Genomic DNA, 57,671 nt, shown 5'->3' on the forward strand with positions numbered 1-57,671 from the left:
CCTCCCAATAACGTATCTGCTGCAACCTTGCCGCGTGAATAATGAGTCAGAAAATAGCAGACTTCCTGAATCACTAACTTCCAGATCCAACGACACTCTGTACCCCGAAAATGGCGTGCTTCATCGGCGTGCGCAACAACCTGGCTGCGTACATGCTCGCCGAATCGAATACCTGATGACGGCACTGGGGTTCAGACTTGATGACCACCGATCCACCACAGCCGCATTGGGCCTGCGGGAAGTAGCGCTGAACCTGGTCTACCTAGTTCTCAGGCGTCAACTGTCGCTCGTGGCGACTATGTCCTGGCTGCGGTGAACGGTTACCGAGGAATTCAGCGCACCAGCTGTCGCGAGAGACCCAGGTATTCTGTTAATGGGAGATTTCAATATGATTCCCGGTCAGGACATCAGCAACTTCCATCATCTGGACGATGATGACCTCATGGACTTTGGCTCCTCCTGCGACATTCAGGAACGTTATTCACACATACTGCCGTCCGCCCGAGAGAACCTGCTCAATGGTTCGCCATCAGCCGGCGTTACAGCACCGAGTACATCATGAGAATGGGTCATTGAGAATGCCAAGACCACCAGGTTTTGGTACCCCAGTAACATGAGCAAACCACTTTCGATCCCTGAAGTTACTACTTTTTACACATATATTGCACAGATCCCTACTACGTGCTCTTTTTGCATGGCATCATTGACGAATCACGCGAACTGGAAATTGTTTCTTGGCGACGAATCACGACAAGCTGTCGCCACCGATGTCGCGATCGTCGGTGGTCTACGAAAAGATTCTTACAGCGATCATTCGCGGTGAGTACGTCGTCGACAGGAAACTTCCGACCGAGGCACAGCTTAGTGCGACCTACGCGGTGTCCCGACCCACCATCCGCGAGGTGCTTGCGCGACTGAAGGAAGACAACCTCGTTGTCTCGCGGCGGGGTTCCGGTAGCTACGTGACGACTCGCCCCGACTTCACGGTCCTGCAATTCGCCAAAATATCCAGTATCTCCGACATACAGCGCTGCTTCGAGTTTCGCAAGGATCTGGAAGGTGGCGCGGCGAAATACGCCGCCGCGCGACGAACGACCGCTCAGCTGGATACGATCGACAAGGCATCAAAATCACTGAGAAAGGCGATCGAGCTCGGCAGCATTGCTACTGCCGAGGATTTTTCCTTCCATCTTGCCATTGCCGAGTCCACCAACAATCACTACTACCCGACTGTGCTGAAATCCCTCAGGGAGAATATCCAGAAGGGAATGGACATAACGCGGACATTGACATTGCAGGCATCCGAGCGGCGACTGGCGACAGTACAGTCAGAGCACGATGCGGTCGTCGACGCCATCATCGAGGGAAACGGTGAGCGTGCTCGCGAGGCCATGACAGATCACCTGGAAAACGCCAGAGGCAGGATGTTCGAGGGCGCCTGAGTCTACTGAGCCGGATTCAGTCTGCTGCTACCCGCGCTCCGTCGACCAGCCGCGATAGCCTGCGCGGGTTGTCGTCTCGCAGCTCCGTTGGTAACAGGGCGGACGGAAAACTCTGGTAGCACACAGGACGCAGGAAACGAGCGATCGCGGCACTACCGACTGACGTGGTTCGCGCGTCGGACGTGGCCGGAAACGGGCCGCCGTGCACCATCGGGTCGGATACCTCCACACCGGTAGGCCAACCATCGACCAGAATCCTGCCCGCCTTTCGCTCGAGCACGGGCACCAGGCTTTTCGCAACATCAAGATCGTCATCGTCCATATGCAGGGTGACGGTAAGCTGTCCCTCCAGCGACCGGGTGACCTCGAGCATCTGATCATGATCGCGACACTCGACAATGATCGACGCAGCACCGAACACTTCATCCTGTAAGGACTGATCGTCGAGAAACGCGTCGGCCGTCGTTCGGAAGAGGTGCGCCTGGCACGACCCGAGCGCCTTGCCTGGCTGGCCTGCGGCGATGCTCTTCGCCCGATCGTTCCCCGCCAGTCGATCGACACCTGCAACATAGGCCTTGTGGATTCCCGGCGTGAGCATGGTCTGGGCAGGCGCATCGATGATGAGTTGCTTCGACAGCGTGCAGAAATGTTCCAGAGCTTCACCACCTACGGCTATGACAAGTCCGGGATTGGTGCAGAACTGACCAGCACCCATGGTCAACGAGCCGACAAAACCTTGCGCGATCTTCTCGGTACGGCTCGTCAGTGCGTGCGGCAGCAGAAATACCGGGTTTATGCTGCTCATCTCCGCGTAGACGGGTATCGGCACTGGTCGATTCTGGGCAATAGCCATCAGCGCGAGACCGCCGCGACGCGAGCCTGTGAAACCGACGGCGGATATTCTCGGATCTGCGACCAGCGCCTGTCCGACATCGAAGCCGGCGTCATATAGCAGCGAGAAGACACCCTCGGGAATATCGTGCTCGGAACAGGCCTTTTGCACCTCCATGCCGACGATCTCCGAGGCGCCGGGATGCGCGGAATGCGCCTTGACCACTACCGGACATCCGGCGGCCAGTGCCGAGGCGGTATCGCCACCCGCGACACTGAAGGCGAGCGGAAAGTTGCTTGCACCGAACACGGCAACTGGCCCGAGCGGTACCTGTCGCTGGCGAAGGTCCGGGCCAGGCAGCGGCTGCCGGTCAGGCTGTGCAGTGGCAAGGCGCACGCCCAACCATTCACCCGTCTTCAATGCCTGGGAAAAATGTCTCAGCTGCGCGCAGGTGCGTGCGCACTCGCCTGTCAGACGAGCCGTCGGCAGACCGGACTCCAGCGCGGCGCGCTCGATCAGTGAGCCGGAGACCGCCTCGATCCCCGTGGCGATTGCTTCCAGAAAGGCAGCCCTTTGCTCGGGAGACGTTTCCCGATAAATATCGAATGCGCTGTCAGCGAGTTTGCACGCCGTCTCGACGTCCTCGAGCGTGCTCCCATTAAAGATCGGCTCGAGCGACTCACCGGTGGCAGGGTTGACGTAATGGATGGACTCGCCCTTACCGTGAGTCACCTTCGTACCGATTATCTGTACGCCTTCTACGTGATAGGTCATGATTTGTCTTTAGTCAGGTTTGAAATGTGGTTTCGCTCGCGAGCCGGAGGGCACGGATGCGTCAGTTGTCGTTCTGCTCGGCGATAACGGGGTTTTTCATTGGCGCGCGTATCGACAGGAAGTACACGAAGACCGCGGTCAACACGACGAAGAACAGGCTGTCCGGGCTTGTGACGAACGTGATCGGATTGCCATTGGAAAGCGTCAGCGCCCGTCTGAGGAACTCTTCCAGATTCGGTCCCAGAATGAAGCCGAGCAGCAGCGTTGCGATCGGAAACCCCTGCTTCCTCATGACGTAGGTAAGGACACCGATAAACAGCGCGACCATCATCTGGAACGTCGAGTAGGTGGCAACGTAGCAACCGACGACAGACAACATGGCAATCGTGCCGTAGAGCACGTCCTTGCGGATCGAGACAATGCGGATGTAATACGGACCCAGAATCATCAACGTCAAGGGAATGAGCACCAGGGCGCTGAACAGCAACGCGGCGAGCATCGGAGCGATCAGGCCGGCCTGGTCGGTCATCAGCTGCGGTCCGGGCTGAATACCGTTGATCACCAGCACACCCAACACGATGGCTGTGATGGGATCACCCGGTATGCCGAACGTCAGCATGGGAACCAGAGCCCCACCACACACCGAATTGTTCGCACTCTCGGCCGCGGCAATACCGGCTGGATTCCCCTTGCCGAAAGTTTCAGGTTCCTTCGATGTGCGCACCTCCTCCACGTAGGACAGGAAACTACCCATCGAGCCACCGGCTCCGGGCAAGGTGCCGATCGCATAGCCGATCAGGCTCGACTTGACGTAGCAGACAAGGCCGATCTTGCGAATAGAGGAGAGCGGCGGTATGAAATCGCGACGTCTGATCTTTGCGACCGCTCGTGCCTGTTTCTCGATATCGTGTGTCTGACTGAGCTTCCCGCTCTGGACAAGTATCTCGCTGATGGCGAACGCACCGATGATGACGGGCATCAGATCGATGCCGGCGGTCAGCTCGGCCAGGCCGAACGTAAAGCGTGGCACGGGCACCATGGCATCGAGGCCGACAGTCGCGAGCATGATGCCGATACAGGCTGCGACGGCCGCCTTGAGAACGTTGCCTCGCTGGGCGATGACGATGATGACGATCGCGAAGAAAAGCAGCGAGAACTTGCCCGTGGTCTGGATCAGCAGCGATGCTTGAGCGATGAACGGCGCCAGGCAAATCAACAGCAGCGCGCCGATGCTGCCACCGATCATGGACGCGAGCGATGCGTGCCCCAGGGCGAGCGCCCCCTCGCCGCGCTGATGCATCGGGTAGCCGTCCAGCGCGGTCATCATCGATGAGGGGGCACCGGGAATATTGATCGTGATGGCCGTGATGCTACCTCCGCACATGCCCGCCATGTAGATACTGGCGCAGGCCATGAGTGCGGTGGTCAGATCGAGGCTGTACGTCAGCGGCAGCAGCAAGGCCAGCGCGAGCGTCGCCGTCAGGCCGGGGATGGCGGCGAATACCGTCCCGATCAGAAAGCCCGCTATTACATACAGTAGCGTGGCCGGATCGAGCAGCAGCGAGAAACTTCCGAGTACCAGTCCAATGAATTCCATGTCGTTAGCTCAACAGTGCCGGCAGTCTGACGTTAAAGATGGCCGTGAAGATCACGTACCCGGCCAGTGTTATCAGAACGGAGAAGATCAGTTTGCTCTTCAGTTTCTGTCGGTCGGAAAAGATCAATATGATCGCGAACACGTACGGGATGGTTGATGCGAAGAAGCCCACGGTCTGGAAGAGCAGGACGAAAACGCCGGTAGCAGCGATGGCTGCAGGAGAGCGCCAGCGATCTTCCTGACTCGTCTGTTCGGGTTTCTCGTGTGTCGCTTCGGCTGCCATGTTCCCTCTGACGATGCGTATCACCAGAGCGAGGCTGAAAAAGCACGACAGGCTTCCCAGCACCAGCGGAAAGAACGACGGCGTCAATTTGGATGCATTGACGGGTGGCCCGAGCCCCAACGCCGACACTAGATAAAGCAGTGATACCGCCAGCACGAAGAGCCCGAAACCCGCGTTCCTGAAGTGGTGTATAGCAAACATCAGATTTCCCTGATTGATATCGACATGTTTGAGTGAGGCATCATTCACGCCCCGAAATTCAGTCTCTCTGGACTGCGGTGATGTGAGCCGGAACGCAAGCCGGCCAGGATATAAGCGCCCCGATCCATCGTGAATCGAGGCGCCGAGGTGTCTGCGTTACAGACCGAGCTCGTCCATGACTTTGTAGGTGGTCGATTGCAAGTCGTCGACCCAACCTTGCACATCCGACGCACCCAGCCAGCTTGGCGTGACGCCCACGCTGGTTATCCATTCCTGAAATTCCGGGGTATCGAAGGCGGTCTTGTAGGTGGATTCGAGTGTCGTGACGATATCGTCAGGGGTATCCTTCGGCGCGGCGATCACGATGAAGCTGCCGGTCTGTAGATCGATTCCATGCTCGCTGATCGGTGCGACCTCGGGATACGAGGGGTTCTGCTCGGAAGCCAGTTCGATCAGGCCCAGCGCGTCCCCGGATTCCAGGATTCCGCTGAAGTCACCGAGACTGGATATCGCAGCTGCGATCTCGCCGGAGAGCAGAGCTTCGGTCTCTGCACTCGAGGAACCGGGGTAGGAGATCACGTTGAACGTGACCCCGGTCGCTTCTTCCAAGCGGCGGATGGCGAGATACGGACCTGACCCTTCTGGGGCAACACCGATTCGTACCGTACCCGGATTTTCCTTTGCGGCCTCGATCAACTCTTCGAAGGTGGTATAGCCGGAGCTCTTCGACACGACAATGGCGTCGGCCTCTTTCGTGATCCTTGCGATGAACTTCATGTTATCGAGCGAATAGCCCGGCACCATGTCACCACGTGGCAGAGTGATGACGCTGTCGTAGGTCAGGATGCCGACCGTGTGCCCGTCAGGCCGTGCACGTGTCATCTGTGTCAGGCCGGTCGCCGTCATGGCACCGCCAATATTCTCGACGAAGATCGACTTCGACAGTTGCTGTTCGGCGATGTTGTTGATCTTGCGGCTGATGGCGTCCGCGCCGCCGCCTGCGGGCCACGGCACGATGAAGCGGATATCACGGGTCGGGAAGTCCGCGGCGAAACTCGAGATGCTCGAGACGAGGAGCGCGGCGGCGAGGCCGAGTCCGGCACGAGAAATTGTTCTGGTTTTCATCGTCTTGAATTGATCCTTTGTAATGAAGGTGGGCACTACGGGGGCGTTCATTGCCGATTGACTTGCGGCGACGCGGAACTGCGTGAATAAATGATGGCGACGATTGACGTCGAGAGCGTTCAAGCTTCTTGGGAGCGCTCGTATTCCTCGCGGGACTCCTGGTTCGGTGGGTACAGGCCGATGACCGCGGCACCCGCCGAAACCTTCTCGAGCACATAGCGTTCGAAGGCCTCCATCCGCTGAGTCTCCTCGGCGATCTCGCCGGCGAGTTCGAACGGGATGACGATAACACCGTCACCGTCGCCGACCAGCACGTCACCGGGATAGATCGCCACTCCGCCGCAGCCGATCGGAACCTGTAGGTCAACGCCGTGATGCTTGGTCAGATTCGTTGGCGCACTCGGTTTGACGCAGAAAATGGGCATGTCCTGTTGCTCGGCTTCATCAAAGTCCCGGATGCCCGCATCGGAGACGAAACCCGCGCATTTCCTGACCGCCAGACGGGTCAGGAGAATGTTGCCAGCGCTTGCAGCCGTTGCGTCCTGACGACAATCGCAGACCAGCACCATACCCTCGGGCACGCTTTCCACGGCGAGCCGTTGCGGGTGTTTCGGGTCGGTGAAAGCCGCCACCGTGTCAAGATCCTCCCTGGCCGGTATATAGCGAAGCGTGAACGCCTGCCCGACCATGTGCACCTTGGCGACATTCGCGCGCCGCGCCCCTTGGATATAGGTATTTCGAAAGCCCTTCTTGTACAGAGCGGTATGCAATGTTGCGGTCGAGACACCGACAAGTGCGGCGCGAATACTCTCGTCCAACGGGCGAACAGCGTATGTATCAGTCATCTCTCTCGTGATCTTCTGGCATCAAAGGATGTACGGACTGTACGATAGTTGAACTTACAAATCAAACAACTTTTTACAAATTTTTTGCGATGACTGCGAGTGATGGATTCCCACTTGTCTGGGGTTTCTGTATTTCAGGGCGGCGATAGAGGATTCGGAATCATGCTGCGGTGTCCCCAGAATCCGACACGTGCTGGATGTACAAATGGACCACGAGCTTGTCTGGAATATCAACGCGCTGATTCATGATGAATCAGCAAACTGAACCCATCTTCGGTGAGGGCGGTGAGCCTGACCGGCTGGAATCGGCCACGATCCCCACTTCTCCTTACTCCCCCAGCACGTACTCGTGTGAGCCGCTGTCGTGAACAGCCTTGCCATCACCGAGCCCGTCCAGAGGCTCGTACGGCACGTTAACCTGCTCTTGCCATTCTTCCTGATAATCTCGCAACAAGAGTAGCAGCGCCTGGAATGTCGTCGGCTCAACTCCCGTGTCAACGGTGGGCGACCAGGGTGAAAGGCTGGCCTGACCTTCCTTGGCAAACAGCGGATCAGCGTGGTCGAACAGTGACAATTTCATGTGAGCTACTTGCGGTGATCGTTCCTGCCCAGTGTATGCAGTTTCTAACGCTGCTATTTCACCTTTGATACCTGTCAGAACAACTGGTCCACCGGGAGCATATTCAAGATCACCGTCAGGGCTCTGTCGATAAACGGGCCAAATTCTAATAGCAGAATAATACTGACTTGCGTCAACTGCCAGCCCCAGGTGTTCAGCGGTACTGAGCACCGTAGAACCAAGCGTCGAGTGGCTGATAAGCCCAGAGAACCGGTTGCGCGGGTCTTCGAGTTTGTCACGGTAAAAGTCGCCGGTTTCGGAATCATATTCCTGGTAACAGGAAATGGAAATTGAATCGTCAAACACAAGACACTTGTCTGCAGCGGATTTGTGAACCATGCCGCTGATCCTTAGCAGACCCCTTCCTCGTAGGGTGAGCGCCTCACTATCACACGATCGTAACCTTGCCAGCTTTCCACTAGTTTCCCGCCGACATAATCAAGCGTTAGTGTGGTGCGACTGCCATGACGATAATCACGTAGGCGTACTTCATAGTTCTCACGATATTTACCGAATATTTAGCTCGTACTCTATATCTTGAGCCATGCGCCCATATGCACCTCCTTGTCTATCGTAAACAGCCTGAAATTTCAGAGTGTGTTTTCCTTTGCTTAGAGGCTTTAGCATTACCCAATATCCATCGGTGGCAGCTGGGTAGACTTTGGGTGGTTCGTATTCTTTTGGTACCATACCAAGTAGATCAAAACAATCTGGTGAAGCCATTCTGGTACTTGCAGGGTTCCAGGAAGTTATTCCATCTAGCTCAATATAGATATCTAACAATTTATCGTTATTAAGTGCAGCACTTGTCTTAGCCATATCACAAGTGTAAGAATTTGGGTATCGAGGGAAATACACCATGTTAATCACTGGGAAGAATATGTACTTCCCTGCTGGTATTTCACACTGCCTGTTGATAGTAGATGAACCATAGCCGCCTGCCAGGAACCACACATCTCCCTGTTGACCCACATGGCAGTGTTTACCAGTGTAGTCACGTACAGGGTTTAATTCTGATGGCATCGTGTATGTCCATTGCCACCAAGTGTTAACATATTCATCGACTGTTTGACCATCAACAACTTTATCAGCTTGAACAATCCTCTCATCAATTGTTTCTGCGAATAGATTGGTTGCCGCAAGTGCCGAGGACAGAAGTGCGATTTTTAGTGAATTCACCAATGATCCTTAAAAATGAAATATTCTGGGTTACATTGGATGGGTATCGCCCGTTGATGTGATTGACTTTAGGCAGTGCACGATTCCGGCGTTCCAGCGACGAACGAGACTGGAGAACCCGGGTTCAGTATGAGCATGATTTCATCCGCCAGCGACGCATCATTTTCACGGGTTCCGCAATGACGTTGCATCGCACAGATGTGGAGTCGGCGTCGGGCGTTGGCATACGATTCAGCTCACCACGTTGTCGTTCTACGAAAACGTTCAGATAAAACGGTTGAATCCACCTGCCCGCCCTGCGCTCGTTACGGGATTTACTTACGTGGAAATCACGTCACTTGTACCAAGCCAAGCAGGCAGCGCCTCAGTACGTCGGGCACTTCCATGAGTTGCCACTGAAGCCGACGTCGTTGAGCACATTTTCGCCCGCTACTACCCCAATATCGTGAAATTCAACTACTGGCGCGGCAAGAAACAAGTCGCCTAATACATACAGTTTTTGTAATCGTCGTCGATCATAGTCTGCATCTCTTCTACAGTTTCAACAAGTGCAGCATGAGCAACTGTCGAAACCGCGTAAGACGGAATATCATCAATAGCTGGCCAATTCTCAGGTTTCCAAATATTGGATCGTGCGATCGACTTTGCGCAGTGAACAAACGCCTCTTCAACGGTAATCGCCGTGAGCAAGGCTGGTTCTTTACCCTTGATGGCAAACATTTCTTGTAATGACTTATCACGAACGACTTGTCCAACGCCACTCACCCTCAAAATATAGTGAAAACCGGGGATCAGAAAAATGATACCGACCTCTGGGTTTGTCATCAAACTCTTGAATGTATCGGCTCGCTGATTGCCGAGCCGTTCAGGTATGACCAACGTCTTCTCGTCCATCACATGAACAAAACCAGCCTTATCCCCCTTCGGCGACATGTCCAGGAGTCCATCACTGCCCCGTGTCGATATGACAATATAAGGTGATGATGCTATATATTTACGGCAGATATCATCAAGATGGTCGATACCTTTACCAGCCATGCGATGGCTTGGTGAGCCAACGATTTCCCGCAGTCGTTGCATTGTTGTTATCACTTCGTCGAACATTGGTCACCCTCCTGTTTTTTCAGATGCATGATTATCGCTAGATTACTACGCAAGCAATTTCATTAATACAACTGCGTCTGGATGGACAATAGGGCACACGCCACCTTCTGAAACCCGGCGTATCGTGTTATCAAGTCGGCCTTCAAGACCTCCCCCACACACGCAATTCCCCTGTCGCCAAAAAACCGATATCAAAAGCATCAATCAGATCATCACCGCGTTCATAGCCCACGATTGGCAACTGTGCATCTGGTAACTCTGCACACAAAGAGGCTGCAGCGGGATAAGCACTCTGTCCAAAGCAGTTGGAGAGCCCGACACAGTCTTGCGAGACATTTGCAATGACACCTGCGTCGAACCCGTCCGATACGCGACGACCCCAGATTGCCACCTCACTGCGATCAAGAATGGCATGAGGGAATTGCAGTTGATCCGAGGGCGAACCTCCCTGTTTCCAGGCAGCTTCCCACAGTGACAGTTCGCTGACCGAAGCAATCCGGATCCAGCCCCTGGTGTCGGCTGCTTGAACATGATCAGCGTAGATCCAGGTCGCCGCAAAATTCTCCACAAAGCCATCGTCAATCAAGTCCAGACAAGCAAAAGAATCCTTAACTCCAAATCTGGGCCGATAGCTATTTTTCCTGATCAGATGCAACTGTTCGACATGCGCTTGCGGATCAAGCGTTGTCATCCAACTGTGAAACCTGGGCGGGGTCTCCTTACTCAGAAAAGCGATCTCTGAACGGCCATACTGCAAATCGCGAATATCAAACATCATGCTTTACCAATCAGCATTGTTGTTGGCAGCCATGATAGCTCGATGATCTGTCATGTCGTTTCCCATAGTCACCGACTCCTCTCGGCTGGATTCATGGCATATGAGGCAGGAGTGCGAATACAGCGTTGGCATGGCTTGTAAATCGACTGTTCACCCTTTTTATACTCGAGTCAACATTGATAGCGCGTATAAAGCGCATTCCTAAACCATTTATCAGTGCCAACACCCCGTCCCTCTGGCAACCAAAACCCCAATCAGCTCCCAACCCATTACGACCAAGCATGGACTAAACTCAGAACCCGACCCAGCAGATCAACCAACAAACAATGAAAACCATCGGCCTACTCGGCGGCATGAGCTGGGAAAGCACCGCGCTCTACTACAGAATCATCAACGAGCAGGTAAAAGATCAGCTGGGTGGTTTGCATAGCGCTCGCATCGCCATGGTCAGTGTTGATTTCCATGATATCGAAGTGCTTCAGAAACAAGGAAAATGGGATGAGGCTGCTGAGCTTCTGGCTACCTCAGCACAGCAGGTAGAAAAAGCCGGTGCTGATTTTCTGCTGATCTGTACCAACACCATGCACAAGGTAGCCCCACAGATCCAGGCCGCTCTGAGTATTCCTCTCATACATCTGGCAGATGCCACTGCACAACGCATCGTTGCGCAAGGTATAAAGACTGTTGGCTTGCTAGGTACCAACTTCACCATGGAGCAGGACTTCTACAAGGGCAGATTGACAGATCAGCATGGCTTGAATGTCATTGTGCCTTCTGAACCTGATCGGCAGATCATTCATCGGATAATCTACGAGGAGCTTTGTCTGGGCGACATCAAAGACTCTTCACGCCAGCAATACCTGTCAATCATGAACAAGATGGCAGCCAGCGGTGCTGAGGCCATCATTGAAGGCTGCACCGAAATCACCTTGCTGGTGCAGCAGCAACACACCGACATCTTGTTGTTTGATACCACAGCTATTCATGCAGAAGCCGCCGTTACTTTGGCACTCAGCCAAGGCTAATGCGAGGCTAATGCGAGGCTAATGCGAGGCTAATGCGAGGCAGGCAGGCAGGCAGGCAGATCATAGCTTGCTGATTCAGACTTTGAGCATGCCGGGAATTCCTCGCTTGGAAATCATCTTCCTGCAATGCTTTTCAAACGTTTCAAGCAGCATCGGCTTGTGCTCTTGTAGCAGTGTTGCCAAGCCAATGATCATCGGCTTATGCTCGCCAACCAGATCAACAGCCACCAGCTTGCGCCCATCCAGTGTTGTCAGATTTCGGGGTCTGGCATTACTGATGGTAAAACCAAAGCCGTTGGAGACCATGGCTCTGACCACTTCCTGATGCGCAGATCGGGCATAGATCTCAGGCATCATGGCTTCGTGCTGAAACAGGGACAGGAAATATTCGCGGCTATAAGGCAGATCAAGCAGAATCATGGGCAGACCGTCCAGATCTGACAACTTGACCTTCTTTTTCTTCGCCAACGGGCTGTCACTGGATAGCAAAACCTGGGGCGGCAAACTGGCCAGCGGCTCAAAGCTGATATCGTCAGGAATACTCAGGTCGTAGGAGATGGCGGCATCAATATTTACCTGACGCAATTGTTCGATGAGCTGCTCGTGCGTATTCTCCACGATAGTCAATTCCACGTCCGAATGCGTACTGGTAAATGCCTGACTCAGCTCCGGGATGATCATAGGAGCCAGCGTTACCATGCAACCGATGGAAAGGCTCCCGCTCACCGAATTGCGTAGCTCACCAGCCACTGAATACAGTGCATCGGCCTGCCGCAGAACCAGCTTTGACTCACGAGCAATTCGTTTACCTGCCGGTGTCAGAATCAAGCCTTGTGCGTGTCGGCGTATGAAGAGCTGCACCTGAAACTCATCCTCCAGGTGAGCAATGGCCGAGGAGATCGAGGGTGCCGAGATATTTATCTTCTCAGCAGCCAGCTTGATACTACCCGCAGCAGCGGTGGCAACGAAGTATTCAAGATGTTTCAGCGTATACCGCATAGTTCCGTCATGGCCTGTTGACCGTTTTCAATACCAGCAGCATGCAGTAAATCCTACAGACAAGATCACTGATCACCTGGCACGCCGTAGCTGGGAGCGGCCGTCGGGTTCTGTGCCCGGGCAACGTAATCGTCAAGCTGCGGTGCATAAACCTTCCACAGCTTTTTCAGTTCCTTGATTGGCGCGCCTGCCTCATGCCAGTCTACGCGCAAACTGGCAACCGGCCAGGAAACCTTGTCCACCAGCAGTAATCCAGCCGAATGCACCGGCCCTGCCTCCCCACCCGCCCGCATGGCAACAGACATGGCAGACAGTAGACGATCCACCAGATACCCAGAGCTTTCAACGAATGACTCAAGCATGAGAGCCGGAATTTCAGTAGAGCTTAAAAGATTGCCAGCGCATACCACATCCTGGGCATTGGCCGCGGCAAACACACCCAGCGTATGCTGTCCGGAGAAACTGGCTGTGCGACCTTGTGCATCCACCGCGCTTAGTTGCCGATATTCGATATGCTTGGTTGACGAGCTGACGATAGCCAAAGCCTCTTTGGCCGAAGCTCCCAGAGCCATCAAGTCCAGAACGCGTTCGCCCAACGATGGATCAGTAATGTTCTGACTGGCAACAGCTCCCACACCGGCGCGTGCAAAGACACAGCGCGCAGCCACCGCGGGCGACGATGAGGACACAGCCATTCCGAACATGCCCGTGTCTTTACACCGGGCAGCAATTGAAAAGGTCATCTCAGCTTTTCTCAGTCAAGACAGCTGTACCATCGATCTCGACCAGCCACTCTGGACGGGCCAGTGCCTGGACAACCAGACCGGTTGACACCGGATGCACACCCTTGAGGTATTCACCCATGGTTCGATAAACCGCTTCACGATGCCGAACATCGGTGATGTAAACCACCACCTTGACCAGGTGCTGCATTTCCCCACCGCACTCTTCGATCAGCTGCTTGATGTTCTGCATGACTTTATGCGTCTGCTCTACCGGATCGTTACTGTCAATATTCTCGAACGTATCCAGATCCTGCGGGCACTGGCCACGCAAATAGATGGTGTTGCCAGCGACAACCGCCTGAGCAAGATCATTATCAAGATTCTGCTCCGGATAGGTGTCTTTGGTATTGAAGGTACGGATGCGTTTATGAATCATGGTGTTGCAATCAGCCTCAGAAATGTTCCAGATATTGTCGGGTAATCTTGCACTGACGGTAGTCAGTCACTCAGCCTATCAGGACAGCTTGGAATCGTTATATTTCCTGTACTGTTTCTGTATGGCGATATGATCCGCCAGATATTTTGCATCGTGCCAGACACCCCAGATAAACGAAGAACCTCTTCTTGATTGCCACGGCAATCCAAGAAAGTAGATTCCAGGCTCTTTGGTCACACCGCGTTGATGCAAGGGGCGTCCATTTTGATCAAGTACAGGGACGTCCAGCCAACTGTAGTCAACGGCAAAACCGGTGGCCCAGATGATGGTTGTAATACCCGCCTCTGCCAGGTTCAATTCGAGGATGGGGTTGCTGACGCACTCCGGGTTCGGCTCGACGATACGGGCCTCCGGCTCTTCGGGAAGATCCAGCCCGTAACGCTCAACATAAGCATCGGCTTCATCAAGCACAGAGAGATAATTGGCATCACCGGCAGCCAGATGCTCGGATAGATCAGGAGCAAAGCTGAGTACGCCATTCTTGAATGATCGAGTCAATCCAAGCAAGTTCATGCCTTGCCCGGCGAGGCGTCGAAAATCCACCGTATGCCCACCATCGGCACCACTGACTGAAATGGTGACATGCTCCTGGCCCATTTCTGTAGTCTGGGCATCCCATTTACCAAGTACACCTAACCACCAGACAAAATCACGTCCACGATAGCTGCGTGGGGGGCGATCATGTGCAGCAACAGACAGATACACCTGCCTACCCGATCCCATCAACTCATTGGCTATCTGGGCCCCGGAGGATCCAGCACCGACCACCAGAACCGCCCCTTCAGGCAGTTGCGCAGGATTGCGATAGCCGCTGGAATGCATCTGCAGAACATCCGCATCGACGGGGACCACCGGTGGGATCACCGGACGCTGGAATGGACCTGTGGCAGCAACGATGTTAGTTGTCTCTATCACGCCTTGGGTGGTCTCGACACGAAAGCCAGGCTTTCCCGCAATCCTTTGTACGCCAGTGACCTCCACGCCACAGCGAACCGGAGCATTGATCATCCTGGCATATTCAACAAAGTAATCCGCCACCTTCTCCTTGGGAGCAAAGGCATCGGGATCAACATCCGAGAATGGCATGCTGGGGAAGCTGTCATGCCAGGCGGGACCATTGGCAACCAGTGAGTCCCACCGTTCCGTGCGCCAACGATCGGCAATCTGGTGCCGTTCCAGCACCAGATGCTTCTCACCCATATTGCTCAGGTGTTCGCTCATGGCAATTCCAGCCTGACCGGCACCCACAACGAGTGTCTCTACTTTCTCAATCGACATATTTGTCCTATTCCGACTTACCAGACAAGCTAATGACAAATAGTATAAGGAGCCTGATCGAATTATAAAAACATCATTTTTATTCGCATTGATTCAGCTTTTCCGAATCAATGACAAGGGACTATCCCTGCCCGCTTGACTGGCCGGCTAGCTCGGTATCTGGTCCAGTGTCGATTCGGCCAGAAACTCAACGAGCTTGTTCAGCATGGTATCGCACTGATCCAGTTGCTCCAGCTCGATGTATTCATCCGGCTTATGCCCCTGGTCCATCGAGCCTGGCCCACAGACAACGGTGGGAATTCCGACTTTTTCGGAAAACAAACCGCCTTCCGTACCAAAGGCGACATACGTTGTGGTGTTGGCACCTACCAGCGTTTTGACAAATTGCACAACAGGCGATTCATCGGGTGTATGCAGACTGGGATAGGCATTGAGAATGCTGAATTGCATATCAGCTTCGGGGGCAATTTCACGCGCAGCGGCAACGATATTGCTGGCTGATTGCTTGATGCTATCCAGTAATTCTTCAGGATGAGTATCTGCCGGGTAGCGAATCTCGAAGTTGACAGTGCAAAGGTTGGGGACGATGTTCAACGCCTGATCGGTGACGATACGGCCGACATGAATCGTTGTATATGGGATCTCAGAAGGATCTCCCGCATCCTGGCTTGCCTGCTGTATGGCTAGCTGTGCATCGCGTATCACCTGGACCAGATCACAGGCAAGGTGTATCGCATTCAAGGCATTGGGTGCCAGTGCAGAATGACCTTCACGGCCAATGCAACGCACAAGAATAGACATTTTGCCTTTATGCCGAGTCGCCACCCGCATGCTGGTCGGCTCACCCACGATGCACATGGCAGGCTTCACCGGAGCCAGTCGCAGCATCTCCAGCAGAGACTGTACACCGACACAGCCGATTTCCTCATCGTAGGATAAGCCCAGGTGCATCGGCGTGGCCAACGTGCTCCTGCTGGCATTAATCATTGCCGCCAGTGAGCAGGCCACAAAACCTTTCATATCCGTTGTTCCACGACCATAAACCCGGTTATCCGACTCTGTCATCTCAAAAGCTGGCCGAGTCCAGGCTTGCCCATCAACCGGCACAACATCGGTATGTCCCGACAACATGACGCCCGGACGATCTGTCGGGCCTACGGTGCAGTAGAGATTCGCTTTACTCCCATCCTCATTGGGAATGATCGTCGTCTGTATACCGTGCTCACCCAATAGGGTTTCCACATAGTGGATGAGTTGCTTGTTTGGCTCGCGACTGGTGGTATCAAAAGCGATCAGCTTTGACAAGATCTCCAGGGATGTAATTGATGGCTGTTTCAAAGTAGTAACCTGACTGGATAAAGTGTGCACATATTAGCAACTCGTCACCGCCAGTTCCACTGTTCAGAGAATCCAGCGATCCGTACTCTGTAGCACATTGACGTGAACCCGGCTCCAGATTCTCGCTAACGTTGCACTCAAGAAGTGCAGAGCTCGACCGCTATTCGTAACAGTTACATTAAGGGACTGATTCTGAAAACTGACAAAAATCCACAGCAGAGTCTGAACACTTCAATCACGGGAAATTCACAATGAAAATGGACAGGCGGTGGTGGCTTTTGAGCCTGACAGTCATGGCTCTGCTTGTCGTCATCCAGTTCTGGTCGACAAAAGATGTCGATCGTCGTACCGCTGAGCTGCACTCCCTTTTATCAGAGACACAGACCAGTGCCATGCAGCTGATGCAACGGGTTGGCTATGGTGGTCTGATTTTCCATTTCAAGAACCTGGTGCTGCGCCCCCACGAAACGGATAATCATGCCAGTGCCGTGGCAGATGCCAAACAAGTCACACTGCTGATTGCCGAGCTTGAAACCAATGCCGCCTCCATGGGTGTCGAGTTCAAACTCAGCAGCACCCGGGCCATGGTCAACGCCTACCTGCCTCGACTGGATGAAGTCCAGCGTCTTTACCAGCAAGGCTACAGTTCCATCGATATCGATCGCGCGGTGCGCTTCAATGATGTCTTTGCCATTCGTGAAATCGATTTGCTGATAGATGAGCTTTCCGCAGTGGTTCGCAGCCAGGTTCGTCAAATCAAACACGAAGGCAAGTTGCTCAACTGGATCAGTATGGGCGGCACAATTGCACTAAGCTCACTCGTTCTGGCTTTACTGTTCAACCAGAACAACCGGCGCAATTATGTCGATGCCATACAGCAGATGAACGCAGAGCTGGAGACCAGCAATACCGGACTGACGTCGGTCAACAAATCGTTGAAGCAGTTTGCCGGTATTGTCTCGCATGATCTCAGAACACCACTGCGACATATAGGCCATTTTAGTGACCGAATAATCGAGGATTGTAACGATCCCGCCGAAGTCACTCAGCACGCCACCATCATTATCGATGCCGTGGCTCGTATGGATCGAATCATTGCAAGCTTGCTCGAATTCACACGCTCAGGATTCAAGCGCCCAGAGCTGTCCCCAATCGATGTGCAGGAGTTGGTCACCTCTGTCGTGCAAGAGCTTGATACCACCATCAAGTCAGCCGGGGCAACCATCAACCTTCATCTGGATGGCTATGTGCAGGCAGACGCAGAGCTACTGCGACGCGTGCTGCACAACCTGCTGGGCAATAGCCTTAAATATACCCACCCCGAACGCTCACCTCGAATTGATCTGGAGGCGGTACCCGTGGGCGAGTCTATTCAATTTTCCATCAGTGACAATGGCATTGGCATCGCCCCCGAGTTTGCTGAACGCATTTTCGAACCTTGCCAGCGTTTGCACGATTCTCAGAACCAATACGAAGGCAGTGGCATCGGCCTGACTCTGGTCAAGGCCATTATCGAAGCCCACGGCGGCAGTATCAAACTTGATACTGCCTACACCGCCGGCACACGTATCGTGTTTAGCCTGAATGCTGCTGACTCACCTCCCTTGATGAACGCGGCCTGATTCGTTCTTCAAACGTCGACGGTGATCGAGCCCATCGGATAGGAGCAACAGGCAAGTATATAGCCAGCTTCGATGTCATCTTCCGAGATGCCGCCGTTGTGTACCATATGCACCTCGCCTTCCAGCTTTTTGATCTTGCAGGTGCCACAGACCCCGAAAGTACAGCCTGAAGGGATGTTCAGTCCCGCACCTCGAGTCACAGCCAGTACCGTGTCATTCTGAGTGCACTGCGCGGTACGATCCGATTGTGCAAAGATTATCTTCGCATCCACCTCGGCGTCTGGCGTGACATCGTCCAGCTCGGGTATCTCTGCCACCGTTTCCACCAGCGGTGCGTGGAAGCTCTCCTGATGGTAGTGGTCCATGTCAAAACCCAGGCCCGCCAAAGCGTCTCTCACCGAGTGCATGAAAGGCTCAGGACCACAGCAGAATACTTCCCGCTCCAGATAATCGGTTGCCATCAAACCCAGCATGAGCTGATTGAACCGCCCCTTGAAACCGGTCCAGGGTTCAAAGCGTTCAGCCTCCTCGACCACCCACCTGACACTCAAGCCTGGAAGTCGGGTTGCCATGAGTTCCAGCTGACTGCGAAAAATGATTTCGGAAGGTCTTCGTGTGCAGTTGACGAAGACGATATCGGGTTCGGAGCCGTGATCAAACATCCAGGTGGTCATCGACATCATGGGCGTGATGCCAGTACCTGCCGAGATAAACAGGTATTTATCAGAGGCATAGTTGAGATGGGTGAACTGCCCGGCAGGCCCCATCGCCTTGAGCTTGGTCCCTGGTGTCAGATGATCCAGCATCCAGCGTGTGCCGATGCTGTCAGGCTGCGCCTTGACCGTGATGGAGATCGAGCGCGGTCGTGAGGGTGACGATGAAATGGTATAGGTACGATGAACTACGCCACTGGGAACAGGCAGTTCCAGTGTCAGAAACTGACCCGGCTGGAAATCAAACAGCGCACCCGACGGTGCACGGAATGTAAAAGTCGCTGTGTTGAGCACTTCGGGCAGAACCGACACGCACTCCAGCAGCTCAGTCTCGTTCCAGGTGGCAAAGCGGCTGAAGTCAGTTGCAGTAGTATTCATCAGCTCAAGCTACCGCCTTGATGACGGTTGCTGTCTGTTTGGACATTGTGCGTATATACCATTCGACAAACTCCATGACGCTCTCTTCGTGAACAGGTGAATAAGGTCCGGGTTCATACGCCGGTGAGTTGATGCCTTTCTGATTATCTTCAACCACACGGCGATCTTCATCGTTCGTGGAATTCCACACCTCTGACAGACGCGCTACATCGTAATCAACGCCTTCCACTGCATCCTTGTGAACCAGCCATTTGGTGGTCACTTGAGTCTGGGTAGCATTCAGAGGGGTGACGCGAAACAGCGTTGCATGATCAGGTAGAAAATGATTCCACGTGGTCGGGTAGTGATACTTCAGAAGCGTACCCGCATCCTCGTCAGTGACTCGTCCCAAGTGGCGAGTTACGGCAGGTTTCAGATCCATGGTGAAGCTCTTCGCACCTGGCAGCAGTGGCATTCGGGCCACACGATATTGGAAGTCGGGACCCATCTGAAATTGTGAAGGCAGACCTTGTGCCAACATGCGATCGTAATGGTCTTGAATATGTGGTGGAATGGCACCTTCAGCCCCACCGGTCACGACCGGATCTTCCGGAAAAGAGCGACATAGGCCAGGATGATTTGCACCGCAGTGATAGCACTCGCGATTGTTTTCCCAGACCAGCTTCCAGTTGCCGTTTTCGACAATGGAGGTTTGCACCGCAACCTTGGCATTGTTCAGATCATGAGGCTCCAGATAGGGCCGGATCAGATCGGCAAAGGCGTCAAAATCGGGGGGCTGCTGAGCAAAGCAGATGTACACCAAACCCGCCACTTCACGACAATGCACCGGACGCAAACCAAACTGTGAAGCGTCGAAATCAGCTCCCATGTCACGGGCCCAGAGCAACTTGCCATCGAGCTCATAGGTCCACTGGTGGTAGGGGCAGACAAGCTTGGGGGCGTTGCCCTTCTCGCTCTTGCACAAGACAGACCCGCGATGTCGGCAAGTGTTGTGAAAGGCCCGGATCTGACCATCAGCACCACGCACCAGAATGACGCCATAGGCACCGACTTGATGAGTGACATAGCTGCCATTCTTTTCCAGCTCGCAGGCAGCGATTGCAAAAAGCCATTCACGGTAGAAAATACCTTCCATATCAGCCTGGAAAACTTCCGGGTCGGTATAGAAAGGTTGCACCAGAGCATAGCCTGGAGTTCTCTGTGCCAACAGCTCCCTGACTCGAGGTGTCATCATTTCGGTTAATTCCTGCCGCGTCCCGCGCGATATGTTCTGGGTCGACTATCGGATGAGAATCAGCCAGGCAAGCAGCCTCTTGAGTGGATGCCTTGTTACCTGCTGACTCTCACAAAAACACTCGTGGTTTGACGAACTTTTTGCCAGGTTGGTTTGGGACTCGCCAATGAACCGTTAGGAATTCTCATCTCATACCTTGCCGCCCGATTGTACGGTTCGGCTAGTGGGTACTATTGTTCAAAATGAGACGTGCAGTAAACTCATCCCGACAATATCGCCGCCACATGCTCAAACCAGCGGCTCAGGAGCCCCCCTGAGCCTGCATTCGTCATCAGCCACTGCCCGCTCGAACGAGCGACGCCCAGAGCAGGCTCGCCCGAGGCATCGAGGAGCGTATGCAGACGCCAATCAGTGCCTCTGTCGAGCTCAGTCGTTCTGCAGCTTGTCCATGGCCCAGCCCACACTGAAGCCGTGCAAAATGGTGGACATCAGAATGACAAGTCCAACCAGTGACCAGAGTGAATCTTCATTCACGAATTCCATGTGGGAGCCTGCATAACACAGATAGTAGATCGAGCCTATTCCGCGCACCCCGTACACGGAAACGACCCCCCGATCCCAGGGTGCCAAATCGGTTCTTGACAGGGCAATCCAGCCAGCCAGTGGACGCACCACAAAAAGCAGAATAATGGCCACCAGAAAGTGCACAGGCTCCAGATCGGCCAGTAGCAGCGGCATGACGGCTCCCAGCCCTACCAGCAATATCGCTGTCAGCGCATGCTCGATGGACTCGGAAAAGTCATGCAGACTTCGATGGAAATGATGATGCACTTCGATCCTTCGCAACGTCAGGCCGAGTATGGCAACCGCGATAAATCCATAGCCCTCTAGTAATTCTGTGGATCCATAACAAAGCAGGATGCCAGCCAGAGCAATGACACCAGAGCCTGTATCAGCCAATATCGATTTTCTGGGCACTGAGAACAGAATATAGCCGAGAAATTTGCCACCCAGCCAGCCCATGCCCACGCCGACAATGATTCGATAGAAGACATCGCGCATGACCCAGTCCAGTGCCCAGCTACCCGGATGCATACCCTCCATGGCGATGATCAGGCCCAGATACACAAAGGGGAACGCCAGGCCATCATTCAGACCCGCCTCCGTGGTCAGAGCGAATCTGACCGGATGTTCCCGACCTTCATGTGGAGGGCCCACTTGAACATCTGAAGCCAGTACCGGATCGGTGGGTGCCAGCACCGCGCCCAGCAGAATGGCTCCGGCAACCGTCAACCCCACCAGCTCCACACCGATGAAGGCCATGGCGAAGATGGTCAGCGGCATGGCAATGCCCAGCATGCGCATGGTCGGTATCCAGCGAGTCCAGGGGCGCAGCTTGTCAATGCGCATGCCGGCACCAAACAGCGCCACGATAACCGTCAGCTCACTTAACAGCTCCCAGGGTAGCGGCACTACCCGTGGATCGGGCACCGCTGGCAGACCCGGAATGAACAACGTTGCGGCGGCGCCGAATAGAATCATCAAGGGGGCCGAGGCAGGCTCACGTTTTGAAATCAGACGTGGTAGCCATCTTGCCAGAATGACAATGATGCCGATCACGCAGAAGGCCAGATGGTATGAGCTCAGCGTGTAAAAAGGTTCAGTCTGCATGGAGGGCAGTGACACTCAGATGGTCAGGAGACAGAGGAAATTCATGATGAACGACACGAATTTCAAGATTCGTGTTCGAGCGTCTGTAAGGATGAAAGTTCGGATGTTCGCCAGATCAATAGGGACTATTGAAACTATCAATATCTACCCGAGCCACAGAGTCGTTATAGTCCCTCACCGCTTTTGTCGGTAATACCATCCTGTCAGTATTCAGGAGAGCCACCGACTCGTGCCATGTGATACGAGCTGTGATGCGTCAACGGTATTGATGATGCGGTTTTCTACCTGGGCAGCGTGATGGCCGGAATCCTGATCGCTCGTCATCACACTTACTGACCATGTAGAAAAGTCATGATGCATTTATCCACGCCTGTCTGGTGGACAATGTTGTATTGCTTCTCCCTCGTAATTCAATCGCCAACCAGTGTCGTCGCTTTAGTCTTTCATGCCGATCACCTCGCTGATCTGTCAATTCCCGACACTTGATACGGACCCTTATAAACATGTTGAAAACCTTTCTCGTCACACTGACGAGTCTTGTCGTATTGTCATTGGGCGGATTTGCTGTATACGCCTATCACTCCGAAATAGCGCCCATTCAGGCGAGCGAGTCACAACAGTTTGACCCGGCAACCGTTGAGAAGGGCCGCATTCTGGCCGCCGCCGGTTACTGTGCCAGCTGCCATACAGCCGGCGATGGCGAACCCTATACGGGCAACTACGCCATGGACACAGGCTTTGGCATCTTGTACTCCACCAACATCACACCCGACGTCGAACAGGGCATCGGCAGCTGGTCGCAAGAGGCCTTCCTGCGAGCCATGCATGAGGGTGTCGATCGTGAAGGCAAGCATCTCTTTCCGGCCTTCCCCTACGATCATTTTGCCAAGATGAGCGAGGAAGATATCAACGCCATTTATGCCTACATAATGAGCGAGATCAAACCTGCCAAGGCAATACAGAAGGAGAACGAACTCCCCTTCCCTCTGGACCAGCGCATTCTGCAAGCTGGCTGGAAAATGCTGTTTGTAGATTTTGATCGCTACGAGCCAGATACTGACAAGTCCGAAGAATGGAATCGTGGTGCCTACCTGGTGGAAGGTGTCACTCACTGCGGCGCCTGTCACACACCGCGCAATCTGTTGGGCGCAGAACAATCTGATCAGCAATACGCGGGTGCCAATGTAGATCGCTGGACAGCACCAGCCCTGACCGCCGACAACCCTTCTGCCATTCAATGGTCAGCCGCTGACTTCAGTGAATACCTGCAAGTGGGCTCTACACGCTACCAAGGCAGTGCAGCCGGTCCCATGGCACCCGTGGTGCACGCAGGCCTGCGTGAGTTGCCCGAGTCCGACCTGGACGCCATTGGTGTCTATCTGGCCGAACTTTCAGGATCTACCAGCACGGCACAGGATAATGCCAGCATCGTAGCTGCAAGCCTGGCACTGGGCAAACCATCAAAGGCTTACCGAGAGAATCAAGGTGAACGGCTCTACGCATCGGCCTGTGCTTCTTGTCATTACAACGTCGAACAGATCGCATTAGGGCGGCCGGATCTGGGTATCAATTCCTCTACTCGCCTTGATGACCCTGACAACCTGATTCACGTCATTCTCGATGGTGTCAGTAACGATGAAGGCATGGCAGGAGTAGTCATGCCAGGATTCAGAGGGGCATTGAATGATGATGAAATCGCCTCCATTGCTGCCTACCTGAGAAGTTCACGTACTGACAAATCGGCCTGGACAGATCTTCCAGCCAAGATTTCCAACATTCGAACGCATTGAGCGTTACAGGAACAATTAGATGATCCATCTGAAATTAAATGGGCAGGACATCAGCATTGATGCCGATCCTGCAACACCACTGCTGTGGGCAATCCGTGATGAAGTTGGCCTTACCGGCACAAAATTCGGTTGTGGCATCGGCATGTGTGGTGCCTGCACCGTGCATGTCGGCGGTCGCGCTACTCGCTCTTGCATCACGCCGCTGTCTGCCGTTGAAGGCACAGAGGTAACCACCATCGAAGGGCTTCACAGCGAAAACCAGCATCCGATCCAGATTGCCTGGAATGATCTGCGTGTTCCGCAATGTGGGTACTGTCAATCCGGGCAAATCATGCAGGCAGCCGCCTTGCTCAAGGACATCCCTGACCCTAGCGATGACGATATCGATGCAGTGATGACAGGCAATTTGTGCCGCTGTATGACCTACCCCCGCATACGCAGCGCTGTGCGCCAAGCCGCGGCCGCCACCCAGGAATCCATCAGCGAATGATCATGCAAAAGCTTCTTGAACGTACGAGCGACAAGCCGAACATGGGACGACGCGGCTTTCTGATCTCAATGGCCGCAACCGGTGCCGCCTTTGGTTTCCCATTGCAGTCCAATGCAGCCATGACCCCTCAGGTCGCTGATGGCGTGCCCATCGAGGCGGTAGGTGAAACCTTCGAGCCCTCCATGTGGTACTGGATCGACACCGAAGGTCAGGTCAACGTCAATATTATCCGCGCAGAGATGGGCCAGCACGTCGGCACCGCCATTGCACGGATTCTGGCAGACGAGCTGGAGGTCTCCTGGGATGATGTTCACATCACCCACGTGGATACAGATGAAAAATGGGGCCTGATGGTCACAGGTGGCAGCTGGTCGGTATGGCAAAGCTGGTCCATCTATCGCCAGGCGGGCGCAGCGGGCAGAACCGCAATGCTCGAGGCGGCTGCCAAACAGTGGGGCATTGATGTCTCAGAGTGCTCAGCCAGCAAGGGCCAGGTCACAGGTGGCGGCAAAACCATCAGCTATGCTGAACTGGTTGCAAGCGGTTTGTCCCGTTCATTCACTGAAGATGAACTCAAGGCCCTGCCCCTCAAGCCTCACTCCGAGATGACGCTGGTAGGCAAGGATGTCAAAGCTCTGGATATAGAGACCAAAACTAACGGTCAGGCTATCTATGGACTTGACGCCAAAGTGGACGGCATGGTTTACGGCGTACCGTTACTGCCACCCACACGCCTGGGCTCCAAGGTCGTCTCCGTCGATGACAGCGCGGCCAAGGGCATGAAGGGCTATGTAAAGACACTGACTCTGGAGGACCCCTCCGGTACTGTACCTGGATGGGTCGTTGTCATCGGGGAATCCCTGATGGCCGCCAAATGGGCATCAAAGGAAATCAAGGTCGAATGGGATGCGGGCGAGACAGCCTCGGTCTCCGAGTCGCAGATCCAGGAACTTTCGCGCACACTGATTGCTGATACCAGCAAGGGTGCCATCCTGGACACGGGCGACACCGATACAGACACCCCCTTCAACGTTGCCAGCGATATGATTGAGGCGGAATACACCACCTCGACCGTCCTGCATTTCCAACTGGAGCCTGTGAACGCAACGGTCTTCAAAAATGAGCAAGGCATCTGGGAAATCCATTCCGGTAACCAGTGGCAATCACTGATCATGCCGACCCTGTCAGCCGCTCTGGAGGTCGCTCCAGATCAGATCATCATGCGCACCTATATGCTCGGTGGTGGCTTTGGCCGACGCCTGAACGGTGACTACACCATTCCCGCAGCGTTAGCCTCCAAGGCGCTGGACGGCAAGCCGATCAAACTGGTGTTCTTTCGAGAAGACGATGCACAATTTGACAGCCCACGCTCACCCAGTGTCCAGAAGCTGCGTATGGCCTTCGATGACAAGCAGCAGGTAACCGGTATGGAACATCATGCGGCTGCCGGCTGGCCAACCGCGGTCATGGCTCCCTCATTCATGCCCAAAGGCACCAATGACGAGCCCTACGACCCTTTTGCCATTGATGGTGCAGATCACTGGTATTCAGTGGGCGCTCATCGGGTACGTGCCATCTCCAACGATCTGGCGAACCAGACATTCCGCCCAGGATTTTTGCGCTCGGTCGGACCCGGCTGGACCAACTTTGCCGTGGAAAGCTTCATGGACGAGGCCGCCCACAAGATCGGTGCAGACCCACTGGAATTCCGATTGCAGCATCTGCTTGCCGAAGGCGACAACGCAGGCTCTGCCCCCAATGCGGTAGGTGGTGCTTCACGACAAGCCAATGTGCTTGCTCGAGTGGCCGAACTCTCTGGCTACGGCCGTACGGATCTTGGCGAAGATACCGCCATCGGTATTGCAACCACCTTCGGGCAGGCCCGCACCATGCCTACCTGGACGGCAGGTGCCGTACAAGTGCACGTTGACAGAGAAACCGGCAATGTCGAAGTACAGAAAATGTGGCTGGTATTCGACTGTGGCACCGTGGTGGACCCGGATGGAGCTCGTGCGCAGTGTGAAGGCGCCGCGTTGTGGGGGCTCTCAATGGCTCTCTATGAAGGTACTGAGATCGAAAGTGGTAACGTGCGCGATCGGAACCTGAATACCTATACCCCATTGCGCATGATCGATACGCCAGAGATGGAAATCGAATTTATCGACAGTGAAGAAGTACCTGTGGGCCTGGGAGAGCCTGGCACCACGGTGATTGCACCTGCCATTGCCAATGCAATCCACAACGCTGTGGGTGCGCGTCTGCGTCATTTGCCGATATCGCCTGCGGCAGTGCTCGAAGCCATCTGATTGCCAGATTCGCATCAGTGAGATGAGGTAGCGCCGCCAGCTGAACCGGCGGCGCTACTTCACAGGATTCTTACTAAAGCTGTTGTGTGATACACAGCAGTAGAGCCCGGGCACAGACGGGCTGTATCGAACAAACTATACTGGAGGGCTGGCTGATGCTGCCACATTCCTCCTTTGCAAGAGTTCGACACGTCATCGATACCATCCCCAACAAAATAGACAGCTTCCTTTTCTGGCTTGATTTTGCCGGTGTGGCCGTATTTGCCATCAGTGGCGCATTGGTAGCCTCTCGCAAATGCCTTGATCCTGTGGGATTTGCACTGATTGCCACGATTACAGCCATTGGCGGTGGCACCTTGCGAGATCTGCTGATGAGCCAGACGCCGTTCTGGATGACTCAACCGCACTACGTCGGCCTCTGCGTTGTCATCGCGCTGGCAGTCTACTTTCTGGCACCCCATATCGAATATCGCTACCGGGTCCTGCTCTGGGCCGATGCAATCGGACTCAGCCTGTTCAGTGTACTGGGAGCGCGCTATGCACTGGAGTCAGGTTTTGGCGGCACCATCGCCATTGTCATGGGGTTACTGACAGGCACATTCGGAGGGCTGATACGCGATGTGATGTGCCAGGAGATACCCCTGATCCTGAGACACGAAATCTACGCCACTGCCGCTCTCAGCGGCGCCCTTGTCTACACTTTGCTGGCACCAATGCCACTGCCCTATCGCATGGCAGAGTTTGGCGGCATAGCAGCCTGCTTTGCCGTTCGAGCGCTGGGGTTGAGTCGTGGCCTGTCATTGCCAGCCTACCGTCCCCGTATCGGACGGGATTATCCGACCGATGAGGGGACTGGGCCTTCTGACGTTAGCTGAAGCTAGCGGCAACGCGGTGCTGATTCAGCTCTTGTAGATATCGGCGTAACGCACACGCAACTCGTTTTTCTGCACTTTACCCATGACGTTGCGTGGCAATTCTTCTACAACAAAGACCTGCTTGGGCTGTTTGTAGCGAGCCAGCTTATCGCTCAGGGCTTCCTTGATCTGCGTGGCATCCAGAGACATACCCGGGCGAACAACAACAACGGCTGTCACCCCTTCCCCCAGATCAGGATGTGCCACACCGATCACGGCAGACTCCACCACTTCGGGCAACTCATCGATGAGCGACTCAACCTCCTTGGGGTAGACGTTGTAGCCACCGGATATCACCAGATCCTTGTCGCGGCCGACGATACGCAGATAGCCATCCGCATCGATCAGACCCAGATCACCGGTGATGAAGAATCGATCATCGCGGAACTCGGACGCGGTCTTCTCCGGCATGCGCCAGTAACCCAGAAAGACATTCGGACCACGCACCTCGATCGCACCAATCTCCCCCTGCGGCAAGGCCGCACCGCTCTCTCTGTCGGCAATGCGTACTTCCACACCTGGCAATGGCATGCCGACCGCGCCGGGACGTCGCTCGCCATCGTAAGGGTTGGAGGTAATCATGCAGGTTTCAGTCATGCCATAACGCTCAAGAATGGCGTGGCCGGTTCGTTCTTGAAAGGTTGCGTGTTCTTCTGCTGACAAAGGTGCCGAACCTGCAGTAAACAGACGCATCCCCTGGGTGGCCTCATGAGTCAGACGAGAGGACTTCAGAAGCCGCGTATAGAAGGTCGGAACCCCCATCAGGACGGTCGAGCTACCCATCAGATCGATGAGTTCATCGACATCAAAGCGTGTCAGAAAGATCATCGTTGCACCGGTTGCCAGTGCCATATTGCAGGCGACGAACAAGCCATGTGTATGGAAAATTGGCAAAGCATGAATGAGACGATCCGTGGACTCGAAACGCCAGGCATCAATCAGTGATTCACAGTTGGAGGCCAGATTGCCATGCGTCAGAATGGCGCCCTTGGAGCGTCCGGTTGTACCAGAGGTATAGAGAATGGCGGCCGCATCCTCGGATGATCGCGCCATAACCTCAGTCAGAGGCTGCGCCTTGGCAGCCAGCGCCATCAAGGTACCATCAGCATCAGAACCCAGGCTTTCCACTGCCATGCTGCTTGTCGCCCGCTTACTGTGCTCATCAAAGGATGCAAGTGTGCAGACAAACAGTCGTGGTTCGGCATCATTCAGAAAATAATCAATTTCAGTGCCGGTATAAGCCGTATTAAGCGGCAGGAAGACACCGCCTGTTTGCAGACACGCCAGATACAGCAGAATCGCCTCGACGCTCTTGTCCACCTGGGCTGCAACACGATCGCCAGGCTTTACACCCAGATCCTTGAGCACGCTTGCCAATTGACGAGCTTGAACCATCGCCTCCTGATAGCTGATGGATGATTGGCCAGGTCGCTCGAAGAGTGCCTTGTCAGCGCAAGCCTGGCAACTGGCTTCAAACATGTCGAAAATGGTTTTACTCATAGTGTTGTTCTCGTTCTATCAAATTCAGAATTCATGGCAGCTTTATACCTTCACGCTGCAGGGTCTGCTCCACATCCGGGCCGCAGGCAATACTGCCGTTTTCAGCAAACGCTTCGTGGCGAGCCTCGATACCATCCAGCTCATAGAGGTAATTGATCATCACCCCATGACCACGCTGGAGTGCTCCATCGGCAAAATCAGCCGGCCAATTGACCCTATGAGCCAACGCACCGTTACCAATATGAAATCGCGTAACCGGATCAACCGGTATACCAGATCCATTCTTGGCCTCGATAAAATATCGCGTGGCCCAGGCTTGAACACCCGGTGCCAGCTGTTGTTGTAGCTCGGTATCTGTCTGCCAGCGCCCTTCTCGCAGAAAGGCACTTAAGGTCTGCGCCTCTTCACTTTGCTCGGCAGCCAGCCAGTTTGCAAAACCCGGGGCCGGTGACAGCGTCACGAAGGTGGTCAGTTCGGGTAGATCTTTCGACAGATCAGCCACTACCTGCTTGATCAGAAAATTACCAAACGAGACACCTTTCAATCCGGGCTGACAGTTACTGATTGAATAGAACACGGCCGTATCGGCATCTATTGCACGCGCGTCCACCTCTGATTCCAGCAAGGGTCCGATCGCCGCGGGGATACCGGTGCAAATAGCGACTTCCACGAATATCAGTGGCTCATCCCCGGTTGCCGGATGAAAGAAGCCATAACAACGCCGATCCGCCGGATCCAGCCGACGCCGCAGATCATCCCAGCCGGTGATCTTGTGCACCGCCTCGTAGGCAACGATTTTCTCCAGAACAGAGGCCGGAGAATCCCAGTCGATGCGTCGCATGACCAGAAATCCGCGATTAAACCAGGAGGCCAGCAAGTGCGAGAAATCCGCATCCAGCGGTGCCAACTCTCTATTGACTCGAATGGCCTGTAACAGATCGGCCCGCAGACGCACCAGCTGCAAGGTGCCGCCCGGCGCCATGTTCAGTTGTCTGAGCAGTTGCTGGCGCCTGGGTTCAACAACCGTGACCAGTGCCGCCAGTGCTGATTCTGTCCCCTCTGAATTCCAGTGCTCGAAAGCACTACGAACAGCCTCGGCATCAACACTGTAGTCCTCCAGCAACATTCGGAAGAAGCGCACACGATCTTCTGAATCCAGCCTGGAATAGGCATCAAGCGCCTGTGCAGCCACAGAAATTCGGGAGACTTCACCGCTACGGTGCATGAGCTGTTCACACGACTGCTTGATTAGTAGCAGCGGTGCGATATCAGAGGTCTCTTCAACCGCTCGCGGCCTGACACGATCGCCAATGGTCTGCAGAAGGTCATGCAGAAAGCTGATGTTCTGACGGGCCATGTCTAACACTCCGGTAACTGGAGAACAATATACACAGGTACCTTTAGATTGTATACAACAAGGTAGTCATTGTATATCTTTGCCAAATTCCACCAATCGAACCCCCAATTACTGCGATTTAGCTCCGGCAGGTATACCCTTGATGGTTCAGACGGATGAATTCAGGAATATTCCAATGATCAAGAAAGTCTATGTAGTCAGCGCCGCACGCACGGCAATCGGCACCTTCAGTGGCTCACTGGCCACGCAAGCTCCGACCTCTCTGGCTGCACACGTATCAAAAGCTGCCATTGAGCGCGCTGGCATCGCTGCGAGCGAAGTGCAACTGGCGGTTTTCGGCCATGTCATCAATACCGAAGCTCGCGACATGTACCTGAGTCGGGTTGCCGCAGTGGAGGCCGGCGTTCCGATTGAGTCGCCAGCGATGAACGTCAATCGTCTATGCGGCTCCGGAGCTCAGGCGATTGTTTCGGGTTTGCAGTCCATCTTGCTGGGTGATGCAGACATCGCACTGGTGGGTGGTGCCGAGTGCATGAGCCGCGGACCACACATCACGCAGAACATCCGACACGGACAGAAAATGGGTGACTTCGCTTTCAGCGACATGATGCTGGGTGCATTGAACGACCCCTTCGGTAATGGCCATATGGGCATTACCGCCGAGAACATTGCCGAACAGCAGTCCCTCAGCCGACAGGACCAGGATGAATTTGCCGTTGAAAGCCATCGCCGCGCAGTTAAGGCCATTGCCGATGGCGTCTTCAAGTCGCAAATCGTGCCTGTCGAAATCAAGACTCGCAAAGGCACTATCACCTTTGATACGGATGAGCATGTCCGCGCCGATGCCAGTGTCGAGGGCATGGGCTCACTACGTGCAGCATTCAAAAAAGATGGATCGGTTACAGCCGGCAACTCATCCGGGATCAACGATGGCGCTGCGGCACTGATACTGATGTCAGAAGAAGCTCTGGCTCGCAGTGGTGCTACGCCCTTGGCTGAAATAACAGGCTATGCCCATGCAGGCGTCGAACCCCATCTTATGGGCCTTGGACCCGTACCGGCAGTCAAATTGCTGAGCGAGCGCACCGGTATTTCTATCGCTGATTTTGATGTCGTGGAATCCAACGAAGCGTTTGCCGCACAGGCCTGTGCCGTCACCCAATTGTTGGGACTCGACCCTGCCAAGGTCAATCCAAATGGGGGTGCTGTTGCACTTGGTCACCCGGTTGGTGCCACCGGTGCCATTCTGACCGTCAAGGCCATTTACGAATTGCAGCGCAGCCAGCAAACCCATGGTCTGATCACCATGTGCATCGGCGGCGGACAGGGAATTGCCTTGTCTGTGCGTCGAGTGTAGATACGAGATAACAACTGTCAGCAGCGGCAGCGTTGCAGAATAATCCGGCTCTCTTTCATAATGCATGGAATAACCGGTCTGCGACACTGCTGTTCAAACAGGACCTGACTGCTGACCTACCTCCCTGTTAATCATCTAGCCCGTTGACAGATAAGGCAGCCAGGTCACGATCTTCGGAAAGATCACCATCAACACCAGCAGTAATATCGAACAGATGATGTAAGGGATCGCTGCCAGGTAGATCTCCTTCATGGTGGTGCCCGCAGGCGCAACCCCTTTCATGACGAACAGGTTCAGACCCAATGGTGGTGTCGAGAAGCCCACCTCCAGTGCGACCAGAGTGACAATGGAGAACCACACCAGATCAAACCCCAGGGATTGAGCCAAAGGGAAGAAGAATGGCACCGTGATCATCATGATGGAAATAGCCTCCATGAAAGTGCCCAATGCCAGCAGTACCATCACCATCGCCATCAGCATCAGCACAGGCGGCAGATCAAAACTCACCGCCCATTGGATCAGACCACTGGAGGCGCCAGAGAAGGCCAGCAACTGACTAAAGGTGGCTGAACCAAAGACAATGAGATAGGCCATCAGCGTAACCTTCAAAGCCCCTGTCACCGACAACTTGAAAGCCTCTAACGACAGCGCCCTGAAGAGAGCCGCCAGCACGATAACCCCTAAAGCACCAAACGCTGCAGCTTCTGAGGGTGTGGCAAAACCGGTCAGCATCATGATGACAATCATCACGATGATGCTCAACATGGGAATAATGTCCTTGGCTACAATTTTGAGTTTTTGCAGCAATGGCATGCTCTCGACATCATAGGCAGGAGCCGCATCCGGATCGATTTTGGTCTTGATCCAGATAGTCACCATGTACAGCGATGCCAGAATCAATCCTGGAATGATGCCGCCAATCAATACATCACCGATGTCTATTTTGGCCAATGTTGCCAATAAAACAGCAATGGCTGAGGGCGGAATAATGATCGCCAGACCACCGGTACCCAGAATAGGACCGATGGACATATGCCTCTTGTAGCCGCGACGCTCCATTTCCGGCACCAACAGAGAACCCAACAAGGCTGTCGATCCCATGGAGGAGCCGCTCAGTGTTGAAAAGGCGGTCCCACCCACAACCGTCACATAAGAGAGTCTGCCCGGCACTTTGCCCATCAACAGATCTATGGCATTGAACATTCGCATACCCAGGCCGGTGCGAAAGAACAATTCCCCCATCAGAAGAAACAGTGGAATGGGGACCAGACCAAAACTTGAAAGCGAGCCGAAGCCGTTATTCAACAGCTGGGTCAGACCGGCACCACCTCCCATGAAATACCAGGCACCGACTATATTGGCACCGATAAACGCAAAGGCAACCGGCGCACCGATCAGCATGAGTACCAGAACAATCGACAAAAGGTAGAACAATGCGTCATGCCAGGCCATGTCAGACTTCTCCGCTCTTGCTACTGTGGAAACAATCTTCGGAAAAGATAAAACGGCTGAATTCAATCCCCATCAAGGCAAAGCTGATCGGGTACGTCACCGTGAATATCCACATCGGAATGAAGTAGGTTCTGACATCAAAGTCTCGATCCTGATAATTGCCCACCGCAAGCTCCAGACCTTTCCAGGCCAGCAACAGACACATGGCTGCACAGATAACCATGACGATTCGCGACAAAACGCTCAGGGCCTTTTCAGGCAGATGACTGATAGCCACCTCGACAAAGACATGGCCTTTCTCCCGTACCAGCCAGGGAGCCCCGAGCAGCGTCAGATAAAACAAGGAGTATTCGGTTGAAGTGAACAGCCATGCCGGAGGCTGAGCCCCCATATTTCGTATCAGTACCGAGGCAACCACGGCTACCATCAACCAGACGAGCATCAACCCCGATACAACGGCGAAGCCATCAACCAGCCTGTCATAAAGACGCATTAACAGAGACATAAGACTTCTCGCCATCGGCAAAAGAGGAAATGGCCCGACGATGTCGGGCCTGCGTTTCTAGTCTGCAGAAGCAGGTGTATTGAACTTCTCGACCAGCTCGTCGTAATGAGCCAGACCGTCCGGATGCTGCTCCATACGCTCACGCATACGCGCCAGAGAGGCCTCTTGTGCGGCTTCCTGATAGCGCGTAGCGGCCCCCTCTTCCAGAACAAACGGTGTCATGCCGTTCTCTTCCAACTCGGCCTGCTGCTCACCGGAAAGCTCTGCAAAAGACTCGGCACTGCTGCGCTCATGCTCAATGGCAACTGATTGCAGAATCTCCTGAGCCTCAGTGCTTAGCTTGTTCCAGCTATCCAGGTTGACGATCACCCCCATATCGGTGGAGTAGAACGCGGGGTCAATGCGGTAGTTCAGAAACTTGTCCCAGTTGAGATCATTCATGCCAATCTGTGTCCAGCCGGTTGCATCAACAACGCTACGCTCCAGAGCAGAATAGACATCGGTGGTGGGCAGGCTGATCGGCTGGGCTTCCAGATAGTCGGTGAAAAAGGCGTCATACACCGGATTACTGCGCAGACGAATGCCAGACATGTCCAGGCCACCATCGTCTTTAAGTTTTGGCTCATTGATGGTGTACAGGTTGTACTTCACACCACTGTCAAACCAGCCAAGGTAATAGACGCCCATTTTCTCCTGATGAATTTCATTCAACAGATCCATACCGCCAGACTCGCGAGCATGAATAGCGTTGCTGTTGGAGGAGATCAACACATCCCGCTCTGGTACACGACCCGCATAGAAGCTTGCTGCGGTGTAGGCCATATCGACCACACCGTTACGAGCCGCATCGGGTTGCTGTGGCAAACCGATAACTTCAGGCCCACCCAGAACCTTGATTCTGATCACGCCTTCGCCCTTCTCATTGACCTTATCGACAAAACTCAGAAAACTCTGCGTATAGATCAAGGAGGTAGGAAACGCGTGAACGGCTTTGATCTCCTGCTCTTCAGCCATCGCACCCGCTGCGAACAGTAGTGAAACACTCGCAGTAACAGCAAGGATATGTTTTTTCATGACAACCTCTTGGACTTTTTGGTGGAATCAATAAGAAATGACTTTCAGCACTGGTAATACATTACAACCATGGGTATCGCTTCAGATAACGCTCTCTGAAGCTGTCGATGTTCGACTGTTCAGCTAGAGTAAGATCGATATCATCCCACCCATTGAGCAGCTTCAACTTCCAGGTCGGGTTGATATCGAACCGAATCCTCTTCTCGCTCACCTTGATGATCTGGGTGGCAAGATCAATACAGAGCGGCACCGCTGAGCTGCTCAGCAATTCGAGTAAATGTTCACAATCCTGCTCTGACACCAAGGCCGGGAGCAGTCCATTGTTAACCGCGTTAGAGGCAAAGATATCCCCAAAACTCGGCGCTATGACGCAACGAAAACCAAAGTCCACCAACGCATAGACAGCCGCTTCGCGCGAGGAGCCTGCACCGAAGTTCCGGCGAGCCACGAGAACTTGCGAGCTCTGGGCTTCGGCATGATTCAGGATGAAATCCCGGGGTGATCCATCACGGTTGTATCGCATGTCATGCAACAGGAATCCTCCATAGCCCTGTGCCCGCGACTCTTTCATGAAGCGCGCCGGTATCAGTTGATCGGTATCGATGTTCTCCAACGGCAGCGCAGTGGCCAATGAGCTTAGCTGAGTCAATGAATTCATGGCCACCTACTCCGAAAGATCGCGAATATCAGTCAAGTGCCCGGTCAGCGCTGCGGCTGCAACCATGGCCGGTGACATCAGATGGGTCCGCGATCCCGGCCCCTGGCGTCCCTTGAAATTGCGGTTGGTGGTCGAGGCGCAACGCTCACCACTGGCCATCAGATCCCCATTCATGCCCACACACATGGAACAGCCCGATTCGCGCCACTCAAGGCCGGCGCTCATGAAGATCTTGTCCAACCCTTCCGCTTCAGCCTGAACCTTGACGAGCGTGGAGCCCGGGGAGACAAAACCGGGTACCTTGCAGCGTTTTCCTCGCAATACATCCGCTGCCGCCCGCAGATCTTCCATACGCGCATTGGTACAGGAGCCAATGAATACCTTGTCGACCCGGATCTGGGTCAGTTTCTGACCTGCCTGCAAACCCATGTAGTCAAGACTGTCCTGCAGTTGCAGTGCTTTGCCGGGTGAACTGGCCTGCGCCGGGTCCGGCACTCGCCCATCAATGGGCAAGGCCTCTTCCGGGGAAACACCCCAGGTCACAGTAGGTGCGATGTCATCAGCATTGAGCGTGATCTCCAGATCAAACTGCGCATCTGCATCACTGAACAGACTTTGCCAGTACTCCACAGCCTGTTCCAGCTGATCGCCCTGCGGCGCGAATGCACGTCCCTTCACGTAATCAATGGTTTTTTCATCAGGGGCAATCATGCCGCAACGACCACCACCCTCAATGGACATATTGCATAGCGTCAGGCGTGCTTCAACACTCAGATCACGAATAACGCTACCCGCATATTCAATAGCGTAACCACGGGCGGCATCGGCTCCCAGCCTGGCTATCCAGCTCAGCGCAATATCCTTGGCCGTCACACCGGGTGCCAATTGACCTTCGATGCTAATCCGCATCTGCCTGGGCTTGTCCTGCCAAAGAGTCTGGGTTGCCAGTACGTGGGCAACCTCCGAGGCCCCAATGCCAAATGCCAGAGCTCCCAGAGCACCATGTGTTGAGGTATGACTATCACCACAGACCATCAACAAGCCGGGTTGAGTCAGCCCCTGCTCTGGCCCCACAACATGCACGATCCCCTGACGCGGATCATCCAGACCAATCAGGCTCACCCCATGGCGTTGTGTATTGTCGATCAGCTGTCGAATGACATGGCGGACCTTTGGCTGTACCGCCGCAAGGGTACGACTGATGGTAGGGACGTAGTGATCTGCAACACCCGTAGTGCACTCTGGGTGACGCACGGGCAAATCACGCTCTGCCAGCTTGTTGAAGGCATGAAAAGAGCCTTCATGGGCCAGATGACGATCAACCCACAGCAGACTCTGGCCTTCATTGTTCTGACAGATTTCATGGACCTGCCAAACCTTGTCAAACAGTGTTTTGCCTGCCATCGCCCGACTCTCAATGTGATCCATGAATTGCTATACAGTTTTTAAAAGACAATAAACTCGCCACGAATATAATCATTAAATGTATTATTTTGAATACAGATAAAGGTATACCAGCCGTTTGCAAAATGTCAACTGTTGATGAGCCTTCATGCGTCGATATCAATCACAAAAGATCACTTCTGGTCAGCTACCAAGGGCTGCCAGTAACGCTCGTCTTCGCTACCCGCTCGACACAGATCGACCTCGATGCGGTACCGATCAGGCCGATACAAGGCATGCAGATGCTCCACCCCCTGACCACTTTTGTCATACACCACTCGAGTAAGAGAGATCAGAGCCGAGCCGACGGCGGCTCCCAGTGCATCCGCCACCTCCCGGGTCGCCAGGGTTGCTGAAATGCTTTGTGTGGCGTGATCCAGTTGCACGCCACTACGTTCAAGCAGTGCAAACAGCGGCATTTTTGCCAACTCATCCTCGTTATAGCTGAGCGCCAACTGCTCGGGCACATGCGTGGTCAGATAGGAGAAAGGTTTGTCCTCTACCGAACGGACCCGAACCGAGCGCTGCGTGCGATCGCCGGCCTGTAGCAATAGCCTGTTCCTGATTTCCTCCGAAGGATTACCGTAGCTGAACTCCAGCAAGCGGACACGTGAGCTCTCACCCATTTTCTTCATATTGGGAAGCAATGTGGAGACGCTGGCGGTAATAACAGTTGCCCCTACCGGATTATCGCAAACCAGCGTACCCACCCCGGGCTTGCGCATGATCAGCCCTTCATCAGTGAGCCCTTGCAAAGCACGGCGCACAGTAACGCGCGAGACGTTATGCTCCTGTGCCAATTTCAGCTCGCCGGGAATCTTGCTACCCGGCCCCAGGCTCCCGCTGGCAATGGCATCCTTCAACAACAAAAACAGATTATGGGACTTGGTGCCGCCAGGTCCGTTGGCGTTCAGAGGAGTAACCATGTGGCTTACCTTTTAGTTAATCGGCCATCAACACTTGACAGCTCACAGGTATAGCACATATAACTGTATTATTAATAGGACATCTAAGCATCAGACAACACGGTTAATACTTCCTGATGAAAGAGGATTAGTGATGGCGATACTACAGGTCTACCTGCAATCAGGATACAGCGACAAGCCGGGCGGGCATCAAGGACATGCCAGACGGGAGCACTCGGGCTACGCTCGCCTGAGCTGCCAGCCATGAATGTCGCATCAACGGCTGCAGAATCGCTGGTTCGTGACTATCTACAGGCCATGGAGCAACGTGACCTTGAGAAAGCACAGACGTTTCTGGCCAATGGTTTTGTCATGACGTTTCCCGGTACTGGCGAAATGACATCACTCAGCACATTGGTCGATTGGTCCCGGAGTCGCTATCGCTATGTTCGTAAAACTCTGGCCGCTGTCAATATCGCACATGAACCAGACGGATTTGTCGTGTTCGTCCACGGCAGCCTGTCCGGCGAATGGCCTGATGGCAACACCTTCAGCGACATACGCTTCATTGACCGGTTCGAGGTTCGTAACAACCGGCTTGAACGACAAGACGTCTGGAACGATCTTGCCAATGCACTATCCTGAATCCTGGCAACGGATGATCCTCACTTCGCAGAGGCAACAGCAGATGCCCCTGCTCCACGTAAATCTGGAAGCTCACTGACTGATGACTAACGCAAAGAACACTGCTGCAGCAATTACCCTCAAAGATCGACTGCGCAGCTCAAGCATTGTGGTCGCCCCCGGTGTGTATGATGCCCTGAGCGCCTCTCTGGCAGAACAGGCAGGCTTTGATACCGTCTATCTTTCTGGCGCCAGCCTGGCCTATACCAAACTCGGACGCCCCGATATCGGATTGATGAGTCTGACCGAGGTCAACGATTCTCTGGCCCATATACGCGAACGCAGCGACATCTCGATTGTGGTCGATTGCGACACCGGCTTCGGCAATGCGCTCAATGTCATGCGTAGCGTGCGCCAGCTGGAACGCTCCGGCGCCAATGCCATTCAGCTGGAGGATCAGACCTATCCCAAGCGTTGCGGTCACCTGCAGGGTAAAACTCTGGTTAGCACGGGTGAAATGGTCGGCAAGATCAGAATAGCCCTCGATGCAAGACATCATGAACAAACGCTGATTATTGGCCGTACCGATGCCATAGCCTGCGAAGGTATCGAGCGCGCGCTGGAACGCGCCCACGCCTATCATGAGGCTGGCGCCGATGTTATTTTTGTGGAAGGCATTCGATCGCCGGAACAAATCGAGAAAGTCATGCAACAGCTCAGGGGCCGCGTACCAGTAATGGCAAACATGGTTGAAGGTGGCGATACGCCATTGCAAGATGCGGCAACCCTGGAGTCCATTGGATTCTCCATGGTGATCTTCCCAGGCGCTTTGGTACGCGCATTTACCCATATGGCATCGCGCTTCTTTGCCACTCTAAAGGCGGATGGCACTACGGACAACTTTCGTAACCAGATGCTCGACTTTAAACAACTCAATGATTACCTGGGCACCCAGACAATGCTGGAGCTGGGCCAACAGTATGAAGACAACACACGCTGAAGCTCTAAATAATTCGAACTCAGGAGAAACACCATGATTAGTTCCAACAAGACTGCCAAAGAAATATTTCATGAAGCCATGCAGAATCCGCAACGAGTACCGTTCGGATTTGGCAACAAGGCGGTTCTGGTCAATGTCGATCCGCAAAAAGCCTACACCCGCACCGATCTTTACAAAACCGCCTACGAGACCGATCCTCGTCAGCTGGAATACGTCAATGAGCTTTCCAAGCGCTTTCGCAGCCTGAACTGGCCTGTGGTATGGACCCATGTTGCGTATATGGATTCAGCCGAGGATGCCGGCGTATGGGGCACTCGCACTGATACCGAAGACTCACTCCAGAATATCAAATACGATTCTGATCGTACCGCCTTCGACGAACGCTGCGAAATCGATCCGGCTCGCGATGTCATCTATTCCAAGCGCATGCCCTCAGCCTTTTTTGAAACGCCACTGCAATCCCTTCTGGTCTGGCACCAGGTGGATACCGTAATCATCACCGGCGGCTCCACCAGTGGCTGTATTCGCGCCACCGCCGTTGACAGCCTGTCACGTGGATATCGAACCATTGTCCCTGAGGAATGTACAGCTGACAAACATGAAAGCTATCACTACGCCAACCTGACTGATCTGCACCTGAAGTACGCCGACGTCATGGGAGTCCAGAAGGCATGCGAATGGCTTGACCAGAAAATCACGCAAAAAGCCGAGTAGACCGGACAAACCGCATACACGGTGAGGTGCGAGTTCGCCTCATCGCCCCCCAGTATTGAACAAGAGTGGAACGTGATGAAAGAGAGTCTCGGCGTTTACGACTACTGGCCCTACCAGGAGCGTCCTCGGATCCAGTGGCCCAACGGGGCCAAGGTTGCTTTTTGGGTAGCCCCTAATATTGAATGCTACGAGCTCGATCCGCCTGCCAACCCTCAGCGCAAGGCATGGCCGCAACCAAGCCCTGCTCTTCCAGGCTATACCATCCGTGACTATGGCAATCGGGTTGGCCATCATCGACAGATGGCTTTACTCGACAAATACGGTATCCGCGGCTCCGTCTCTCTGTCAGTTGCTCTTTGCGATCATCACCCCGAAATCATCCAGCTGTGCGCTGAGCGTAACTGGGAGTTGTTCAGCCACGGCATCTACAACACACGTTATACCTATGGCCTGAGTGAGGAACAGGAACGCGATATGATTCGCGACTCCATCGAGAGCATCTATCGTCATAGCGGGCAGAAATGTGCAGGCTATCTGGCACCCGCACTGTCGCATTCCGAGCACACACTGGACCTGTTTGCCGAGGTGGGATCCGAACTGTTCGGAGATGAGGCCGGCATCTATACCTGCGATCTGTTTCACGACGACCAGCCAACCCCGGTTAGGGTGCGCAGCGGCAAGCGGTTCATCTCCATGCCCTACTCACTGGAGATGAACGATACGATCGTTTATGCCGTCAACAAGGTGGAACCGCGCCACTATTGCACGATGCTCAAACGCCATTTTGACCGTTTGTATGAAGAAGGTCAGGAGTCTGGCACCGTCATGTGCATCCCGACGCACAACTATCAGGTGAGCTGCCCACATCGGCTCAAAGCATTCGAAGAGGCTCTGGAATACATCACCGGCCACAGTGATGTCTGGGTTACCACCGGTCGGGAGATCGCCGAGCACTACCTCCAGCATGACTACGATGCCGCCTTGGCAGATATCGCCAACAAGAACGGGAGCGTGCAATGAGCCTCGATAAAGAATATCTGGAATACCCCAAACGCTCCTACGGCCATGATCACGACCGGTTCGACTGGTCCATGCTTACTGATCGCCCACCAGTCACCTGGCCTGACAACAAGCGGGTAGCCATCTGGATAAACACCAGCTTGCAGTTCTATCCGCTGAATCAGCGTGGCCTCCCATTCAAGGTGCCTAATGGCATGACCATGCCCTATCCTGACTTGCGCCATTTTACCCTGCGTGACTATGGCAATCGGGTCGGCATTTATCGCCTCCTGAAAGCTTTTGAGCGTTTCGGAGTACGCCCTACTTTCGCCATCAACAGTCAGCTGGCACGCGACACACCCTACTTGCTTGAACAACTCCAGCGCTTTGATGCTGAGTTCATCTGTCATGGCTGGAACATGGACCATTTGCACTACGGCGGACAGGATGAACAGGAAGAAGCAGAGTTAGTGCAACGTTCTGTTGAAACTCTGAACTCCCTGATCGACACGCCGGTGCAAGGCTGGCTGAGTCCTGCCAAAAATCAGAGTTGGAAAACACCGGACCTGCTCACTGCCAACGGCATTGAATATTGTTGCGACTGGGTCAATGATGACATGCCCTACGCATTCAAGACCGATAACGGGCCCTTGATGATGATGCCGCTGTCCACCGAGCTTGAAGATCAGTTCATTATTGGCCAGAACCTGCACTCCGAAGACTCCTGGGTTGAACAGATCAAGGATGCCTTTGATTTTCTACTCGAAGAGTCAGCGACTCAGGGCGGGCGCATGCTGGCACTGAACCTACATCCCTGGATGATGGGCCAGCCACACCGTATCAGTAGTCTTGAGACCGTTCTTGAGTACCTCATGGGGCATACAGAGACCTGGAACGCAACAGCCGGTGACATTCTTCAGGCATTCAACGCACAAACAGGGAAGTAGGCTTAGTTCATGGCGAACATCAAATTCGATGGCGGCAGCATCAATTTCGACTTCAGCGTATCTCTTGTCATTATCGGCGGCGGTGCCTGCGGCCTGGTAGCGGGCTTGGCGGCCTTGTCAGAGGGGATCGAGGCGGTTGTGCTGGAACGTGATGAGACCCCAAGGGGCAGCACCTTCATGTCCTCAGGCTTCGTACCAGCCGCTGGCACTCGCTTCCAGAAAGCCGCCAATGTAATCGACAGCGCAGCTTTGATGAGCGCCGATATCCTTGCCAAGAATCACGATGAAGCCGACCCTGCCATCGTCGCAACCCTGGCCGAAGCTTCAGGACGCGTGATCGAATGGTTGGCAGACGATCATCAGATTCCCTTTGAACTGGTAGAAGGCTTTCTTTACCCCGGTCATAGCCAGATGCGCATGCACTGCACACCGCGACGCACGGGGGAGGAGCTGATGTCCTGCCTGTTGAACGCCGCTCAAAAGGCTGAGCTTCCGATTCTGACCGAAGCTCGGGTAACGACATTGCACGTCGATGAGGATCGTCGCGTACACGGCATCTCCTTCGAGCGTCCTGACGGGAGCATCGAGCAAATCGGTTGTGATGTCCTGATATTGGCGTGTAACGGCTACGGCGGTAACCCTGAACTGATAGCCCGTCACATTCCGCAAATGCAGCAGGCCCTGTATTTCGGACACGAAGGCAACCAAGGGGAAGCTATCTTGTGGGGCGAGGCATTAAATGCCAGCCTGAAGGATCTGGGAGGCTATCAGGCTCATGGCTCACTGGCCTGGCCCCACCAGACGCTGATTTCATGGGCAGTCATGATGCAGGGAGGTGTGCAGCTGAACAAGAACGGACAACGCTTCTCGAACGAACACAGCGGCTATTCCGAGCAGGCAGCCAAGGTGCTCGTACAACCTGAGCAAATTGCCTTCAACGTATTCGATACCCGTATTCATGAACAATGCCTGCAATTCGAGGACTATCGAAATGCACAGGAAGCCGGGGCCATCAAGGTATTCGACTCCCTTGATACGCTAGCCAACGAACTGGGACTTCCCACCGAGGCGGTGCTGAACACCTTTCGTGAAATGCAGGAACTTCAGGAACACGGTGAGACAGATCGGTTTGGTCGTGGATTTACTGCCGAACAAGCATTGCAAGCCCCCTACCATGTCATTCGCGTTACCGGGGCGCTGTTCCATACGCAGGGCGGCCTGGAGATTACCAGCAACGGACGGGTACTGGATAACCAGGGACACGCCCTGCCCAATCTGTTTGCCGCTGGCGGAGCCGCCCGAGGTGTCTCAGGCTCCAACGACAGCGGCTACCTGTCCGGTAACGGCCTGCTCAGTGCGGTGGTGATGGGTGCTCTGGCAGGTCGTAAAGCGGCCAGATCAGTGGCTTGGCACAAGGCATGAACAATCAGCCCTGTCAGTGATGCGAACTATCGCCCTGACATCGAACAATCCACGAGATTCACATCACCGGGATTGTCCTACAACCGCTACAGAAACAGCTAGTAGACCTGTACTTCCAACGTAAAAAGACGTGGGGCTGCGTTGCGTCCGACAATACTCAAACCGATTGTATCGACCCCCTTGTATCCATCGTTAGCGGTGTAGTAGACGACCTTGTTTGCAACAGTCTTGCCTTCACACGCCATACGCGCACCAGTGGCGGACTCTCGTCCGATGACCATTGTGCCGGTACCTATTTCCACAACGCCAAATTCAGGGGGCTTTGTGACTTTGATTGTAAAGTCTGCCGCAGTACAGCTCTGAGACCAGAAAGCCCAATCGAAGACCTGTTTCTTTACCCCATCGTTCGAAAATCTCTTGATCGTATTGCCTGCGCAACCTGCAAGCGTTGTGACCAGTAGTGCTGACAGAACTATCTGAGTCACCTTCCGAAAACGGGTGTTACGAATAAATACCATTTGTTCTTGCTCCTTGCATGATTGCCTGCCGATTTTACTGTGATTTCGGCACTGGGGTTACTTTCTGCACAGTTATATTTCTGCAAGACCCGACGGCAACCCACGAACAAACCACCAAAGCTGTATCAACCCTTCTCCATCTGATCATTCACAGCCCGGGCAGAATCGCAAGACAATCTCACTATCAAACAGTGCCATATCATCAGGCAGTGGCAATGGCGAAGCATCCATAATGGCCTTGTCGAACGCTGCAATCAACGCATCATCCGCCTCACAAAGCCCATATTCTGAAGATATGACATTACCTTCCTGGTCCTGGCTGACCTTGATCCTGCAGTCATAGGATTTAGAAGATCCTTCGGGTAGATACATATTTCTGGATACCTGCCGGTCCAGCGCTTTGACATATCCTTCGTGTGTCATGATTGGCTTGTCACCCAATGCACAGCCACCCAGTGTCAACAGGATAAGAAAAGATATATATTTCATTTTTTTTTGTCCCTTCATTAGCTTGACTGTCAGCTCGCGATGACACAATCTAGCATTCACGCAAGGCTAGCCAAACAGGTCGCAGGTTTCATTCTTACTCGCGATCCGAGCTGCCAACAAACATACGTTCGTAGACAAGTACGAACTACGCTAATCGCTATTTCATGGATAAGGAAAATAGTCGTAGTTATCAATGATGGATATTTCCTGATCATTGAGCTCGACGCCTGAAAGTTTGGAGACACTATGCGCCCTGTAAAAATTCAGACCTTCATCAGCCTCGACGGTGTCATGCAAGCCCCTGGCGGCCCGGAAGAAGACACAGCCGGCGGATTCACTCTCGGCGGATGGTCACAGCCCTACTGGGACGCCAAGATGGGCGAAGTCATGGGCCAGGCGATGGCAGAGGAATATGATCTGCTATTGGGACGCAAGACCTATGACATTTTCGCGGCCCACTGGCCGAACGCGGGCGACGACAACCCTGTGACGCAAAAATTCAACAAATCGAACAAGTATGTCGTAACCTCATCACCCAACACGCTGGACTGGGAGAACAGCCAGCCCATCACAGGCGATGTGGCGAAAGGTATCTTGCAGTTAAAACAAGGCGTCGGCCTACCACTCAGCGTGCAGGGCAGCAGCGAGCTCATACAATTGCTACTGGAAAACAGGCTTGCCGATGAGCTGCTGGTCTGGACCTTCCCAGTGGTTCTGGGCTCTGGCAAGCGTCTCTTTGGTGTGGGTATAGCGCCGCTCGGCCTGGAGCTGGACGATATACAGATATCCTCGACAGGCGTGACCATGGCACGCTATCGAACTGCCGGTGACGTCAAGATCGGCTCGTTTGCTTTGGATGCCCAATGAGCTCTTGAAGCTGAACAAGCACGGCTGTGAACATAAAAATTTTCACTTTTGAATTTTCATCTTTATGCCAATACTGACACCTACACCGCTGACAGCGGTCATCACATTTCTGGGCATCAATATCGATGGTATTGATCTGAGTACCGTGCCGCAAACCATGGTTGAGGTTCGCTATGAAGGATTCGCCGGCGATTCTCACAGCGGTTTGACAAGGCGCTCCTGTGTCAGAGTGAAATCCCAATACCCAAAAGACACAGAGATCAGAAACACACGACAAATCTCTGCCCTGTCTGCAGAAGAACTCGAACTTATTCGTGAGAGCATGGTTCTGGACACCATTGAACCAAGCTGGGTTGGGGCCAATCTGATCGTCGAAGGTTTTCCCGACTTCAGCAAACTACCTCCCTCCTCGCGACTGATCGCAGCTAACGGTACATCAATTGTAGTCGACATGGAAAATGCACCTTGCCGCTTTCCCGGCGACATCATAGAGCAGCACAGACCCGGCAAGGGCAAGCTGTTTGCCAAGGCGGCACAGGGGCGTCGAGGCATAACCTTGTGGGTAGAGCGACCCGGAACATTGAAAATTGGTGATGAATTACGGCTCCATATACCGCCCGTTTGTAACTGGCGATTGCCCTCAGCGGAATGATCGCCTCACATAAAAATCAGTTCAGGCGAATTCTGCAATCGATAAGTTGTCACATTCAATGGGTGACTTGAATTAATCGCAATTGAAGACCTCGTTTGGCTGACCATCAACGACGCCACTCAGGCTCGGATTGAGGCATTCAAAAATCAGAATTTCACCATTGCTCAAGCTACCGCCGCCAGTTAGATCACTATCAAAAGAAAGGCGGCTAACCTCGCTGCTAGCCGTGATGACCAAAGCCTCGGCCCCCATTGAATCTATCCCTTGATATTCATAGGTAGCAAAGGCTGCAGTTTGGGATAAATAGGCATTACCAATACAGGTGTTTTGCTCACCCCCTTTAATACCATCACCAATATCAGCATCAGGATCAGGATCAGCATGACCACAGTCTGTCGCATTGCTGCCCGCCAACCGACTAGCCTTGGCCCTGAAGTCCTGGAACGTTATTCCACTGCCTCCAGAGCTTGAGCTGCTACAGCTGCCAAGGGTAAATACGGTGCACAACAGGATAAAAACAGTACCGTTCGCATAGCTTGAATTCATCGACTTATCCAGGTTTTCAGATGGCATAAGCAGGATATTAACCCCAACGAATCAGAAGCAACAATAAACCCGGGTTACAGCCTGACTCTGCCCTGACTCGTCGCACCAGCTTGCTTCCCAGTCATTCAGCTGAATTTCTTTCTCAGCATTACCAATGGCAGTTTTTCAGATTGCAAAGACGAATAAAAATCAACGGATGGACCTTCAAGCCTTTCGAGGCAGGCGCCCTGGAAATCATGCTCCACCAACCTGCTTTCGAACGCTACTATCAGCGGCACGCATACTCCAATGTCGTATAACTCATCGACTTGCCCTTAACTTATTTGACGCTCTACCGCAGCGAAGACTGGATTTGAATAACTTACACATGACAACGGTAAATTAACCGGTATCAAGCTGATTTGGATCAACATGACTATAACGCACGGTGGTAAGTTACATGTAATACCGAGTCAAGTCGAGTTCTACGGACATGCTTCACTTTAATCTTTATAAGGTATTGACTAGCCGTTACCCAAGAGTACTGACAGTAGGTTTACTCTCACTCAACATCAGTAGTTCGGCGTTCGCAGCAGATCCGTCGCAACCGGGCAATTTTCGTTATCAAGTTTATTCCAATACTGCTGCCGAGCTTTTCTGGAATCGGCCCAGCGATGATCTGATCGTCACCAGCTATGAAATAGCGATCAACGGCGCCGTAGTGATCAACAGAGATGCGCTGAGCTACTTTACCGATTCTCTGGTAGCAGGCACTGTTTATGAATTTTCAGTAACGGCCCTTGATAACGAGGGCAACCGTTCCATACCTGCCACGATAAGTTTTATTGGCGGCGACCGGGAAATCCCCGATGACGATAATCCCGAACAACCACCGACCAACAACGCTGTACCTGCACCCGGCAACCTACAGGCCAACGTCTACTCACCATCAGCCTTTGAAGTTTTCTGGGATCGTGTAAACGATGCTGAGCTTAGCTACGAAGTCTCACTTGACGGACACCAGATCACAACCACCAATGGCACTAGCTGGTATATCGAGGGATTGCAGAGTGCTCAGCGACATATTGTCGATGTAGTAGCGCTGGATGCCGCTGGCAATCAATCTGCTGTATCCAGTGTGACCGTGAAAACCCGTGACAGAGGCCCAGACACGGTTTTCTCACCAGACGCATCAGACATAACAGACCTGGACTCTTACTATGATCAGGATGGTTACGGAACAGTCGATGTAGTAAGAGTGGACGTGCGAACAAATACAGTGCCTGGGGTCTGTACCATTGATGATCAGTCCGGCTGTACGCTGGCCGATGTCATTGCCGATGTGAACCCGGATGATGAATTCGACGCAGAGATAGCGGTTCATATCCAGGCAAACGATTTCCCCAATGATGGCAGCAATAGCAATGCAAGTCTGCGTCAACGAGGAGGATCCAGTCGTGGATGGCCCCAGAAGTCGTTTCGAATCAAGCTGGAAAATGACGACGAGTTATGGCGCAATGAAGATCGCTTGCAACTGAACAAAAACCCCTTTGATACATCGCGCATTCGAAGCAAGCTGGCTTTTGACCTGATGAGAGAGATACCCAACCTGCCCAGCTTGCGTACTCAATTCGTCAATTTGTGGATTGACGACGGGCAAGGTCCCGAAGACAACGGCCTGTATACCCACGTAGAATATGCTGGCAAGGAATACCTGATTAATCGCGATAAGAACAAGGATGACAATCTGTACAAAATCGAGTTTTTCGATTTTTCCAGAAGTGATCTGAAAGCTATCCAGGTAGATGAAAACGGTGAACCGATTGACAAGGATCTCTTCGAATCTGTGCTGGATATAAAGCGCGGTGATGATCATCGGAATGTTGTCGCCATGGTCGCTGCCATAAATGATCCAGAACAATCATTTGATGCCATTCTTGACAAGTATTTCAACAAGAATAATGTGCTGACCTGGATAACCGTCAATCTACTGCTGCATCAGACAGATGCCATAACCCACAATTTCTACCTGTACAACCCGGTTGATTCGGAAAAGATCTACTTCCTGCCTTGGGATTATGATGGAACGTTTCACCCAGAGCCCGTATTGACCAACAGCTACGCCAACGAAGAATTGCAAAAGCGTCTGTATTCCGGCTATGCAAGAGGCATCAACAGTGACTTTATCTCAAGGTATTACCGACAGCCAGGTATCCATGAGAAAATTCTGGCTGCAGCGGATGAGCTAAGAGAAACCTACCTGACAGACAGCAACATCTCCGAACGTGCGGATCGATATGCTCAGATCGTAGGTCCATATCTCTCTCGCTCACCAGACGTTGACTCCACTTCATATGATCCCTTCCGCACACAGGATTTCGCCTCTTCCGTATCCGGCATCCACGACGCACTACGCAACGCGTTTGACATTCCCATGCCACCGACCCTACTGAATCCGATAACACGGGCGGATGAACTGGTATTCGCCTGGCTGCCCGCCTACGACGTCACGCGTCGTAATGTACTCAGCTATGAGCTGCAGATATCGACATCGTTAGGCTTTGAGGCCGACAACATTGTCGTCAATATCGAAGGCATTCCCGATGCAACAGAGATAGTTGAATATGCACTCGACATCAGCGCCCTGCCCTCGGGCAAGCTCTATTACCGAGTCACGGCAAGAGGAGACACCGACCCACAAGGTGTTTGGCAAATTGCGACCAACACACTTAATCTCAATGGAACCACCTGGTATGGAGTCCTGGAATTTGAAACACCATAATCCGTTTGAACGTATCTGATCCAGATGATCTATCAGCTCTAAAGCCATATCCAGCATGGCGCTGGATATGCTGCATTGCTGACATGGATCATTGCTTGAAAATTTTGTGAGCCTATCGATAAAGAACCGTCTACTTGAGGAGAACGGCATGTTAATTACAAATCGAAGCAGTTTTGTCCAAAACCGCTCCAGAATGTTCACATTCATCTTGCTCATAGTCGGGACAAGCACAACAGCGTTCGCTGAAGATCCATCGCAACCGGGCGATCTGCGTTATCAGGTTTATTCCAATACAGCCGCCGAGCTCTTCTGGAACCGATCCAGCGATGATCTGATCGTAACCGGCTATGAAATAAAAATAAACGGCACGATAGCAACCACCAAGGATGCACTGAGCTACTTCACCGCCGCTCTGGTAGCAGGTAGTGCGTACGAGTTTGCAGTAACGGCCCTCGATAACGAAGGCAACCGTTCAACGCCTGCCACGGTAAGTTTTATTGGTGGCGACCGGGAAACACCTAGCATTGGTGATCCCGTGCTGCCGCCGGTCAGCAACGCTGTGTCTGCACCGGGTAATTTACGGGGCGACGTCTATTCACCATCAACCATTGAAGTTTTCTGGGATCGTGTAACCGGTGCCACACTGAACTACGAAGTCTCACTTAACGGACAGCAGGCCACAACCACTAATGGCACCAGCTGGTATATTGATGGACTACAGAGCGCACAGCAATATACTGTCGATGTAGTAGCACTAGACGCCGCTGGCAACCGATCCGAGCCAGCCAGCGTCACGGTGACGACCCGCAGCAGAGGTCCGGTTACGGATCCGGGAACTGGCCCAATCGTGGGCAACAGTGTTTTCATACCAGACTCATCAGACATTGAAGATCCGGACGAATTTTATGACCAGGATGGCTACGAGACAGTGAATGTCGTCAGACTGGATGTTCGAACAGAGGCAGTACCCGGAATCTGTACTGTCGATGATACATCCGGCTGCACGCTCGCCGACATCATTGCCGACGTAGACCACAAAGATGATTTCAAGGCGGAAATTGCTGTCCACTTTCAAGGAGACGACTTTGCTGATGATGGCAGTGTGAGCAATGCAACGCTACGCCAGCGAGGAGGATCCAGTCGCGCATTCCCTCAAAAATCCTTCAGGATAAAACTCGATAGCAAAGAGAATCTGTGGCGCAATGAAAGGCGTCTGCAACTCAACAAAAACCCCCTGGACAAATCACGTATACGAAACAAGCTGTCCTTTGATCTGATGAGTGAATTACCGTACCTGCCCAGCTTACGCACACAGTTTTTCAACTTGTGGATTGACGATGGACAGGGTCCCGTGGACTACGGCTTATATACTCACGCAGAATATGCCGGCAAGGAATATCTGGTTAATCGAGACAGGAACGAAGATGACAATATTTACAAGATCGAGTTTTTTGCATTCTCGCAGTCCGACCTCAAGAACGTCCAGGTGGACGAAAGCGGTGAGCCTGTTGATCTGAACAGATTTGAAACCAGCCTGGAAATCGAGCGTGGGGAAGATCATCGCAAGCTCGTTGACATGTTAACGGCAATGAATGATCCGGCACGATCGTTCGACTCCGTTCTCGATCAGTATTTCAATCGCAATAATGTTTTGATGTGGGTAACTGCCAATCTGCTATTGCATCAATCCGATGCGATTACACACAATTTCTATCTGTACAACCCGGTTGGCTCCGACAAGTTCTACTTCGCGCCATGGGACTATGATCTTACATTCTCCCCGGAGAACCAGTTGATCAACTCGTATGACAATAAGGAGCTGGAGAAGCGACTGTATTACGGCTATGCAAGGGGCATCTACAGCGACTTTGTCTCACGGTATTACAAAATGCCAGGGATTCATGAAAAGATATTGGCTGCTGCTGATGAGCTCAGAAATACCTATTTTACCGATAGCGAAATCACTGAACGAGTCCAGCGTTACGATGCAGCGATACTGCCCTATTTGACGCGTTCGCCAGACGTAGACTTCACACCGTACAATCAGTACCGGACACAAAATTTCGCATCATTCGTTTCCGGTATTCATGATGATCTGCGAAACAGTTTTGATATTCCCATGCCACCGACTCTGTTGAGTCCGACTACACAGGGGGACAAACTAGTTTTTGCCTGGAAGCCTGCTTACGATGTCACGCGTCGTAATGTACTCAGCTATGACTTGCAGGTATCGACATCAGTGGCATTCGAAGCGAACACTATTGTCTTGAGTGTCGAAGAAATCGCCGATGCAGAAGATGAGGTGGAATATGCACACGACAGCACTGCCCTGCCCTCAGGCAAGCTCTACTACAGGGTCACGGCAAGAGGCAATCTGGAGCCACAGCGTGTGTGGCAGGTTGCAGCCAATACTCTTAAAATAGAAGGAACCACCTGGTTTGGTGTTCTAACATTTGACATGCCTTGATCGCTTCCACTGCAAACCATACACAAACAGGAGAATGGCAAGTAACAACCAGGAGGGACTGCCGCCCCCGCTCGTCGCTTGTTGTACAGGTCGAACGACTGAAGGAGCAGTATCGTTCTCCAGCGCTGAATTCATACCATCTGTGTTGATAGCCGATGGAGCTGTTTCTGCGGTCACATCATCCGTAACTCCAGCCTCAACAGTTGGTACGGGCTGCTCTACCGGTTCAGACTCATCTACAACACTTTCCTGAGTTGGTTCCACATCCACGTTGTTGTCATTAACAGGAGATGAATCACTTACTGAAGGATCAGCCAATGAGAGTGTAAACTGGTCAGGTACGGCACCATCAATCGCCTTGAAATAACAACTGGCAGTCGAGTCCTCAAAACTACAGAACAGAGCGCCATGTGTGGCCTCCTGCGTCGCTGTATAAATCGATGCCCACCAGTCGCCACCTCTTAGCTGCGGGCGTACTTGCCACCCACCCAAACCGGACACAAAGGCGAAAGACTGGCCTGGTTTCAGTATCATCTCGTTGCGTTTATGAACAATGATCTGGTTTTCAAAATCACTGAGTAAATGCGTACGAGAGTAAGCATGCTCATGGCCCAGGGCAATCATGGCACCCGCGTTCAGGCAGGCGTCGTAGACCTCCCAACCGGTAGCGTTACTTTTTGCACCCGTTTGCATCGCTTCCTGATTCTTGTGCCAGCTGCAAATACGCCAGCTAGCCGTGGAATCTGAATCTGAATCTGAATCTGAATCTGAATCTGAATCTGAATCTGAATCTGAAAACGATGAGGAAATATATTTTGCATAATCGTCGTCGGGTGACACCCCTTCAACTTCCTGGATACCCGGCGCAACTTGCACAACTTCTATATGCTCAAACCGGCAAGCCGCCTTGACCCCGGCCTCCCCCGAGCAGGAGAGGCTGTCTACACGATCGATACGCTGTTGAATCAGCCTCTGATAGATCGGCCACTCGTGATTCTCATGATTTCCAACAACGCTCAATACCGGAAAGTCGGTACCCAGGGCTTCGTCAAGATTGGCCTCCCAGAGCAATGCTGTGTTGTCGTTGTAACCAAAATCTCCCTGGATCAACAGCAAATCAGTCCCCTCGCTTGCAATCAGCGATAACACAGCCTTGGCATGCTCACCGACACCCTGATCGCCGACAAACGCTACCTTGACCGAAGCGGCAGAAACTACGCTGCTGAGCAAAACAGATCCGCAGACAAGCAAGATGCGAGTTGTCCTGGGTATGCCGGCAGAACGAAAAATCGTATTTTTCATTAAGCGTTACCTCTCTTCATTCCAAGCAGACCAGAAACAATAACACTTGATCAATCATATGCTGAATTACAGACTGCTATGGACTCACCTCCTTCGTTATTTCCACACTACTCACCAAACGGATGCAAGCTCCCACAGGTACTCGCTTTCATCTTCTGAAATTCATGGGCTGCAGGTTTCCGTCAGCAGGGACTGCGTATAGCATCAAATCCGGGGGCTTCTTGATTCAACGTCTTCCAATCTCCTGTTGCAGTGGGTCCACCCAGACGATCGGCACACTCTTTGTCTATCCAGATGCTTCCCCAAACACCATTGGCATCACGTTCAATCCAGCGATTTTCTTTTTTATCCGTGCGTGAAAAGACGTAGCCTTCATCCACTGTTGTGAAGGGGCTGTTAACGGTTGAGGCAGGTTCATTACAGGGATTGGCAATCGCATCAAATCCGGGGGCCAGTCCATTCAACGCCCGCCAATCCCCGGACTGTGAAGCACCACCCAATCGATCGGCGCAAGCCTTGTTTATCCAGATATTGCCCATTCCGCCCGTGGAATCCCGGCTCACCCACCGGAATTCGGTGGTATCTGTTCGTGAAAAAACGAACCCGTTTTCATTGGATATCGAGGGAAGTGGAGATGAGAGAGGGTTTGAAGCCGTACTGGCCGAGCAGGGATTAGCAATACCGTCCGTATTGGGTGCAATGGAGATTAACGTTTTCCAGTTGCCTGTTCGACTCACCCCACCCATTTTCTGTGCACAGCTTTCATTAATCCAGGTACTTGCCATGTTGCCCGACGAATCACGGTCGATCCAACGAAGTGCCTGCTTATCGGTGCGTGAGAAAACAAACCCTGCGTCGATGTCGCTAGTCGCGGCGGTAGGACCTGCGTCGGAGTCGGAGTCGGATGGTACAGGTACGCTATGACTGTCTAATTGCGGTTGCACACCCAATGTCAGAGAAAACTGATCGGGCACAGAACCGTCAATCGCCTTGAAGTAGCATTCCGCTGTAGTGTCTTCAAAGCTGCAGAACAATGCACCATGTGTGGCCCCCTGAGAGGCCGTATAGATTGAAGCAAACCAGTCACCACCACGCTTTTGAGACCGGATATCATGCCCACCCAGGCCCGAAACAAACGCAAAGGACTTTCCGGGTTCTAGCGTCATTTCAGAGTTCTTGTGTACGATGGATTGGCTTTCAAAGTTGCTCAACAGGTAGGTACGCGAATACGCATGCTCATGACCCATCGCAATCATGGCACCCGCATCCAGACAAGCATCGAAGACGCCCCATCCGGTACTGTCACTCTTGCTACCCGTCTGCATCGCATTCTGATTCTTGTGCCAGCTGCAAATCCGCCATGGCTTTTGCGATGAGCTCAATGAGTCGCGCAGAAATTGCTCGTAGTTATCATCAGGTGCCACCCCTGCAACTTCCCGCACACCTGGAGCAACCTGAACGACTTCAATATTATTGAACGTGCAAGCAGCCTTGACACCGATAGAACCTGTACATGATAAACCTGGAACTCGATCTATGCGCTGTTCTATATAGCGTTGGTAGGCTGGCCATTCATGATTTTCATGGTTCCCAACCACTGTCAACACCGGGAAATTTGCACCGAGCTCGTTGACAAGATTGGCTTCCCAATCTGATGCAGTATTGTCGTAGTAGCCCAGATCTCCTTGTAATAGCAGGAGATCCGCGCCTTCAGAAGAAACCAGAGACAATACCGCCTGCGCGTTACCGCCGGTTCCCTGATCGCCAACGAAGGCCACTTTGGTTGCGGCAAGAGCGGGAGCATTTAGCGAGAATGATGTGAGCGCCAGCAAAGCGAAGGCAGTCTTGAACTTGAATATGGCCACACGTTTAACCTGTAACGGTAATTAGAGAGAAAAAATGTTTTTTGTCTGGAGGCAGAGCAGCTCGTTACAAACTGGAGTTAACCTCGACGTTCCAGCCTGCCAAGAAGAGTCGCTTGGAAAACAGCGAAATGGTGCAGTTTGCTAGCGTGGTTGACTGATTCAATGAAAGTGAACCAGGATCACCTCTTGGACGACGCAGAAGCAAAAGTGCACTTTCCATGCCTGCTAAATACTATTTTTTCAGTACTTTCAGCATCACCGCCTCAAACTGACAGTGCGCTTAGCTGTTCGACTGACGTTGATATCAACCCTCAAGGTCTCTCTCGACAACCCACCGTAGAAGCAGTACTGTAGTGAGTCGGACTAACCAGAACGGATCGCCATTACTCAACACTGCCCGCTTTGCTGAACTGCCACGACCACAGGCATATAACATAGCCCGGTAATACAGAAAAAGTCTCAACCTGAACACTGTATTCATTTCCCTTGGTGTCAAGGCATGATTAAAGCGGTTCTGCCTCAATCAGAGAGACTGCTACCCATGTCCAATCACGAATCATCCGACCGCAAGATATGTAGAGAATCGGAACAAGGAAAATCTGTTGGATTACCGACAGACCCTCACCGACGAAACCTGCTATCTGCGGCGGTAAGTACAGGCTCTGCACTGGTCATGACAAGCATGGTCGCCCAAGCTCAGGCCTCGGACCCATTACCCATTCCGCAGTGGACAAAAACACTGGGCGACCCTGTTCTGAAGAACCCCTACGGCTTGCCTTCACCGTTCGAAAAGGCAATCATACGCCGCGAAACATTAGCTGCCGACATGCCTGGGGGCTATAACTTTCCAACACCACACAGCTACTGGTCCACCACCCCACTGCAGGACCTGCGCGGCACAATCACACCCAATGGCCTGTTCTACGAACGTCATCACGCCGGTGTACCCGCCGTTGAGCCGTCGGAACACCGCTTGGTCGTACACGGCTTGGTCAAACGTGAACTCATTTTCACCATGGACCAATTGCGTCGCCTCCCCACCGTCAGCTCGTTTCACTTTCTGGAATGTTCAGGCAATGGCGATATGGTCACTGAAGGCAAATTCGGCAAAAATGTGGCGGACATCCACGGCTTGCTCAGCTGCGCCCAATGGACCGGCGTCAAACTCTCCACCTTGCTGGAAGAAGCCGGTGTCGAGAAGGATAAGGCACGCTATGTCCTTGCAGAAGGTGCTGACAGCGCCGCGATGCTGCGGACCATTCCCTTCCAAAGAGCGATGGATGAATGCATCGTCGTTTACGCGCAAAATGGTGAAAACCTGCGACCTGAACAAGGCTACCCCGTACGGCTATTGGTTCCTGGTTGCGAGGGAAATCTGAACATCAAATGGTTGCGTCGTCTGGAAGTGACTGACAATCCCGCTTTCTCTCGTGAAGAGACGTCCAAATACTCCGACCTGACGGGCCCCGATGGGATGGCCCACAAATCCACGCTGATCATGGAGGCAAAATCAGTTATTACCTTCCCCTCCGGCGGGCAGGAGCTACCTGAAGCCGGCTACTACCAGATTCGAGGTATTGCCTGGACAGGTCGTGGAAAGATAACCGGTGTGGATGTCAGCATGGATGGCGGCAAGAACTGGGAGCCTGCCAACCTCACTCAACCCGTACTCTCCAAGTGCCTGACCGAATTCACTCTGCCCTGGCGCTGGGACAAGACATCAGCCGTTCTTATGAGTCGTGCAACTGACGAAACGGGCTACGTTCAACCCTTCATAGAGCAGTTATTTACAGCCAGAGGCAAGTATTTCCTCTATCACAACAATGCGATTCAACCCTGGCTTGTGCAGAGCGATGGGAGTGTGGTCTATGGATAAGCGAATCTTGGGCTGGAGAGCCTCGTTTCTGGTTCTGGCACTTGCCAGCTATTCCCTGAACAATGCCAATGCCCAGTCGGACACTGAGGCCATGGATTGCGATGATCGCCCCTTCTGCATAGGCACGGTGACCGATGCGGCAACCATTGCACCATGGAATATCGATGTACTGCCCGATGGCACCGGCCTGCCTGAAGGTCAAGGTGATGTAGCAAGCGGTGCTGAAGTCTATAAAACCGGCTGCGCCTACTGTCATGGTGAAGATGGTCTCGGTGGTATCAAACCCATCGAGGATCATGCCGGCTATCCTGCACTGAGCTCCACAGACCCAACACCACTGTCTGCCATCGACAGCTGGCCTACCAAGAACGTGGGCACCTATCTGCCTTATGCCACAACGCTATTCGATTACATCCGACGATCCATGCCGTTCGTCAATTCACAATCACTCTCGGATGATGAAATCTACTCACTGGTCGCCTACCTGCTGTCGATCAACAAGGTCATTCCGGAGAACTCTGTGCTTGACAAGGCTAGTCTGAGCGCGATCCAGATGCCCAATCGAGACGGCTTCACGTGCGACTCCAGACCCGACACTCACAATGAGCCGTGC

At 53.3% G+C, this 57,671-nt stretch carries 52 protein-coding genes (2 of these 52 cut by a window edge); 21 read left to right on the top strand and 31 right to left on the bottom strand.

Annotated features, from left to right (window positions below; all coding sequences use genetic code 11):
* On the bottom strand, positions 1-185 hold the beginning of the coding sequence (locus IMCC3135_RS18850) for an IS66 family transposase (RefSeq protein ID WP_088919016.1). 421 nt of this gene lie to the left of the window's left edge; the window shows 185 of its 606 coding nt (coding positions 1-185); the start codon lies at positions 183-185; its stop codon lies off the left edge, out of view.
* 188 nt (positions 186-373) lie between these two features.
* On the opposite strand from IMCC3135_RS18850, the gene IMCC3135_RS18855 reads away from it, so the two are divergent.
* Together IMCC3135_RS18855 and IMCC3135_RS18860 are read left to right on the top strand one after the other, a co-directional pair.
* Positions 374-562, top strand: coding sequence for a hypothetical protein (locus IMCC3135_RS18855; RefSeq protein ID WP_205737607.1), 189 nt, complete (start codon positions 374-376; stop codon positions 560-562).
* Positions 563-734: 172 nt separating this feature from the next.
* Complete coding sequence (locus tag IMCC3135_RS18860) at positions 735-1,442, top strand: FadR/GntR family transcriptional regulator (protein WP_205737608.1); 708 nt, start codon at positions 735-737, stop codon at positions 1,440-1,442.
* A gap of 16 nt (positions 1,443-1,458) precedes the next feature.
* On the opposite strand, the gene IMCC3135_RS18865 is transcribed toward IMCC3135_RS18860, so the two are convergent.
* The 9 genes from IMCC3135_RS18865 to IMCC3135_RS18905 all read right to left on the bottom strand — a co-directional run bounded on the left by IMCC3135_RS18865 (position 1,459) and on the right by IMCC3135_RS18905 (position 10,779).
* Positions 1,459-3,048, bottom strand: a complete 1,590-nt coding sequence (locus IMCC3135_RS18865) for an aldehyde dehydrogenase (NADP(+)) (protein ID WP_088919018.1) — start codon at positions 3,046-3,048, stop codon at positions 1,459-1,461.
* A gap of 61 nt (positions 3,049-3,109) precedes the next feature.
* Positions 3,110-4,645, bottom strand: coding sequence for a tripartite tricarboxylate transporter permease (locus IMCC3135_RS18870; protein ID WP_088919019.1), 1,536 nt, complete (start codon positions 4,643-4,645; stop codon positions 3,110-3,112).
* A gap of 4 nt (positions 4,646-4,649) precedes the next feature.
* Positions 4,650-5,129, bottom strand: coding sequence for a tripartite tricarboxylate transporter TctB family protein (locus tag IMCC3135_RS18875; protein ID WP_157736118.1), 480 nt, complete (start codon positions 5,127-5,129; stop codon positions 4,650-4,652).
* Between the two features lie 156 nt (positions 5,130-5,285).
* Positions 5,286-6,377, bottom strand: coding sequence for a Bug family tripartite tricarboxylate transporter substrate binding protein (locus IMCC3135_RS18880; RefSeq protein WP_205737609.1), 1,092 nt, complete (start codon positions 6,375-6,377; stop codon positions 5,286-5,288).
* Positions 6,374-7,099 (bottom strand): ribonuclease activity regulator RraA, encoded by a 726-nt coding sequence (locus IMCC3135_RS18885; RefSeq protein WP_088919021.1) that lies wholly within the window; start codon positions 7,097-7,099, stop codon positions 6,374-6,376. The genes IMCC3135_RS18880 and IMCC3135_RS18885 overlap by 4 nt, the downstream gene beginning before the upstream one ends.
* Positions 7,100-7,427: 328 nt before the next feature.
* Entirely contained in the window at positions 7,428-8,057 is a 630-nt protein-coding gene (locus IMCC3135_RS18890) for a hypothetical protein (protein WP_088919022.1), read from the bottom strand.
* Positions 8,058-8,225: 168 nt separating this feature from the next.
* Positions 8,226-8,897 (bottom strand): hypothetical protein, encoded by a 672-nt coding sequence (locus tag IMCC3135_RS18895; protein WP_088919023.1) that lies wholly within the window; start codon positions 8,895-8,897, stop codon positions 8,226-8,228.
* Between the two features lie 483 nt (positions 8,898-9,380).
* The gene (locus IMCC3135_RS18900) at positions 9,381-10,001 is read right to left on the bottom strand and encodes an MSMEG_1061 family FMN-dependent PPOX-type flavoprotein (protein ID WP_088919024.1); all 621 of its coding nucleotides are present in this window, start codon (positions 9,999-10,001) and stop codon (positions 9,381-9,383) included.
* Positions 10,002-10,143: 142 nt separating this feature from the next.
* Positions 10,144-10,779, bottom strand: coding sequence for a hypothetical protein (locus IMCC3135_RS18905; protein WP_088919025.1), 636 nt, complete (start codon positions 10,777-10,779; stop codon positions 10,144-10,146).
* Positions 10,780-11,105: 326 nt separating this feature from the next.
* Between IMCC3135_RS18905 and IMCC3135_RS18910 the strand changes: the two genes are divergently transcribed.
* On the top strand, positions 11,106-11,804 hold the full coding sequence (locus IMCC3135_RS18910) for an aspartate/glutamate racemase family protein (protein WP_088919026.1): 699 nt from the start codon (positions 11,106-11,108) through the stop codon (positions 11,802-11,804).
* Between the two features lie 75 nt (positions 11,805-11,879).
* Here the strand turns inward: IMCC3135_RS18910 and IMCC3135_RS18915 are convergent, their stop codons facing one another.
* The 5 genes from IMCC3135_RS18915 to argE all read right to left on the bottom strand — a co-directional run bounded on the left by IMCC3135_RS18915 (position 11,880) and on the right by argE (position 16,640).
* On the bottom strand, positions 11,880-12,803 hold the full coding sequence (locus tag IMCC3135_RS18915) for a LysR substrate-binding domain-containing protein (protein WP_088919027.1): 924 nt from the start codon (positions 12,801-12,803) through the stop codon (positions 11,880-11,882).
* 65 nt (positions 12,804-12,868) lie between these two features.
* Positions 12,869-13,546 carry a DUF1028 domain-containing protein gene (locus IMCC3135_RS18920; RefSeq protein WP_088919028.1) on the bottom strand — a complete coding sequence of 226 codons (678 nt, stop codon included), beginning with the start codon at positions 13,544-13,546 and terminating at the stop codon, positions 12,869-12,871.
* A gap of 1 nt (position 13,547) precedes the next feature.
* Complete coding sequence (locus IMCC3135_RS18925) at positions 13,548-13,964, bottom strand: RidA family protein (protein ID WP_088919029.1); 417 nt, start codon at positions 13,962-13,964, stop codon at positions 13,548-13,550.
* 78 nt (positions 13,965-14,042) lie between these two features.
* Complete coding sequence (locus IMCC3135_RS18930) at positions 14,043-15,302, bottom strand: flavin-containing monooxygenase (RefSeq protein ID WP_088919030.1); 1,260 nt, start codon at positions 15,300-15,302, stop codon at positions 14,043-14,045.
* A gap of 147 nt (positions 15,303-15,449) precedes the next feature.
* Positions 15,450-16,640, bottom strand: coding sequence for an acetylornithine deacetylase (gene argE / locus IMCC3135_RS18935; RefSeq protein ID WP_205737610.1), 1,191 nt, complete (start codon positions 16,638-16,640; stop codon positions 15,450-15,452).
* A 251-nt stretch (positions 16,641-16,891) separates the two neighbouring features.
* On the opposite strand from argE, the gene IMCC3135_RS18940 reads away from it, so the two are divergent.
* Positions 16,892-18,262 (top strand): sensor histidine kinase, encoded by a 1,371-nt coding sequence (locus IMCC3135_RS18940; RefSeq protein ID WP_088919031.1) that lies wholly within the window; start codon positions 16,892-16,894, stop codon positions 18,260-18,262.
* Positions 18,263-18,270: 8 nt separating this feature from the next.
* Here the strand turns inward: IMCC3135_RS18940 and IMCC3135_RS18945 are convergent, their stop codons facing one another.
* From IMCC3135_RS18945 to IMCC3135_RS18955, 3 genes are all read right to left on the bottom strand, one after another.
* Positions 18,271-19,353, bottom strand: a complete 1,083-nt coding sequence (locus IMCC3135_RS18945; RefSeq protein ID WP_088919032.1) for an FAD-binding oxidoreductase — start codon at positions 19,351-19,353, stop codon at positions 18,271-18,273.
* 4 nt (positions 19,354-19,357) lie between these two features.
* On the bottom strand, positions 19,358-20,587 hold the full coding sequence (locus tag IMCC3135_RS18950; protein ID WP_205737611.1) for an aromatic ring-hydroxylating oxygenase subunit alpha: 1,230 nt from the start codon (positions 20,585-20,587) through the stop codon (positions 19,358-19,360).
* A 426-nt stretch (positions 20,588-21,013) separates the two neighbouring features.
* On the bottom strand, positions 21,014-22,258 hold the full coding sequence (locus IMCC3135_RS18955; RefSeq protein WP_088919033.1) for a cation:proton antiporter: 1,245 nt from the start codon (positions 22,256-22,258) through the stop codon (positions 21,014-21,016).
* 503 nt (positions 22,259-22,761) lie between these two features.
* Between IMCC3135_RS18955 and IMCC3135_RS18965 the strand changes: the two genes are divergently transcribed.
* From IMCC3135_RS18965 to IMCC3135_RS18980, 4 genes are all read left to right on the top strand, one after another.
* Positions 22,762-24,048, top strand: coding sequence for a cytochrome c (locus tag IMCC3135_RS18965; RefSeq protein ID WP_088919035.1), 1,287 nt, complete (start codon positions 22,762-22,764; stop codon positions 24,046-24,048).
* A 19-nt stretch (positions 24,049-24,067) separates the two neighbouring features.
* Positions 24,068-24,538: a (2Fe-2S)-binding protein gene (locus IMCC3135_RS18970; RefSeq protein WP_088919036.1), complete on the top strand. Its 471-nt coding sequence runs from the start codon at positions 24,068-24,070 to the stop codon at positions 24,536-24,538.
* Positions 24,539-24,540: 2 nt separating this feature from the next.
* Entirely contained in the window at positions 24,541-26,844 is a 2,304-nt protein-coding gene (locus tag IMCC3135_RS18975) for a xanthine dehydrogenase family protein molybdopterin-binding subunit (protein WP_169727492.1), read from the top strand.
* 155 nt (positions 26,845-26,999) lie between these two features.
* Entirely contained in the window at positions 27,000-27,719 is a 720-nt protein-coding gene (locus IMCC3135_RS18980) for a trimeric intracellular cation channel family protein (protein ID WP_088921937.1), read from the top strand.
* 24 nt (positions 27,720-27,743) lie between these two features.
* Here IMCC3135_RS18980 and IMCC3135_RS18985 read toward each other — a convergent pair whose 3' ends face one another.
* Both IMCC3135_RS18985 and IMCC3135_RS18990 read right to left on the bottom strand, forming a co-directional pair.
* Positions 27,744-29,258, bottom strand: a complete 1,515-nt coding sequence (locus IMCC3135_RS18985) for a malonate--CoA ligase (RefSeq protein WP_088919037.1) — start codon at positions 29,256-29,258, stop codon at positions 27,744-27,746.
* A 31-nt stretch (positions 29,259-29,289) separates the two neighbouring features.
* Complete coding sequence (locus tag IMCC3135_RS18990) at positions 29,290-30,615, bottom strand: malonyl-CoA decarboxylase (RefSeq protein WP_088919038.1); 1,326 nt, start codon at positions 30,613-30,615, stop codon at positions 29,290-29,292.
* 175 nt (positions 30,616-30,790) lie between these two features.
* Between IMCC3135_RS18990 and bktB the strand changes: the two genes are divergently transcribed.
* Positions 30,791-31,972 (top strand): beta-ketothiolase BktB, encoded by a 1,182-nt coding sequence (gene bktB, locus IMCC3135_RS18995; protein WP_088919039.1) that lies wholly within the window; start codon positions 30,791-30,793, stop codon positions 31,970-31,972.
* Positions 31,973-32,107: 135 nt separating this feature from the next.
* On the opposite strand, the gene IMCC3135_RS19000 is transcribed toward bktB, so the two are convergent.
* From IMCC3135_RS19000 to IMCC3135_RS19025, 6 genes are all read right to left on the bottom strand, one after another.
* Entirely contained in the window at positions 32,108-33,424 is a 1,317-nt protein-coding gene (locus tag IMCC3135_RS19000; protein ID WP_088919040.1) for a TRAP transporter large permease, read from the bottom strand.
* 1 nt (position 33,425) lies between these two features.
* Positions 33,426-33,929, bottom strand: coding sequence for a TRAP transporter small permease (locus IMCC3135_RS19005; protein WP_088919041.1), 504 nt, complete (start codon positions 33,927-33,929; stop codon positions 33,426-33,428).
* A gap of 57 nt (positions 33,930-33,986) precedes the next feature.
* Positions 33,987-35,003, bottom strand: a complete 1,017-nt coding sequence (gene dctP, locus IMCC3135_RS19010; protein ID WP_088919042.1) for a TRAP transporter substrate-binding protein DctP — start codon at positions 35,001-35,003, stop codon at positions 33,987-33,989.
* A gap of 61 nt (positions 35,004-35,064) precedes the next feature.
* Complete coding sequence (gene leuD / locus IMCC3135_RS19015; RefSeq protein WP_088921938.1) at positions 35,065-35,661, bottom strand: 3-isopropylmalate dehydratase small subunit; 597 nt, start codon at positions 35,659-35,661, stop codon at positions 35,065-35,067.
* A 6-nt stretch (positions 35,662-35,667) separates the two neighbouring features.
* Positions 35,668-37,065, bottom strand: a complete 1,398-nt coding sequence (leuC, locus tag IMCC3135_RS19020; RefSeq protein WP_088919043.1) for a 3-isopropylmalate dehydratase large subunit — start codon at positions 37,063-37,065, stop codon at positions 35,668-35,670.
* 173 nt (positions 37,066-37,238) lie between these two features.
* Positions 37,239-38,030: a GntR family transcriptional regulator gene (locus IMCC3135_RS19025; protein ID WP_088919044.1), complete on the bottom strand. Its 792-nt coding sequence runs from the start codon at positions 38,028-38,030 to the stop codon at positions 37,239-37,241.
* Between the two features lie 243 nt (positions 38,031-38,273).
* Here IMCC3135_RS19025 and IMCC3135_RS19030 point away from each other — a divergent pair, with 243 nt between their 5' ends.
* The 6 genes from IMCC3135_RS19030 (at position 38,274) to IMCC3135_RS19055 (ending at position 43,715) form a co-directional block, all read left to right on the top strand.
* Positions 38,274-38,654, top strand: a complete 381-nt coding sequence (locus IMCC3135_RS19030; protein WP_088919045.1) for a nuclear transport factor 2 family protein — start codon at positions 38,274-38,276, stop codon at positions 38,652-38,654.
* Positions 38,655-38,736: 82 nt separating this feature from the next.
* Positions 38,737-39,633, top strand: a complete 897-nt coding sequence (locus tag IMCC3135_RS19035) for an isocitrate lyase/PEP mutase family protein (protein WP_088919046.1) — start codon at positions 38,737-38,739, stop codon at positions 39,631-39,633.
* Positions 39,634-39,666: 33 nt separating this feature from the next.
* Positions 39,667-40,347 carry an isochorismatase family protein gene (locus tag IMCC3135_RS19040; RefSeq protein ID WP_088919047.1) on the top strand — a complete coding sequence of 227 codons (681 nt, stop codon included), beginning with the start codon at positions 39,667-39,669 and terminating at the stop codon, positions 40,345-40,347.
* A 75-nt stretch (positions 40,348-40,422) separates the two neighbouring features.
* Complete coding sequence (locus IMCC3135_RS19045; protein WP_088919048.1) at positions 40,423-41,367, top strand: polysaccharide deacetylase family protein; 945 nt, start codon at positions 40,423-40,425, stop codon at positions 41,365-41,367.
* Positions 41,364-42,293 (top strand): polysaccharide deacetylase family protein, encoded by a 930-nt coding sequence (locus tag IMCC3135_RS19050; protein ID WP_088919049.1) that lies wholly within the window; start codon positions 41,364-41,366, stop codon positions 42,291-42,293. The genes IMCC3135_RS19045 and IMCC3135_RS19050 overlap by 4 nt, the downstream gene beginning before the upstream one ends.
* A 9-nt stretch (positions 42,294-42,302) precedes the next feature.
* Positions 42,303-43,715, top strand: a complete 1,413-nt coding sequence (locus tag IMCC3135_RS19055) for an FAD-dependent oxidoreductase (RefSeq protein WP_088919050.1) — start codon at positions 42,303-42,305, stop codon at positions 43,713-43,715.
* A 98-nt stretch (positions 43,716-43,813) separates the two neighbouring features.
* On the opposite strand, the gene IMCC3135_RS19060 is transcribed toward IMCC3135_RS19055, so the two are convergent.
* Positions 43,814-44,200 carry a hypothetical protein gene (locus tag IMCC3135_RS19060; RefSeq protein WP_157736119.1) on the bottom strand — a complete coding sequence of 129 codons (387 nt, stop codon included), beginning with the start codon at positions 44,198-44,200 and terminating at the stop codon, positions 43,814-43,816.
* Positions 44,201-44,377: 177 nt separating this feature from the next.
* Positions 44,378-44,722 (bottom strand): hypothetical protein, encoded by a 345-nt coding sequence (locus IMCC3135_RS19065; RefSeq protein WP_088919052.1) that lies wholly within the window; start codon positions 44,720-44,722, stop codon positions 44,378-44,380.
* Between the two features lie 246 nt (positions 44,723-44,968).
* Between IMCC3135_RS19065 and IMCC3135_RS19070 the strand changes: the two genes are divergently transcribed.
* A complete protein-coding gene (locus IMCC3135_RS19070; RefSeq protein WP_088919053.1) occupies positions 44,969-45,589 on the top strand; it encodes a dihydrofolate reductase family protein in 621 nt (206 codons plus the stop codon).
* Between the two features lie 64 nt (positions 45,590-45,653).
* A complete protein-coding gene (locus tag IMCC3135_RS19075; protein WP_088919054.1) occupies positions 45,654-46,241 on the top strand; it encodes an MOSC domain-containing protein in 588 nt (195 codons plus the stop codon).
* A 72-nt stretch (positions 46,242-46,313) separates the two neighbouring features.
* Here IMCC3135_RS19075 and IMCC3135_RS19080 read toward each other — a convergent pair whose 3' ends face one another.
* Entirely contained in the window at positions 46,314-46,787 is a 474-nt protein-coding gene (locus tag IMCC3135_RS19080) for a hypothetical protein (protein ID WP_157736120.1), read from the bottom strand.
* A gap of 472 nt (positions 46,788-47,259) precedes the next feature.
* Here IMCC3135_RS19080 and IMCC3135_RS19085 point away from each other — a divergent pair, with 472 nt between their 5' ends.
* Both IMCC3135_RS19085 and IMCC3135_RS19090 read left to right on the top strand, forming a co-directional pair.
* On the top strand, positions 47,260-49,548 hold the full coding sequence (locus tag IMCC3135_RS19085; protein ID WP_088919056.1) for a CotH kinase family protein: 2,289 nt from the start codon (positions 47,260-47,262) through the stop codon (positions 49,546-49,548).
* A gap of 148 nt (positions 49,549-49,696) precedes the next feature.
* Complete coding sequence (locus tag IMCC3135_RS19090) at positions 49,697-52,015, top strand: CotH kinase family protein (RefSeq protein ID WP_088919057.1); 2,319 nt, start codon at positions 49,697-49,699, stop codon at positions 52,013-52,015.
* On the opposite strand, the gene IMCC3135_RS19095 is transcribed toward IMCC3135_RS19090, so the two are convergent.
* Together IMCC3135_RS19095 and IMCC3135_RS19100 are read right to left on the bottom strand one after the other, a co-directional pair.
* Positions 51,995-53,317, bottom strand: a complete 1,323-nt coding sequence (locus tag IMCC3135_RS19095; RefSeq protein WP_088919058.1) for a metallophosphoesterase — start codon at positions 53,315-53,317, stop codon at positions 51,995-51,997. The two genes, IMCC3135_RS19090 and IMCC3135_RS19095, sit on opposite strands and share 21 nt — an antisense overlap.
* 182 nt (positions 53,318-53,499) lie before the next feature.
* A complete protein-coding gene (locus IMCC3135_RS19100; protein ID WP_088919059.1) occupies positions 53,500-55,182 on the bottom strand; it encodes a metallophosphoesterase in 1,683 nt (560 codons plus the stop codon).
* A gap of 541 nt (positions 55,183-55,723) precedes the next feature.
* Here IMCC3135_RS19100 and soxC point away from each other — a divergent pair.
* Both soxC and IMCC3135_RS19110 read left to right on the top strand, forming a co-directional pair.
* Positions 55,724-57,058: a sulfite dehydrogenase gene (soxC, locus tag IMCC3135_RS19105; protein ID WP_088921939.1), complete on the top strand. Its 1,335-nt coding sequence runs from the start codon at positions 55,724-55,726 to the stop codon at positions 57,056-57,058.
* On the top strand, positions 57,051-57,671 hold the 5' portion of the coding sequence (locus IMCC3135_RS19110; protein ID WP_157736121.1) for a c-type cytochrome. Its footprint extends 99 nt past the window's final position; 621 of the gene's 720 nt are visible here — the first part of the coding sequence; it begins with the start codon at positions 57,051-57,053; its stop codon lies off the right edge, out of view. Before soxC ends, IMCC3135_RS19110 begins: the two co-directional genes overlap by 8 nt.

The organism is Granulosicoccus antarcticus IMCC3135, assembly GCF_002215215.1.
Classification (GTDB): Bacteria; Pseudomonadota; Gammaproteobacteria; order Granulosicoccales; family Granulosicoccaceae; genus Granulosicoccus; species Granulosicoccus antarcticus.

Excerpts from the sequence above, each read along its gene's own strand:
- IMCC3135_RS18855 (WP_205737607.1), top strand. The coding sequence starts at position 374 with ATGGGAGATTTCAATATGATTCCCGGTCAGGACATCAGCAACTTCCAT.
- IMCC3135_RS18865 (WP_088919018.1), bottom strand. The coding sequence starts at position 3,048 with ATGACCTATCACGTAGAAGGCGTACAGATAATCGGTACGAAGGTGACT.
- IMCC3135_RS18870 (WP_088919019.1), bottom strand. The coding sequence starts at position 4,645 with ATGGAATTCATTGGACTGGTACTCGGAAGTTTCTCGCTGCTGCTCGAT.
- IMCC3135_RS18875 (WP_157736118.1), bottom strand. The coding sequence starts at position 5,129 with ATGTTTGCTATACACCACTTCAGGAACGCGGGTTTCGGGCTCTTCGTG.
- IMCC3135_RS18885 (WP_088919021.1), bottom strand. The coding sequence starts at position 7,099 with ATGACTGATACATACGCTGTTCGCCCGTTGGACGAGAGTATTCGCGCC.
- IMCC3135_RS18890 (WP_088919022.1), bottom strand. The coding sequence starts at position 8,057 with ATGGTTCACAAATCCGCTGCAGACAAGTGTCTTGTGTTTGACGATTCA.
- IMCC3135_RS18900 (WP_088919024.1), bottom strand. The coding sequence starts at position 10,001 with ATGTTCGACGAAGTGATAACAACAATGCAACGACTGCGGGAAATCGTT.
- IMCC3135_RS18905 (WP_088919025.1), bottom strand. The coding sequence starts at position 10,779 with ATGATGTTTGATATTCGCGATTTGCAGTATGGCCGTTCAGAGATCGCT.
- IMCC3135_RS18910 (WP_088919026.1), top strand. The coding sequence starts at position 11,106 with ATGAAAACCATCGGCCTACTCGGCGGCATGAGCTGGGAAAGCACCGCG.
- IMCC3135_RS18915 (WP_088919027.1), bottom strand. The coding sequence starts at position 12,803 with ATGCGGTATACGCTGAAACATCTTGAATACTTCGTTGCCACCGCTGCT.
- IMCC3135_RS18920 (WP_088919028.1), bottom strand. The coding sequence starts at position 13,546 with ATGACCTTTTCAATTGCTGCCCGGTGTAAAGACACGGGCATGTTCGGA.
- IMCC3135_RS18925 (WP_088919029.1), bottom strand. The coding sequence starts at position 13,964 with ATGATTCATAAACGCATCCGTACCTTCAATACCAAAGACACCTATCCG.
- IMCC3135_RS18930 (WP_088919030.1), bottom strand. The coding sequence starts at position 15,302 with ATGTCGATTGAGAAAGTAGAGACACTCGTTGTGGGTGCCGGTCAGGCT.
- IMCC3135_RS18940 (WP_088919031.1), top strand. The coding sequence starts at position 16,892 with ATGAAAATGGACAGGCGGTGGTGGCTTTTGAGCCTGACAGTCATGGCT.
- IMCC3135_RS18945 (WP_088919032.1), bottom strand. The coding sequence starts at position 19,353 with ATGAATACTACTGCAACTGACTTCAGCCGCTTTGCCACCTGGAACGAG.
- IMCC3135_RS18950 (WP_205737611.1), bottom strand. The coding sequence starts at position 20,587 with ATGATGACACCTCGAGTCAGGGAGCTGTTGGCACAGAGAACTCCAGGC.
- IMCC3135_RS18955 (WP_088919033.1), bottom strand. The coding sequence starts at position 22,258 with ATGCAGACTGAACCTTTTTACACGCTGAGCTCATACCATCTGGCCTTC.
- IMCC3135_RS18965 (WP_088919035.1), top strand. The coding sequence starts at position 22,762 with ATGTTGAAAACCTTTCTCGTCACACTGACGAGTCTTGTCGTATTGTCA.
- IMCC3135_RS18970 (WP_088919036.1), top strand. The coding sequence starts at position 24,068 with ATGATCCATCTGAAATTAAATGGGCAGGACATCAGCATTGATGCCGAT.
- IMCC3135_RS18975 (WP_169727492.1), top strand. The coding sequence starts at position 24,541 with ATGCAAAAGCTTCTTGAACGTACGAGCGACAAGCCGAACATGGGACGA.
- IMCC3135_RS18980 (WP_088921937.1), top strand. The coding sequence starts at position 27,000 with ATGCTGCCACATTCCTCCTTTGCAAGAGTTCGACACGTCATCGATACC.
- IMCC3135_RS18985 (WP_088919037.1), bottom strand. The coding sequence starts at position 29,258 with ATGAGTAAAACCATTTTCGACATGTTTGAAGCCAGTTGCCAGGCTTGC.
- IMCC3135_RS18990 (WP_088919038.1), bottom strand. The coding sequence starts at position 30,615 with ATGGCCCGTCAGAACATCAGCTTTCTGCATGACCTTCTGCAGACCATT.
- bktB (WP_088919039.1), top strand. The coding sequence starts at position 30,791 with ATGATCAAGAAAGTCTATGTAGTCAGCGCCGCACGCACGGCAATCGGC.
- IMCC3135_RS19000 (WP_088919040.1), bottom strand. The coding sequence starts at position 33,424 with ATGGCCTGGCATGACGCATTGTTCTACCTTTTGTCGATTGTTCTGGTA.
- IMCC3135_RS19005 (WP_088919041.1), bottom strand. The coding sequence starts at position 33,929 with ATGTCTCTGTTAATGCGTCTTTATGACAGGCTGGTTGATGGCTTCGCC.
- dctP (WP_088919042.1), bottom strand. The coding sequence starts at position 35,003 with ATGAAAAAACATATCCTTGCTGTTACTGCGAGTGTTTCACTACTGTTC.
- leuD (WP_088921938.1), bottom strand. The coding sequence starts at position 35,661 with ATGAATTCATTGACTCAGCTAAGCTCATTGGCCACTGCGCTGCCGTTG.
- leuC (WP_088919043.1), bottom strand. The coding sequence starts at position 37,065 with ATGGCAGGCAAAACACTGTTTGACAAGGTTTGGCAGGTCCATGAAATC.
- IMCC3135_RS19025 (WP_088919044.1), bottom strand. The coding sequence starts at position 38,030 with ATGGTTACTCCTCTGAACGCCAACGGACCTGGCGGCACCAAGTCCCAT.
- IMCC3135_RS19030 (WP_088919045.1), top strand. The coding sequence starts at position 38,274 with ATGAATGTCGCATCAACGGCTGCAGAATCGCTGGTTCGTGACTATCTA.
- IMCC3135_RS19035 (WP_088919046.1), top strand. The coding sequence starts at position 38,737 with ATGACTAACGCAAAGAACACTGCTGCAGCAATTACCCTCAAAGATCGA.
- IMCC3135_RS19040 (WP_088919047.1), top strand. The coding sequence starts at position 39,667 with ATGATTAGTTCCAACAAGACTGCCAAAGAAATATTTCATGAAGCCATG.
- IMCC3135_RS19045 (WP_088919048.1), top strand. The coding sequence starts at position 40,423 with ATGAAAGAGAGTCTCGGCGTTTACGACTACTGGCCCTACCAGGAGCGT.
- IMCC3135_RS19050 (WP_088919049.1), top strand. The coding sequence starts at position 41,364 with ATGAGCCTCGATAAAGAATATCTGGAATACCCCAAACGCTCCTACGGC.
- IMCC3135_RS19055 (WP_088919050.1), top strand. The coding sequence starts at position 42,303 with ATGGCGAACATCAAATTCGATGGCGGCAGCATCAATTTCGACTTCAGC.
- IMCC3135_RS19065 (WP_088919052.1), bottom strand. The coding sequence starts at position 44,722 with ATGAAATATATATCTTTTCTTATCCTGTTGACACTGGGTGGCTGTGCA.
- IMCC3135_RS19070 (WP_088919053.1), top strand. The coding sequence starts at position 44,969 with ATGCGCCCTGTAAAAATTCAGACCTTCATCAGCCTCGACGGTGTCATG.
- IMCC3135_RS19075 (WP_088919054.1), top strand. The coding sequence starts at position 45,654 with ATGCCAATACTGACACCTACACCGCTGACAGCGGTCATCACATTTCTG.
- IMCC3135_RS19080 (WP_157736120.1), bottom strand. The coding sequence starts at position 46,787 with ATGAATTCAAGCTATGCGAACGGTACTGTTTTTATCCTGTTGTGCACC.
- IMCC3135_RS19085 (WP_088919056.1), top strand. The coding sequence starts at position 47,260 with ATGCTTCACTTTAATCTTTATAAGGTATTGACTAGCCGTTACCCAAGA.
- IMCC3135_RS19090 (WP_088919057.1), top strand. The coding sequence starts at position 49,697 with ATGTTAATTACAAATCGAAGCAGTTTTGTCCAAAACCGCTCCAGAATG.
- IMCC3135_RS19095 (WP_088919058.1), bottom strand. The coding sequence starts at position 53,317 with ATGAAAAATACGATTTTTCGTTCTGCCGGCATACCCAGGACAACTCGC.
- soxC (WP_088921939.1), top strand. The coding sequence starts at position 55,724 with ATGTCCAATCACGAATCATCCGACCGCAAGATATGTAGAGAATCGGAA.